Annotated in this window: 51 protein-coding genes and 1 pseudogene (1 of these 52 cut by a window edge); 50 read left to right on the top strand and 2 right to left on the bottom strand. The window is 45.3% G+C overall.

From position 1 onward, the window contains the following. The 4 genes from sdaAB to E4K68_RS11335 all read left to right on the top strand — a co-directional run. Nucleotides 1-344 carry the 3' portion of an L-serine ammonia-lyase, iron-sulfur-dependent subunit beta gene (gene sdaAB, locus E4K68_RS11320; protein ID WP_135379028.1) on the top strand. 328 nt of this gene lie to the left of the window's left edge, so only the last 344 of its 672 coding nucleotides appear in the window; its start codon lies off the left edge, out of view; the stop codon is at nucleotides 342-344. A 13-nt stretch (nucleotides 345-357) separates the two neighbouring features. Continuing rightward, nucleotides 358-1,221, top strand: coding sequence for an L-serine ammonia-lyase, iron-sulfur-dependent, subunit alpha (gene sdaAA, locus E4K68_RS11325; protein ID WP_135379029.1), 864 nt, complete (start codon nucleotides 358-360; stop codon nucleotides 1,219-1,221). Then, the gene (recG, locus tag E4K68_RS11330; protein ID WP_135379030.1) at nucleotides 1,218-3,743 is read left to right on the top strand and encodes an ATP-dependent DNA helicase RecG; all 2,526 of its coding nucleotides are present in this window, start codon (nucleotides 1,218-1,220) and stop codon (nucleotides 3,741-3,743) included. The genes sdaAA and recG overlap by 4 nt, the downstream gene beginning before the upstream one ends. A 175-nt stretch (nucleotides 3,744-3,918) precedes the next feature. Continuing rightward, nucleotides 3,919-4,047, top strand: coding sequence for a small, acid-soluble spore protein, alpha/beta type (locus tag E4K68_RS11335; protein WP_135379031.1), 129 nt, complete (start codon nucleotides 3,919-3,921; stop codon nucleotides 4,045-4,047). 257 nt (nucleotides 4,048-4,304) lie between these two features. On the opposite strand, the gene gpr is transcribed toward E4K68_RS11335, so the two are convergent. Further along, entirely contained in the window at nucleotides 4,305-5,291 is a 987-nt protein-coding gene (gpr, locus tag E4K68_RS11340; protein WP_135379032.1) for a GPR endopeptidase, read from the bottom strand. A 291-nt stretch (nucleotides 5,292-5,582) separates the two neighbouring features. On the opposite strand from gpr, the gene rsmD reads away from it, so the two are divergent. Further along, nucleotides 5,583-6,134: a 16S rRNA (guanine(966)-N(2))-methyltransferase RsmD gene (rsmD, locus tag E4K68_RS11345; RefSeq protein WP_135379033.1), complete on the top strand. Its 552-nt coding sequence runs from the start codon at nucleotides 5,583-5,585 to the stop codon at nucleotides 6,132-6,134. Between the two features lie 19 nt (nucleotides 6,135-6,153). Continuing rightward, nucleotides 6,154-6,654, top strand: coding sequence for an ATPase (locus E4K68_RS11350; RefSeq protein WP_135379034.1), 501 nt, complete (start codon nucleotides 6,154-6,156; stop codon nucleotides 6,652-6,654). A 31-nt stretch (nucleotides 6,655-6,685) separates the two neighbouring features. Here E4K68_RS11350 and ylbJ read toward each other — a convergent pair whose 3' ends face one another. Beyond that, nucleotides 6,686-7,837 carry a sporulation integral membrane protein YlbJ gene (ylbJ, locus tag E4K68_RS11355; protein ID WP_135379035.1) on the bottom strand — a complete coding sequence of 384 codons (1,152 nt, stop codon included), beginning with the start codon at nucleotides 7,835-7,837 and terminating at the stop codon, nucleotides 6,686-6,688. Between the two features lie 335 nt (nucleotides 7,838-8,172). On the opposite strand from ylbJ, the gene E4K68_RS11360 reads away from it, so the two are divergent. The 44 genes and pseudogenes from E4K68_RS11360 to E4K68_RS11575 all read left to right on the top strand — a co-directional run. Further along, nucleotides 8,173-9,366 carry an acetate kinase gene (locus E4K68_RS11360; protein ID WP_135379036.1) on the top strand — a complete coding sequence of 398 codons (1,194 nt, stop codon included), beginning with the start codon at nucleotides 8,173-8,175 and terminating at the stop codon, nucleotides 9,364-9,366. A gap of 124 nt (nucleotides 9,367-9,490) precedes the next feature. Further along, nucleotides 9,491-10,000 carry a DUF177 domain-containing protein gene (locus E4K68_RS11365; RefSeq protein ID WP_135379037.1) on the top strand — a complete coding sequence of 170 codons (510 nt, stop codon included), beginning with the start codon at nucleotides 9,491-9,493 and terminating at the stop codon, nucleotides 9,998-10,000. Nucleotides 10,001-10,031: 31 nt separating this feature from the next. Further along, nucleotides 10,032-10,211, top strand: coding sequence for a 50S ribosomal protein L32 (rpmF, locus tag E4K68_RS11370; RefSeq protein WP_135379038.1), 180 nt, complete (start codon nucleotides 10,032-10,034; stop codon nucleotides 10,209-10,211). A 247-nt stretch (nucleotides 10,212-10,458) separates the two neighbouring features. Beyond that, a complete protein-coding gene (fapR, locus tag E4K68_RS11375; protein WP_135379039.1) occupies nucleotides 10,459-11,043 on the top strand; it encodes a transcription factor FapR in 585 nt (194 codons plus the stop codon). Continuing rightward, nucleotides 11,044-12,039, top strand: a complete 996-nt coding sequence (gene plsX / locus E4K68_RS11380; protein WP_135379040.1) for a phosphate acyltransferase PlsX — start codon at nucleotides 11,044-11,046, stop codon at nucleotides 12,037-12,039. It begins immediately after the preceding gene. A 23-nt stretch (nucleotides 12,040-12,062) separates the two neighbouring features. Continuing rightward, nucleotides 12,063-13,064 carry a beta-ketoacyl-ACP synthase III gene (locus E4K68_RS11385; RefSeq protein ID WP_135379041.1) on the top strand — a complete coding sequence of 334 codons (1,002 nt, stop codon included), beginning with the start codon at nucleotides 12,063-12,065 and terminating at the stop codon, nucleotides 13,062-13,064. Continuing rightward, the gene (gene fabK / locus E4K68_RS11390) at nucleotides 13,061-14,017 is read left to right on the top strand and encodes an enoyl-[acyl-carrier-protein] reductase FabK (protein WP_135379042.1); all 957 of its coding nucleotides are present in this window, start codon (nucleotides 13,061-13,063) and stop codon (nucleotides 14,015-14,017) included. Before E4K68_RS11385 ends, fabK begins: the two co-directional genes overlap by 4 nt. A gap of 1 nt (nucleotide 14,018) precedes the next feature. After that, nucleotides 14,019-14,957, top strand: a complete 939-nt coding sequence (fabD, locus tag E4K68_RS11395; RefSeq protein ID WP_135379043.1) for an ACP S-malonyltransferase — start codon at nucleotides 14,019-14,021, stop codon at nucleotides 14,955-14,957. 1 nt (nucleotide 14,958) lies between these two features. Continuing rightward, nucleotides 14,959-15,702: a 3-oxoacyl-[acyl-carrier-protein] reductase gene (fabG, locus tag E4K68_RS11400; protein WP_135379044.1), complete on the top strand. Its 744-nt coding sequence runs from the start codon at nucleotides 14,959-14,961 to the stop codon at nucleotides 15,700-15,702. Nucleotides 15,703-15,734: 32 nt separating this feature from the next. Next, nucleotides 15,735-15,962 (top strand): acyl carrier protein, encoded by a 228-nt coding sequence (gene acpP, locus E4K68_RS11405; protein ID WP_135379045.1) that lies wholly within the window; start codon nucleotides 15,735-15,737, stop codon nucleotides 15,960-15,962. A gap of 162 nt (nucleotides 15,963-16,124) precedes the next feature. Next, on the top strand, nucleotides 16,125-17,084 hold the full coding sequence (locus E4K68_RS11410) for a nitronate monooxygenase (protein WP_135379046.1): 960 nt from the start codon (nucleotides 16,125-16,127) through the stop codon (nucleotides 17,082-17,084). Beyond that, a complete protein-coding gene (gene fabF, locus E4K68_RS11415) occupies nucleotides 17,078-18,319 on the top strand; it encodes a beta-ketoacyl-ACP synthase II (RefSeq protein ID WP_135379047.1) in 1,242 nt (413 codons plus the stop codon). The genes E4K68_RS11410 and fabF overlap by 7 nt, the downstream gene beginning before the upstream one ends. Before the next feature lie 18 nt (nucleotides 18,320-18,337). Then, nucleotides 18,338-19,120 (top strand): ribonuclease III, encoded by a 783-nt coding sequence (gene rnc / locus E4K68_RS11420; protein ID WP_135379048.1) that lies wholly within the window; start codon nucleotides 18,338-18,340, stop codon nucleotides 19,118-19,120. Further along, complete coding sequence (smc, locus tag E4K68_RS11425; RefSeq protein ID WP_135379049.1) at nucleotides 19,113-22,709, top strand: chromosome segregation protein SMC; 3,597 nt, start codon at nucleotides 19,113-19,115, stop codon at nucleotides 22,707-22,709. Before rnc ends, smc begins: the two co-directional genes overlap by 8 nt. A 100-nt stretch (nucleotides 22,710-22,809) precedes the next feature. Further along, nucleotides 22,810-23,745 carry a signal recognition particle-docking protein FtsY gene (ftsY, locus tag E4K68_RS11430; protein WP_135379050.1) on the top strand — a complete coding sequence of 312 codons (936 nt, stop codon included), beginning with the start codon at nucleotides 22,810-22,812 and terminating at the stop codon, nucleotides 23,743-23,745. A gap of 11 nt (nucleotides 23,746-23,756) precedes the next feature. Next, nucleotides 23,757-24,527, top strand: coding sequence for an S-methyl-5'-thioinosine phosphorylase (locus E4K68_RS11435; RefSeq protein WP_135379051.1), 771 nt, complete (start codon nucleotides 23,757-23,759; stop codon nucleotides 24,525-24,527). Between the two features lie 15 nt (nucleotides 24,528-24,542). Next, a complete protein-coding gene (gene mtnA, locus E4K68_RS11440; RefSeq protein WP_135379052.1) occupies nucleotides 24,543-25,580 on the top strand; it encodes an S-methyl-5-thioribose-1-phosphate isomerase in 1,038 nt (345 codons plus the stop codon). Nucleotides 25,581-25,657: 77 nt separating this feature from the next. Next, nucleotides 25,658-26,959, top strand: a complete 1,302-nt coding sequence (locus E4K68_RS11445; RefSeq protein WP_135379053.1) for an amidohydrolase — start codon at nucleotides 25,658-25,660, stop codon at nucleotides 26,957-26,959. Between the two features lie 115 nt (nucleotides 26,960-27,074). Next, a complete protein-coding gene (locus E4K68_RS11450) occupies nucleotides 27,075-27,443 on the top strand; it encodes a putative DNA-binding protein (RefSeq protein WP_135379054.1) in 369 nt (122 codons plus the stop codon). Nucleotides 27,444-27,492: 49 nt separating this feature from the next. After that, entirely contained in the window at nucleotides 27,493-28,854 is a 1,362-nt protein-coding gene (gene ffh / locus E4K68_RS11455) for a signal recognition particle protein (protein WP_135379055.1), read from the top strand. Between the two features lie 198 nt (nucleotides 28,855-29,052). Beyond that, a complete protein-coding gene (gene rpsP / locus E4K68_RS11460; protein WP_135379056.1) occupies nucleotides 29,053-29,319 on the top strand; it encodes a 30S ribosomal protein S16 in 267 nt (88 codons plus the stop codon). Between the two features lie 27 nt (nucleotides 29,320-29,346). Continuing rightward, a complete protein-coding gene (locus tag E4K68_RS11465) occupies nucleotides 29,347-29,577 on the top strand; it encodes a KH domain-containing protein (RefSeq protein WP_135379057.1) in 231 nt (76 codons plus the stop codon). 64 nt (nucleotides 29,578-29,641) lie between these two features. Next, the gene (rimM, locus tag E4K68_RS11470) at nucleotides 29,642-30,142 is read left to right on the top strand and encodes a ribosome maturation factor RimM (RefSeq protein WP_135379058.1); all 501 of its coding nucleotides are present in this window, start codon (nucleotides 29,642-29,644) and stop codon (nucleotides 30,140-30,142) included. A gap of 10 nt (nucleotides 30,143-30,152) precedes the next feature. Continuing rightward, nucleotides 30,153-30,956, top strand: coding sequence for a tRNA (guanosine(37)-N1)-methyltransferase TrmD (trmD, locus tag E4K68_RS11475; protein ID WP_135379059.1), 804 nt, complete (start codon nucleotides 30,153-30,155; stop codon nucleotides 30,954-30,956). A 72-nt stretch (nucleotides 30,957-31,028) separates the two neighbouring features. After that, a complete protein-coding gene (locus E4K68_RS11480) occupies nucleotides 31,029-31,586 on the top strand; it encodes an RNA methyltransferase (protein WP_135379060.1) in 558 nt (185 codons plus the stop codon). A 160-nt stretch (nucleotides 31,587-31,746) separates the two neighbouring features. Then, nucleotides 31,747-32,094, top strand: coding sequence for a 50S ribosomal protein L19 (gene rplS / locus E4K68_RS11485; RefSeq protein WP_135379061.1), 348 nt, complete (start codon nucleotides 31,747-31,749; stop codon nucleotides 32,092-32,094). A 181-nt stretch (nucleotides 32,095-32,275) separates the two neighbouring features. Beyond that, nucleotides 32,276-32,788 carry a signal peptidase I gene (lepB, locus tag E4K68_RS11490; RefSeq protein WP_135379062.1) on the top strand — a complete coding sequence of 171 codons (513 nt, stop codon included), beginning with the start codon at nucleotides 32,276-32,278 and terminating at the stop codon, nucleotides 32,786-32,788. Between the two features lie 60 nt (nucleotides 32,789-32,848). Next, on the top strand, nucleotides 32,849-33,676 hold the full coding sequence (gene ylqF, locus E4K68_RS11495) for a ribosome biogenesis GTPase YlqF (RefSeq protein ID WP_135379063.1): 828 nt from the start codon (nucleotides 32,849-32,851) through the stop codon (nucleotides 33,674-33,676). Between the two features lie 108 nt (nucleotides 33,677-33,784). Then, complete coding sequence (locus E4K68_RS11500; protein WP_199241748.1) at nucleotides 33,785-34,567, top strand: ribonuclease HII; 783 nt, start codon at nucleotides 33,785-33,787, stop codon at nucleotides 34,565-34,567. Nucleotides 34,568-34,688: 121 nt separating this feature from the next. Next, a complete protein-coding gene (locus E4K68_RS11505; RefSeq protein ID WP_135379064.1) occupies nucleotides 34,689-35,048 on the top strand; it encodes an NADH-quinone oxidoreductase subunit A in 360 nt (119 codons plus the stop codon). After that, nucleotides 35,039-35,560, top strand: a complete 522-nt coding sequence (locus E4K68_RS11510; RefSeq protein ID WP_135379065.1) for an NADH-quinone oxidoreductase subunit B — start codon at nucleotides 35,039-35,041, stop codon at nucleotides 35,558-35,560. Before E4K68_RS11505 ends, E4K68_RS11510 begins: the two co-directional genes overlap by 10 nt. Beyond that, nucleotides 35,550-36,038 carry an NADH-quinone oxidoreductase subunit C gene (locus tag E4K68_RS11515; RefSeq protein WP_135379066.1) on the top strand — a complete coding sequence of 163 codons (489 nt, stop codon included), beginning with the start codon at nucleotides 35,550-35,552 and terminating at the stop codon, nucleotides 36,036-36,038. Before E4K68_RS11510 ends, E4K68_RS11515 begins: the two co-directional genes overlap by 11 nt. Nucleotides 36,039-36,048: 10 nt before the next feature. Further along, nucleotides 36,049-37,152: an NADH-quinone oxidoreductase subunit D gene (locus tag E4K68_RS11520; RefSeq protein ID WP_135379067.1), complete on the top strand. Its 1,104-nt coding sequence runs from the start codon at nucleotides 36,049-36,051 to the stop codon at nucleotides 37,150-37,152. 25 nt (nucleotides 37,153-37,177) lie between these two features. Further along, nucleotides 37,178-38,224 carry an NADH-quinone oxidoreductase subunit NuoH gene (gene nuoH, locus E4K68_RS11525; protein ID WP_135379068.1) on the top strand — a complete coding sequence of 349 codons (1,047 nt, stop codon included), beginning with the start codon at nucleotides 37,178-37,180 and terminating at the stop codon, nucleotides 38,222-38,224. A 4-nt stretch (nucleotides 38,225-38,228) separates the two neighbouring features. Next, on the top strand, nucleotides 38,229-38,630 hold the full coding sequence (locus E4K68_RS11530) for an NADH-quinone oxidoreductase subunit I (RefSeq protein ID WP_135379069.1): 402 nt from the start codon (nucleotides 38,229-38,231) through the stop codon (nucleotides 38,628-38,630). Nucleotides 38,631-38,632: 2 nt separating this feature from the next. After that, nucleotides 38,633-39,136: an NADH-quinone oxidoreductase subunit J gene (locus E4K68_RS11535; RefSeq protein WP_243450343.1), complete on the top strand. Its 504-nt coding sequence runs from the start codon at nucleotides 38,633-38,635 to the stop codon at nucleotides 39,134-39,136. Further along, entirely contained in the window at nucleotides 39,133-39,477 is a 345-nt protein-coding gene (gene nuoK, locus E4K68_RS11540; RefSeq protein ID WP_135379070.1) for an NADH-quinone oxidoreductase subunit NuoK, read from the top strand. Before E4K68_RS11535 ends, nuoK begins: the two co-directional genes overlap by 4 nt. A gap of 21 nt (nucleotides 39,478-39,498) precedes the next feature. Further along, nucleotides 39,499-41,457, top strand: a complete 1,959-nt coding sequence (gene nuoL / locus E4K68_RS11545) for an NADH-quinone oxidoreductase subunit L (RefSeq protein ID WP_135379071.1) — start codon at nucleotides 39,499-39,501, stop codon at nucleotides 41,455-41,457. After that, a complete protein-coding gene (locus tag E4K68_RS11550; RefSeq protein WP_135379072.1) occupies nucleotides 41,457-43,001 on the top strand; it encodes an NADH-quinone oxidoreductase subunit M in 1,545 nt (514 codons plus the stop codon). Before nuoL ends, E4K68_RS11550 begins: the two co-directional genes overlap by 1 nt. Next, entirely contained in the window at nucleotides 43,001-44,446 is a 1,446-nt protein-coding gene (locus E4K68_RS11555; protein WP_135379073.1) for an NADH-quinone oxidoreductase subunit N, read from the top strand. The genes E4K68_RS11550 and E4K68_RS11555 overlap by 1 nt, the downstream gene beginning before the upstream one ends. 279 nt (nucleotides 44,447-44,725) lie before the next feature. Next, nucleotides 44,726-45,082, top strand: a complete 357-nt coding sequence (locus tag E4K68_RS11560) for a YraN family protein (RefSeq protein ID WP_243450344.1) — start codon at nucleotides 44,726-44,728, stop codon at nucleotides 45,080-45,082. A gap of 176 nt (nucleotides 45,083-45,258) precedes the next feature. Continuing rightward, nucleotides 45,259-45,948 (top strand): response regulator transcription factor, encoded by a 690-nt coding sequence (locus E4K68_RS11565; protein ID WP_135379075.1) that lies wholly within the window; start codon nucleotides 45,259-45,261, stop codon nucleotides 45,946-45,948. A 71-nt stretch (nucleotides 45,949-46,019) separates the two neighbouring features. Then, nucleotides 46,020-47,786, top strand: a complete 1,767-nt coding sequence (locus E4K68_RS11570) for an ATP-binding protein (RefSeq protein WP_243450345.1) — start codon at nucleotides 46,020-46,022, stop codon at nucleotides 47,784-47,786. 196 nt (nucleotides 47,787-47,982) lie between these two features. Beyond that, nucleotides 47,983-49,083 (top strand): annotated as a pseudogene (locus tag E4K68_RS11575) (YifB family Mg chelatase-like AAA ATPase); the annotation flags it as partial. Between the last annotated feature and the right edge of the window lie 69 nt (nucleotides 49,084-49,152).

A 49,152-nucleotide genomic window follows, 5' to 3' on the forward strand; every position in this document is an offset into this window, starting at 1 on the left:
ATTTATTAGGCGTGAATGGTGGCCGTGTACAGGTAGTCGGGTCGTCCATTGGGGGAGGATCCATTGTCATTCGAGAGATCAATGATTTTCAGGTGGAGATTAAAGGGGACTATCCAACATTGGTTGTTCTTCACCAGGATCTACCGGGAGTTGTCGCACAAGTAACGCTCCTTCTGTCAACTGCACAGATCAACATTGCTCGAATGTTAGTTTCTCGTGAAAAAAGAGGGGCTCAAGCTCTGATGGTATTGGAGACAGATCAAAGAATAGACAACGCCGTCCTCGGCTTAATGAGGAAACTACCAAGAATCGATCAGGCATTAGTTATTGAGTCGTTGGAATAGGAGGGATTGAAGCATGCGCGCCTACGAAGATTGGGTAATTAAAGCTGAAACAAAAGGATTGAAAATCAGTGAAGTGATACTCCAAAATCAGATGGAAGAATTAGAACAATCGGAGCAAGCGCTTTTTCAACGTATGAATAAAAATTTAAACGTGATGCGAAAATCGGTTGAAGTGGGTCTCAGTGGAGAGCGTCGTTCATTGTCTGGTCTGGTAGGGGGAGACGCAGCAAAAGTTGAGAGTCACCGAAAAAAAGGTGAAAGCCTCATTGGAGAGCAAATGAGCGGTGCGATTGCTAAGGCGCTTGCTGTGGTGGAAGTGAATGCTTGTATGGGCAAAATTGTTGCTGCACCGACCGCGGGTTCCTGCGGGGTACTTCCGGCTGTTCTTTTGACGGTTGAGGAGTCGCTTCAAGTTTCTGAGCAAGAGATTTTACTTGCCCTTTTTACGGCGGCGGGATTAGGAATGATATTTGCGGACCGCGCAAGCGTTTCTGGCGCTGAGGGCGGATGTCAGGCAGAAATAGGGTCTGCTGCCGCGATGGCGGCAGCAGCGGCAGTGGAATTAGCAGGAGGATCGCCAAGACAGACGGCGGACGCTGCAGCGATCGCTATGAAATCAATGCTTGGTTTAGTATGTGATCCGGTGGCAGGACTTGTAGAGGTTCCTTGTGTCAAGCGAAATGCAATAGGAGCGACGATTGCATTGTCGGCAGCTGAAATGGCCCTTTCGGGTGTCAAGAGCGCGATTCCGATTGATGAGGTTATCGATACTATGGCTCAGATTGGTAAACAAATGTCGTGTGCTTTAAAAGAGACAGCTCAAGGCGGCCTTGCTGTGACGCCGACAGGACGACGCATCCAGGCGGATTTTCTATGAAACTTACACAGGTGCAACTTGTCTTAAATAATTTCCAACGGGCACTCTTAGCAGAAGAAAAACAGGGTTTTATAAATACTGGGGCGTTAGGTGGTTTTAATGCTTTTCTGCGTGGAATTCTTCCACGGCTAGAGCAACTTTTCCCCCTGCATGACATGAACTTGTTGAGGGATTTGGCGAAGCAATATCCTACCTGGAGCCCACTTCGCCGTAGGGAAGCCTTCTCAGAACTTCACCGCTTTATGCAAGAAGTTATGCTGGAAGCTCAAGATATCTCACCTCAGGATGTGCCATTAAGGGAGGATTCAAAACGCCTAGAACAAGAAGCGCTTCCGAGTCAAATGGTGCCAGAAGAGCAGGAAATGCAGGGGGAACAAAGAAGATCAGTAAACAAAGTAGACGCTAAAACTATTGAAGCATACGGCGAAAACAGTGAAAACAGTGGAGCTCATGAAACCCCCAAACTACATAAGGCACGACCTACACAAGAAATAAAACAACAAAAAACGGGGTCCTTACAATATCTTAAAGGGGTTGGCCCAGAAAGAGCCAAGCAACTTGAAAAGCTAGGGATTCACAATGAGCAAGATTTATTCACCTACTTTCCGCGTCGGTACGAAGATCGCCGCCAGAGGACCATTGAAGAGTTGAAGGATGGTGAAATGGCAACGATTAGCGGAGAAGTAGTTGCAGGACATGTTACGAATGGCAAGATGAAGGTAGTCAAGTTGAGTATTGAGCAACAGGGGCGCTTGTTTCACGCAACTTGGTTTAACCAAACATTTATTCTCAAGCAATATCCCGTGGGAACGCAAGTCGTTGTGACGGGGAAAGTTCGCTGGCAACAACGGGTGCCTGAGGTTCTTGTTTCAGACATTGAAAAGGCTAGTACAAGTAGCTCGGTGAATGCTCTTAACCAGGGTTCACAAATGATTCTTCCAGTTTATTCCGAAACAGCACGTTTATCTTCGAAAGTAATACGCGGCGTAATCCAGGGTGTTCTAGGTCGGGTTGAAGAATATTTTCAAGAGATTATCCCGCAAGAAGACTTACGGGGGTGGATGGGGCGACCTCAAGCTTATCGGGAAATTCATTTTCCAAACAATTATGAGAGTTTGGAACAAGCAAGGGATCGGCTGGTGTGGGAGGAGGTTCTCTTTTTGCAATTAGCCGTCGCTGGATTACGTCAGGGAATAGTGCGGCTCGGAAGCCCTCTACTTTTAGGAGGGGAAGAACTGCTCCAAGGCTTTTATAAGGCACTGCCTTTTCAATTGACTAAAGCTCAACAACGAGTGATTCAAGAGATAGCTCACGATCTAGCTAAACCGCAGGGAATGGCTCGATTGGTCCAAGGGGATGTGGGATCCGGTAAAACGGCGGTTGCTATGGCTGCTCTGCTACGCGCGGTAGGATCAGGGTACCAAGGGGCAATGATGGCCCCTACGGAAATTTTGGCTGTACAACATTTCCAGTCGCTTGAGAAAGTGTTCACCCCCTTGGGTATAACAATTGTTTGTTTACTGGGTAGTCAGAGCAAAGGCGTTCGGGAGAGTGCATTGGCGATGATTGCGGATGGACGAGCACAAATCATCGTGGGAACCCATGCTCTTATTCAAGAATCGGTGGTTTATAAAGCGCTAGGTTTGGCTGTGACAGACGAACAACACCGTTTTGGGGTTCGGCAGCGTTCCTTGCTTCAGAGCAAAGGCGAAAGTCCTCACGTTTTGGTTCTCACCGCGACTCCGATTCCACGGACGTTAGCGCTGACGCTCTACGGTGACTTGCAGCTCTCTGTCCTTGATGAGATGCCAGTAGGGCGAAAACCGATTATTACCCGCAAATTGACGGAACGTTCCCGACCAAAGTTGGAGAAATTTATCGACGAGCAAATCAATCTTGGAATGCAAATTTACGTTGTATGCCCTTTAGTAGAAGAATCAGAAACGCTGGATCTGATTTCAGCAACGCAACGTGCTACAGATCTTCAAGTGAGGTTTCCTGAGCGTCGTGTCGCCCTCATACACGGAAGAATGAAGGGTGCGGAAAAGGAATCCATCATGACAGCGTTTCATATAGGGAAAATTGATATTTTAGTCGCCACGACTGTTGTGGAAGTTGGAGTAAATGTCCCGAAAGCCTCGGTGATGGTGATCGAATCAGCAGAACGATTTGGCCTGGCGCAATTGCATCAACTTAGAGGACGAGTTGGTCGGGGGAGTGAACAATCTTACTGTTTCTTGTTGTCTGACAAAGACAGTCGTCGTTTAGATATTCTTTGCCAAACGGAAGATGGGTTTAAAATTGCCGAGGAAGATATGCGTCTGCGTGGAACGGGAGAACTATTAGGAACCAGGCAACACGGTCTAGCAGAATTGCACCTGACGGATCTCTCCCATGATGGACAGCTTGTCGAGAAAGCGTATCAGATGGCACAGAAAGCTTTACAGAATCCAGATAGATATGCGTTGCTTTTCCAAGAGGTGCAGAGAATGTTTCCACCGGAGAAAATCGGGGTGCATTAGGGGAGGAAGTTTCTTAGTCTTTTGGCACATGAATGAAAAAGTCTTGGAATGATTTGCCGGGTATGATTATGGTCATACAATCGAATAATAAGACCATACTAAAGGGTTAAAAATATATGCAGCAGCGAAGCAGGTCTGCTGCCTTAATCAAATAGTATCTAAGGAGGTGTAAGCTTTGACTGACCCAACTAAGACTATGGTCCAACTCACACCCGAATTAGAACAATTTAAGTATGAAGTCGCTCAAGAGATTGGGATTGCTAATCGTAAACACAAACGCTTTCCCAACACGCCACAACAATAATCTATAAAGAAACAGAAATGGGTCGAGTCGGTGCTGCACCAACTTGACCCATTTCTGTTCATCACAGGGCCCCTTGCGCTCTCTTCGACGTTTCTTAGCTCGTCCTCGTAGTATCCCAGCCGATGTTCCTACCTAACCGTAACTAATTCCGTCGTAACCAAGCCACGGCGCAGCCAAACCAAAGAATAAAATGAAATTGCAAAAGGAACCGTTTAAGCCAACACTAAAAAAATGCTTCTTCATTCCGTCCCAAGCATTTACTGCAAATAACGTTCATAGTCTTCGCGATCAATTCCTGGATGTAGACTGATCGCCAGAGCACCAGCAATGATTTTAGCGGTTGTTTTAATGAGTGAATCAATTTCTTTGGGTGTAACCATTAGATTTCCTTGGAACGGGGAAAGTACATCATCAATGATTTGTGCAAATACTTCTGGTTTAATGCCCTTATAAAGTTGGTATAATTTGGGGCTAGTAACGAATTGCTCAAATACTCCTTCCACTACATCGTGGGCAATTACAGCGGCATTGACAACTGTTGGAAGACCAATGGCAATTACTTTACACCCTAACGTTTCTTCGGTAAGGCCAGCTCGTCGGTTTCCTACGCCTGAACCAGGATGAATGCCTGTATCTGCGAGTTGGATACTTGTGCCAATCCGCTCTAGGGAGCCTGCGGCAAGGGCATCAATAGCAATGATTAAATCCGGCTTGACATGTTCAGCGATACCACGAATGATTTCGGCGGTTTCGATTCCGGTTATTCCTAATACCCCAGGTGAAATGGCACTTATTTTTCGCATTTTACCTTGTAATTCATCGGGAGAAAGTTTGAAAAGATGGCGAGTAACCATTGTTTTTTCAATGACTTGAGGTCCCAATGCATCAGGTGTGGCGTTCCAGTTGCCCAGTCCGACGATCAGAATGCTAGCATCTTCTTTGAGATTCATGAGTGCAACCAATTTATCTGCTAAAATGTTGGTAATGCTTTCATGGACAAGGTAGTTATTTGTACGTATTTGAGGGGCATCAATGGTTATGTACTGTCCTTTGGGTTTACCGATAGCTTCGGCTCCTTCGTCAGTTTCCACGGTTATGATGGTTACTTTAGCATGTTCGAGTTCTTGTTCATCCATAAGGACGCCGGAAATTTCTTCCCCACTTTCCCCACGAAGGAGCTGATGTGCTTCAACGGCTAAATCAAGCTGAACATTGAGGTGTCGATAGAGGTCTTTTTTTCTCATAGTAATTTTCTCCTTTAAATACATTTAAAAAAGTCACTGGGGCTAAAAGCTCCAGTGAACAGAGAGGAAAAACGAAAGGAAGAGTTGGATGGGGGAAGGGCATTCGATACGTAAGATCATCGTTATCGTCCGCCAAATTTAGTATTAACAAAAACTAAAATGATATTCAGGGATTTTTTAGGGGAAGAATTAATTTGCTGTGGTATACTGATAGGTAAAGATGTGTTTTTTATCTAATAATTATGGCTGTAAAGCTTAATAAGCTCTGCTATAATATAATGTGGAGGGTTTATGCGGATTATTGCAGGTGAAATGCGAGGCCGTCAACTGAGGGCCGTAGAAGGAATGCAAACGCGCCCGACCTCTGATAAAGTAAAGGGTGCAATTTTTAGCGTTCTTGGGGACAAGGTCTTAGATGCACGCGTATTAGATCTTTTTGCTGGAACTGGTAACTTAGCGATTGAGGCGCTTTCTCGGGGTTCTCGCGAAGCGGTGTTGGTAGAAAAGAGTTTTAGTGCGCATCAGGTTATCCGAGAAAATCTCGAACGGGTTGGGGTTAGCCATAAGGCTAATCTTCTATTGATGGACGCTTTTAAGTATATACATAGATACCCTAACGAAGTTTTTAACCTTGTTTTTTTGGATCCCCCTTATCATAAGGAACTTGTTTCCAAGGCCATCTTGATTTTAAAGGAATCCACTTTTTTAGCACCTGGCGGTGTCATTGTCGCTGAAACCGCTAAGGATGAAGAACTAAACGATGATATCTATCCGTTTGAAATTCGGAAAACAGGGGAATATGGAGACACAATGATACGGTACTTACAGAGAATGGATATATAACGAGGGGGAGGATTATTAAGTGGAAAGCGATATCTTGAGTTTGCTCAATGAAGTAGAAGAGGTTGTCGATCACGGGCCTAAAATCCCAATGACGGGGAAGGTTTTGGTTGATGACACTGTGATCTTTGAATTACTAGATCGTGTACGTGCGGCCTTGCCTGAAGAGTTAACCAATGCTAAATGGGTTTTAAAAGAGCGACAACGAATTCTTGACGAAGCAGAAGCGGAAGCCCAGAAGCTTCTCGAACGAGGAAAGACATATGTTGAGAAGATGGCAGTGGAAAACGAAGTAGTTAAGCAAGCCCAGAGCTATGGAGAAGATATTGTTAGGCAGGCGCAAAAGTTTGCCTATGACGTAAAGTCTGGCGCTGTTCAATACGCTGATGAAATGCTCCAGCATGTCGAGAAAAGCCTATATGAGACGCTTCAATCACTTCGTAAAAATCGTGAGGAATTAAAAGGGTTAGCCAAAGAAGAACGGGATCAAACTGGTAATTCCCAAAGGGAGACGGGTGAGTAAATCTCACCCCTTTTTTGCTGTTAGTGGGGTTTCACCGTATAGGATGCCGGATCAAGGCGAGTGTGAGAAGAACGGTCATGATCCCGATAAACACGAGTGAGCTTAAGTGCCACGTATTCCACATAAGAATCGATGTGTTGGGGATTTGAATAGGGAGAGCTGTTGTGGGTACTTCGGCAATGAGGAGGAAGAGCTGACTTAGTCCTAGAGCGATTAAACCTTGAAGTGTTCGAGCGATTACGAATGGGTAGAAGCGTATATCAGTTCCACTAATAAATCCAGCGACTTGCGCGAATACAGATAGACCACTCCAGCCCATGAGTAATACTAGAAGCGCCACTTGTTGATTGAGGATGGGAAGGGCATGGATAGTACCTTGGCAGCCTAACGTCATTTCAAAAAGGCCGTTAAAAAAGGCATGCCATACGGAACTAGGAATGACCGGGATCACGCCATGAATAAGCGTAGCCAAAAATGATGTTATATGCCAGATGTTTAATAGTTGAAGGATCACTGAGAAAAAGGCCATAAAACCGGCAACCATGAGAACGGTTGTAGTGCTCCGTTGGATGGCATCGCCAAGGATTTGCCCGAAAGCTCTGTTATCTTTGCTTTGAGCGTTTTTCATTTCTTGCCAAGCTCGTTTAAAGGACGGAAATCGCGTCGGTCGTTTAGTGCCAGGTGTGCAACGATAAAATCGAAAGAGAATCCCAACAATTAAGTTGGCGACATAAACAGAACTTGCGAGTAGTATGCCTAGCGTGGGTTTTCCTAACATCCCGGAGGCGACGGCACCAAACATAAATCCTGGGCTGGGGTTATTGGTAAAAGCTAAAAGACGTTCACCTTCCTCACGGGTGATTTCTCCAGCTTGACGAAGACGAGCGGTCAGAACCGCTCCCATAGGAAAGCCGGATGTGTAGCCCATAGCCACAACAAAGGCGGCTTGACCTGGGAGGCGAAACACAGGACGCATGAATGATTCCAGTAGGACACCGAGGAAATGAACAAATCCTGTTGCCATTAGTAGTTCAGATAGAATAAAAAAGGGGAGTAAGGCGGGAAGGACGAAACGCCACCACAAGGTCAGCCCGCCGCCAGCAGAGCTGAGCACTTCTTGGGGATAAAGAAACATGCCGAAGGCCAGGAGACTTAAAGCTACGACGCGGGCAGTGGTGCGCATGAAGACTATCACCTTCCTTCGTAAATTTATATGGAAGAATGCCAAGACCTAGAAGTCTGGTTTATTAGGTAAAAAAAGGTAGGCTTCTTTGGCAGAAAGTATAGCCTTGGAGGAATCTTCTGAAATTAGGAGAATGATGTAGTAAGGGCTTGTAATAACCTAAAATTCTGTGCTACACTCACTTAGGATAAAAAAATATTGTCAGAACGATATGGCATCTGGAAAGAAGTGAAAAAATAGAGGTCATTTGGGGAAGACTATCTTTGGTTATACTTTTGTAGAAAGAAACGAAAGAATAGGGTTGAGCGGAAAAGTTACAAGGGGGATATAAAAACATGAAAATTCTTGTTATTAACTGTGGAAGTTCTTCACTGAAATATCAGTTGATCGATATGGTCACTAAGAATCCTATCGGTAAAGGCTTGGTAGAGCGCATAGGGCTTCAAGGGTCAGTGTTGACGCATCGGACGGGATCTGGAGAGAAGGTAGTTATTAAGGACGAGATTTCGAATCATACCGTGGCTATTAAGCTCGTACTGGAGGCATTGGTGTCCCCAGAGTATGGTGCTGTTCAAGATTTGAAAGAGATTTCTGCTATAGGTCACCGCGTTGTTCATGGGGGAGAGAAATTTTCAACATCCGTGATTATTGATGACGCGGTCATGGAAGCGCTTAAGGACTGTATCGAGTTGGCACCGCTTCATAACCCTCCCAATATTGCTGGGATTAAAGCATGTCAGAAAATGATGCCTGGGGTTCCTCAAGTGGCAGTTTTTGATACGGCTTTCCATCAAACAATGCAGCCCGATAGCTATATCTATGGATTACCCTATGAGTATTATGAAAAATATGGGATTCGGAAATATGGCTTTCACGGGACATCCCACAAATATGTCAGTCAACGTGCCGCAATTCTTCTGCGAAAACCACTGGAAGAACTGAAGCTAATCAGTTGCCACTTAGGTAATGGTGCTTCGATTACGGCTATCAAGGGAGGAAAATCCATTGAAACATCGATGGGATTTACCCCTTTGGATGGGTTAATGATGGGGACGAGATCGGGAACTTTAGATCCTGCGATTGTTACCTATATACAGTGTCGAGAGAACTACAATTGCGAGCAAATTAATGATTTTCTAAACAATAAATGTGGGGCTTTAGGGGTTTCGGGGGTGAGTAGTGATTTCAGAGACATTGAAGTTGCGGCAGCCCAAGGGAATTACCGCGCGAAGTTAGCGCTAGATATTTTTGAACATGATGTCAAGCTATTTGTTGGCTCCTATGCGGCTATAATGGGTGGGGTTGATGCTATCATATTTACAGCAGGGGTGGGAGAAAATGCACCAAACACGCGTGCTGGAATTTGTAGCAACATGGATTATCTGGGAATAAGTCTTGATCTTGAGAAAAATAAGGTTCGAAGCGAAGAAGTGGACGTTTCCAAAGCAGATTCTCGTTGTCGTGTTCTTGTAATTCCAACCAACGAAGAACTCATGATTGCTTTAGAAACGCTCGAATTAACTCAATAACTAAACCTTTGCAATCTTGGGTATGATAAGTGTATATAAGATTAACGGATTCGTTGTAAAGAGTTTTCCTTGACAAAGAAAAATGTGCCAACTATAATAGTGGTTGTGTATTGGGGTGGATAATATGAAAGTGAATGTAGCCCAGGTTCGTCACAATGAAGGTGAAAGTGTCCGTTATGATTTAGTGGAAGATTTTTCTCTCTTCGATTTGGGAACAGAAGCCCTCGCGTTTCAAGCACCGGTACACGTACAACTTCAAGTAAACAACACAAGTAAAGCAATGCTAGTTCACGGTAAGATTCAAACGGAACTCAATGTGACGTGTGGACGCTGTCTAGAGTCGTTTGTTTATCCATTAAGTCTCTCCTTCCAAGACGAATGGGTTTTCCGCGCTCAGGCTACAGAAGATCTTCTGGAAACTGCACTCATTTTGGACAAAGACGAGATCGAGATCAATGAACGAATCTTTGAACAAATTGTGTTAGCTTTACCGATGAAGTTTGTTTGTTCAGCAGAGTGTCAGGGGCTATGCCCGACCTGTGGTGCAAATCGAAATTTGACCCCATGTAATTGCGGCCAAGACAACATTGACCCTCGGTTAGCAGCACTGGCCAAGTGGCAATCCAATGACTAATTAATTTAGAGAACCTAAAGGGGGTGTAATTATGGGTGTTCCTCAACATCGCCAATCGAAATCTAGAGTGCGAAAACGTCGGGCTATGTGGAAACTTACTGCACCAAACCACATCGAATGCCCCCAATGCCATAAACCAAAAATGCCGCATTATATATGTCCTAGCTGTGGATATTACAATTCTAAGGTCGTTATTTCTGTTGAAGCATAAGGTTTGCGCGCGAAAACAAAGAGTCCTTCTTTTGAGGGGTTCTTTGTTTTTTTATACCCTTTATAAAGTGTGAGTTTCAGGAGACATTCAACCTTCTGTCGAACTTCCTGTAGTTTTAGATTGGGTATATTTTACATTTACGTTGTTTTCGACAGGGTTATTTCTTGAAATGTAGGGTGAGATAGTCTATAATTGTGACCAGGTCATAAATCAGGAGAAAAACGCAAGGTATAAAATGGTGATATAGATGGCTCGATATTGTAAAGTAGAGCGCCGCAAAGTATTGGGAGAGGAACTCTCCAAACATCCATTCTTTACTGATGAGGAGCTTGCGGAAAGGTTTGGGGTGAGTGTCTCAACGATACGTTTAGATCGTGGAGAACTGGGGATTCCTGAATTAAGGGAACGGACCTGGGCAGTAGCTAATGAGGCATATTCTGCGTTGAAGTCTTTAGATAATAAAGAACTGATCGGAGAATTGGTAGAACTCGTTGTTGGAGAGAGCGCTTGTTCAAAGTTGATGATTGATGAGAGTATGGTCTTGGCAAAGGCCAGAGTGGCTCGCGGGCATTATTTATTTGCTCAAGCAAATTCCCTTAGTATTGCCTTAGTAGATGCACCAATGGCTTTGACTGGGAGTGTCGAGTTAAAATTTGTAAGGCCCGTTCACTTAGGTGAGATTGTTGTGGCGCAAGGAAGTGTGCTCAAACGAAAACAAAATAAATATTGGGTCCAAGTATCCTTGAACGTTGATTCTGAGGAAGTATTTCTAGGGAATTGGATTCTATTTGCGATCGAAGATCCTTCAGCTACTGGAAACGGAGATGGATAGATGAGAATAGCAGTAGATGCGATGGGGGGCGATTATGCCCCAGAGGAGATCATTAAAGGGGCACTGATGGCTGCAGAAGCAAGTCCCGAAGTCCAAGTCATTCTCGTAGGACAAAAAGAGCGAATCCAACCCTTTTTGACAGGCACCATTCCTAAAAACCTATCGTTCTATGAAGCATCTGAGGTGATAGAAATGGACGAGCATCCAGCCAATGCTGTTCGTAAGAAAAAGGACGCTTCGATTGTAGTGGCGACGAGATTAGTAAAGCTGGGTGAAGCCGATGCCGTTGTGAGTGCGGGTAGTACTGGTGCACAAATGGCTGCCGGACTTTTGGGCCTAGGGCGTATTAAGGGGATCGAAAGACCTGCCATTGCCACCGTTTTGCCAACGTTGGAAGGCGGAAAACTTATGCTAGATGTAGGTGCTAATCTGGACGCCACACCTGGGCAACTTAACCAATATGCGCTAATGGGTAGCATCTACGCAAAGAAAATCTTGGGGTTTTCAAATCCGCGTGTTGGTCTTCTAAATATAGGGAGTGAAGAGGGAAAAGGTAACGAGCTTACCCAAAAAACCTATGCGCTACTCAAAGAAGCCCCTGTTAATTTTATCGGGAATGTTGAGGGACGGGATGTTCCCTATGGACGTGCAGATGTGATTGTCTGTGAAGGGTTTGCCGGAAATGTGCTGCTTAAAACGGCGGAAGGACTGGCCGGAGTATTATTTCAGCTGATTAAGGAGAAAATTACTTCAAATATGATCCGTAAGTTAGGCGCGCTGGCAGTGAAACCGGGTTTGAAAGAGATCGCTCAGATGATGGACTATGCTGAGTATGGTGGTGCTCCTTTGCTTGGAGTTAATGGAATTAGCATTATTTGCCACGGAAGTTCGAAGTCAAAAGCGATTCTTAATGCAATTCGGGTTGCTAAGGAATGTGTGCAATTGCATTTGATTGAACAGATTCAGGAAGATCTCCCCAAGAAGCCTGATGTATAATTGAGAAAAGAGGACACGCGATTATGTGGAGTGTAGGGATTGTAGGGACAGGGTCATATGTTCCTGAGAACATTTTAACGAATGTGGATTTAGAAAAAATTGTTGACACAAACGATGAATGGATCATAACTCGTACAGGGATCAAGGAACGTCATATAGCCCCAAAGGATATGCCTGTCTCGGAATTGTGCTACCAAGCTGGTTTGAGGGCTTTAGAGGATGCGCAGGTAGCTCCCGAAGAAATTGATCTCGTTCTTGTAGCGACGATAACACCGGATTACGCGTTTCCTGCGACTGCTTGTTTGGTTGCTGATCGCTTAGGGGCAAAAAATGCCGCTGCTTTTGATTTGGAAGCGGGATGCACTGGCTTTATTTATGGAGTGGCAACGGCCAGCCAGTTTGTGGCCACAGGAATGTATAAAAAGGTACTTGTTATTGGCGGGGAAACCTTGAGCAAAATTCTTAACTGGGAAGATCGTTCTACGTGCATTCTCTTCGGTGATGGTGCAGGAGCGGCGGTTTTACAACGAGTTGAAGAGGGATTTGGGCTTTTGAGCTTTGAATTAGGTTCAGACGGCTCAGGAGGTAAGTTGCTCAGCCAACCGGCGGGGGGTTCTAAATTGCCAGCAAGTCTAGAGACAATCGAGAAAAACTTACACACAGTTCAAATGGAGGGTAAGGAAGTCTATAAGTTCGCCGTTCGGATTATGGGTGAGGTTTCCGTGAATGTCCTCGAGAAAGCAGGTTTAACAAAGGACGATATCGATCTTTTAGTCCCACATCAGGCCAATATGCGAATTGTAGATGCTGCGGTCAAACGACTGGGAATTTCACCGGATAAAGTGGTCATTAATTTGGACAAGTATGGAAACATGTCGGCTGCGTCTATTCCAGTGGCCTTAGATGAAGCGGTTAAAGCGGGACGACTTGCCGAGGGAGATATTGTCGTTATGGTTGGATTTGGCACAGGTTTGACTTGGGGTGCTTGTGTTTTGAAATGGACGAAAGTAGGCATACAAGGATGATTAAAACAAAGATATGTGAATTAATTGGAATTGAGTATCCGATTTTTCAAGGCGGAATGGCTTGGGTTGCGACTGGAGAATTAGCTGCAGCGGTCTCGGAAAGTGGGGGCTTGGGCATTATAGGGTCGGGGCAGGCTCCCGCAGATTGGTTGCGTCAAGAAATTCGTAAAGTGAAAGCGATTACTAAAAAGCCTTACGGGGTTAATGTAATGCTAATGTCTCCGTTTGTGGATGAAGTCATGCAGGTAATTCTGGAGGAACGTGTTCCGGTGATTACAACGGGAGCAGGAAATCCCGGGAAATATGTGCCCATGCTGAAAGAAGTCGGCACGAAAATAATTCCCGTAGTGGCTTCTGTCGCATTAGCCAAACGACTGGAAAAGGCTGGGGTTGATGCCTTAATTGCAGAAGGAATGGAGTCCGGCGGACATATCGGAGAAATTGGAACCTTCCCGCTTGTTCCCCAAGTAGTCAATGCTGTTCAAATTCCGGTAATTGCTGCTGGAGGAATCCTTGATGGTCGAGGTTTGGTCGCGGCTTTAGCCCTGGGTGCCGAAGGAGTACAAATGGGGACACGCTTTATGTGCGCAGAGGAATGTACCATTTCACCGCTTGTAAAAGATAGAATTATTAAGGCTAAGGACCGTGCTACTGTGGTTACAGGACGTTCGACTGGTCATCCGGTTCGTTGTTTGGATAATCACTTTACCCGTGAAATAGATCAACATGAACGGGAAGGAATGGCACCTGAAGAGATTGAAAAACTAGGTCTCGGAAGATTACGTTTAGCTATGGTGGAAGGGGATTTAGAGAACGGCTCCATTATGGCGGGTCAAATTGCTGGAGCGGTTACCCGCCTCGAATCTTCAGCAGCAATTATTCAAGACATCATGCAATCTGCTGAACGGGAATACGAGCGTCTCTCTGCACGGTTTGGAGAGAGGAGGGGCTGAATTGGGTAAGCTAGCCTTTATATTCCCAGGGCAAGGGTCTCAGTATGTCGGAATGGGAAAAGAACTATTTCAGACTTCCAGTGGTGGGAGTGCCTGTGAGACAGCGCGAGGGATTTTAGGAAACAAGTTTATTAATTTACTGGAGGAGGGACCAGCGGAAGAACTTCAACAGACGGCCTGTACTCAACCAGCAATATTACTTGTGAGTGTGGTAGCGTGGCTACAACTACGAGAAGCGGGAATTAAACCGGATTATGTGGCGGGTCATAGTCTCGGTGAGTACTCGGCCCATGTCGCTGCTGGTAGCCTGGACTTGGCTACGGCACTGCGTGTGGTGAGAAGGCGTGGAGAGCTGATGCAAGAAGCGGTTCCAAAGGGTCTAGGGGGAATGGCCGCGATCCTGGGGCTCTCTGGAGATCAAGTGGAAGAGGCATGCCGCCTTGCGGCAGTGCGCGGCGTTGTTGCACCGGCGAATTACAATTGCCCGGGACAAGTGGTTATTTCTGGGGAAATAAACGCATTAGACTATGCCATCGAAATCGCCAAGGAATTGGGGGCCAAACGCGCTATACCGCTTGTAGTAAGTGGCCCGTTTCACTCCAGTCTAATGGAGAAGGTAGGGGAAGAACTACAATCGGTTTTAGAGGGCGTATCTTGGCAAAATCCACGTTGCCCTATCATTTCGAATATTGACGCCACCGAGGTCACCTCTCCGTTTCGTACGGTAAGTACGTTGGTTAGGCAAGTCAGTGGTGCAGTTCGTTGGGAACAATCCATTCGTTACCTTCTAGACTTAGGGGTTGATACCTTTATTGAGTGTGGTCCGGGTAAAGTTTTGACAGGTTTAGTGAAAAAAATTGCCCCTGATGTCAATCTCTTGCGGGTAGAAGACAGGGCGTCCTTGGAAAAGTCACTTGCATATTTGAAGGAGAGTCGTTAAAATGATGCTGAATGATAGCGTGGCTGTTGTTACTGGGAGCGGTCGAGGGATTGGGCGCGCCATAGCTTTGGAATTAGCAGCGGCGGGGGCGAAGGTTGTTATTAATTATGCAGGTCGTTCCGATAAGGCAGAGGAAACAGTCGAGTTGATTCGTAATGCTGGGGGAGAAAGTCTGGCTGTACAGGCGGATGTAAGCCAAGCGGACGATGTTAATCGATTGATACAGACTGCTTTGGATCACTTCGGTAAGATCAACATTCTCGTCAACAATGCCGGAATCACACGAGATTCACTGTTGCTTCGTATGAAGGAAGCGGATTGGGATGCAGTCTTGGACACTAATCTTAAGGGAGTGTACCTTTGCACCAAAGCAGTGAGCAAAGCAATGCTTAAACAGCGCTCAGGGGTTATTGTTAATATTTCCTCGGTAGTGGGTCTCTCCGGGAATGCGGGACAAGCCAACTATGCAGCGGCCAAAGCAGGGGTTATAGGATTTTCGAAATCTATTGCCAAGGAGTTTGCGCCACGCGGGATTCGTGTCAATGTTGTAGCCCCAGGGTATATTTCCACAGAGATGACGGAAACCTTATCAGAAGGGGTCCAAAGTGAAATTATGCGTGCAATACCGCTCGGTCGCATAGGAAAGGCCGAAGATGTTGCCAAAGTAGTTAGGTTCCTTGTGTCCCCGGAGGCATCTTACATTACAGGGCAGACCTTGTGCGTTGATGGGGGTATGGAAATATAATTTTGATCTGCGAGAGGAGGTGAAGAAGCAGAATGGAAGTTTTCGAAAAAGTTAAAGCCATCGTCGTCGAACAACTTGGGGTTGATGAAGCCAATGTTACTCAGGAGACCTCCTTTGAAGAGCTGAATGCGGATTCTTTGGATATCGTAGAATTGATTATGGCTCTTGAGGAAGCGTTCGACTTGGATATTCCTGATGAGGAAGCCGAAAAGATCCGAACAGTTGGAGATGCAGTAAGCTACATCAAGGATAACAAATAATTAAGAAAAGGTCCCGTATTAAGATGCGGGGCTTTCTTTTAGGAGGTTTTCTTTCTCCTTTGCGACTAAATGTTATAGGAGAGAGTTTATATAGACGTAATGAAAATTTTGCTACTCTTGTTGATAGGACAATGAGTAGAACTCTCATGGGGAGGAAAGATTGTGAAAATACCCGAACTTCGTATTGGTAATTTAGTGGCTAAAATTCCTGTTATACAAGGAGGAATGGCCGTAAGGATATCCATGGCCCCTCTTGCGGCAGCTGTTGCTGAAGAGGGTGGGATCGGAATCATTGCAGGAAGTGGGTTGTCTGTCGAGGAACTCAAAGCAGAAATCCGTGAAGCACGTCGGCGTACCAAAGGAATCATCGGGGTGAACATCATGTTTGCGGTTCGTGAATTCGCTCAGCTGGTACATGCTGCGTTCGATGAAAAGATTGATCTCCTGGTTTCTGGGGCAGGCTTTTCAAGGGACATGTTCACTTGGGGTAAGGAAAAGGGTATTCCAGTGGTGCCGATTGTTTCATCAGATAAGCTAGCAAAATTATCCGAAAAGCTAGGGGCGGCGGCTGTGATTGTGGAGGGAATAGAGGCTGGCGGCCATTTAGGGACAGACCGTTCCATACATGATATCCTACCAGAGGTAATTGCGGCCGTGAACATTCCAGTTATAGGTGCAGGAGGCTTTACAAACGGGCAGGACGTTGCGAAAGCACTGAAGCTCGGGGCAGATGGGGTGCAAATGGGAACTCGATTTGCACTTAGCGAAGAGAGCGGTGCCGCTCTCGAATGGAAAACGGCGATGTTAAAGGCACGAGAAGAGGACATTGTATTTGTCCATAGTCCAGTTGGATTACCCGGGCGGGGAATCAGGAATCCCTTTACTCAGGCACTCGAGGAAAATGTGGATGTTAAGCCGAAGGAATGCAATCGCTGTCTCAAACGTTGTGAGGGGAACTTTTGTATCATGAGTCGATTAGTTAAGGCACAACAGGGCAATGTTCAGGAGGGGCTTATATTTTCGGGAGCTAAAGTCTATAAAATTAAAGAAGTTTTGTCCGTGCATGAGATTCTAGAGGATATAAAAAAAGGCATACTCAGCTTTAAGGAGGAAGAGTGTTGAAACACCGTGCAGTTATTACGGGAATGGGTGTTGTCACTCCCGTAGGGAATCAAATAGATGAATTTTGGGATAATTTGATGGCAGGTAAATCCGGGATTGGATTATTGACGCGTTTTGATACTACAGATTTATCGACTAAGGTTGCGGCTGAGGTCAAAGACTTCGAACCAACGGATTGGATCGAAAAAAAAGAAAGCAGACATATGGACCGCTTTGCTCAGTTTGCTATTGCAGCCGCGAAAATGGCGCTGAAGGACTCCGGCCTAGATTTGGATAAATTGAACAAAGAACGGGCAGGCGCCGTCATGGGATGCGGAATTGGCGGAGTCACAACGTTCGAGGAACAAAAAGAGGTGCTCATGAAGAAGGGGAGCAGCAGGATCAGCCCGTTTTTTGTTCCAATGTTGATAAGCAACATGGCAGCCGGACATTTATCCATCGCGTTCGGATTGCAAGGATCTAGTATGACGATTGTTACAGCTTGTGCTTCGGCTACGAATGCGATTGGGGAAGCGCTACGGATTATTCAACATGGGGAAGCTGATGTTGTGTTTTGTGGTGGAACCGAGGCCCCGATTACAAACTTGGCTTTTGCTGGTTTTTGCTCCATGAAGGCAATGTCTACTGAAAAAGAAAATCCTGATCAAGCTTGCCGACCGTTTGATAAGCGTCGTAGTGGTTTTGTAATGGGTGAAGGTGCAGGGGTTTTGGTCGTAGAATCTCTAGAACATGCTAAGGCCCGAGGTGCACGTATTTATGCCGAACTAGCAGGCTATGGTAGCTCATCTGATGCGTATCATATAACGACACCAGTCCCTGGAGGGGCTGGTGCAGTTCGAGCAATGCGACTTGCCTTAAATGATGCGGGAGTAAGCCCTGAAGAGGTTGACTATATTAATGCACATGGCACTGGCACAGGGCCCAATGATGCGACTGAAACTGCCGCTATCAAAACTTTGTTTGGTAGCCATGCATCTAAGTTGGCGATTAGTTCGACTAAATCAATGACAGGTCATTTGATGGGGGCAGCTGGAGCTATCGAGGCCGTAATTTGTGCCCTTGCCATCGACAGAGGGGCCATACCGCCCACGACCAACTATGGGCAACCAGACCCAGAATGTGATCTGGACTATGTTCCTAATAGTGCACGAAAACAAGAAGTAACAATGTCAATGTCTAATTCCTTAGGTTTTGGTGGGCATAATGCTACTATTGTATTGAAGAAATTTGTCTAAAGATAAGGAGACTCATGAATGGTCGAAAAGAGACGAAATGAGACTGGAAAATTGAAAAAAACAGAAGGAAGGCCGGGGCGAAAGAAATACGCCCCGACTTCCCTCGTCCGTGAACCAGGCCTCAAGTTAGCAAAACGCTTGGGCCTTGAAACTCCTAATCGCCTGTTTGTCACGGCTTTGACTCATCCTTCATACGTGTTTGAAAATCCACAGTTCTGTCGAGAAAATAACCAACGGCTTGAATTTCTAGGCGATGCGATTTTGGACTTTGTGATTGCTGAGTACCTGTATTTGAGTTATCCAGATCGACCAGAAGGGGAACTCACGAAGATGCGGGCCGCAGTCGTTAATGAGACGACGTTAGCTCTTAAGGCGCACGAAATTGAGTTAGGACAAGAACTTTTGTTAGGCAAGGGCGAGCAGGTATCGGGGGGGCGGGAAAGACCCTCTATTTTGGCAGATGCCTGGGAAGCAGTGGTTGGAGCGATATACTTGCAATACGGACTTCAAGAAGCTCGAAGAATTATTTTGGAGTTATTAAAGCCGTCTATAGAAGAAGTTGCTGCAGGAAATTATGGAGATTACAAAACTGTGTTACAAGAAAAGGCACAACGAGAAGAGAAAGAGGTAAACTATCAAATCCTGGTAGAGGAAGGGCCAGATCATAATAAATGCTTTACTGCTGGCGTCTTTCTTCAAGGGGATTTAATGGGGAAAGGTATGGGCCGCACCAAAAAGGAAGCAGAGCAACATGCAGCGAGGCAGGTGCTGGAACACTGGGGGAGGGAGAGCGATGGCTAAACCTGAGGATTTCCCAGTTTTTTTAAAGGGAATTCATATTCAGGGATTTAAGTCGTTCGCTGATCGTGTAAAGTTAGATTTAGGCCAGGGTTTAAGCGTCATTGTGGGTCCGAATGGGAGCGGAAAAAGCAATGTAGCGGATGCAGTTCGCTGGGTTCTGGGAGAACAAAGCGCTAAGAGCCTCCGAGGGGCAAAAATGGAAGATGTGATTTTTGCTGGAAGTACACAGCGTCGCCCTGTCGGCATGGCAGAAGTTTCCCTTGTCTTTGATAATGCAACGGGAATTTTTCCATTGGACTTTCGAGAAGTCACGATTACACGGCGCGTCTACCGTGATGGTGACGGGCAATATCTAATCAATAAAGCGCCCTGCCGGCTCAAAGATATTCAGGAACTATTCATGGATACGGGAGCTGGTAAAGAAGGGTTTTCGATCATTGGGCAGGGGCGGGTTGAGGAAATTTTAACTCTGAAATCGGAAGAACGCCGATCGCTCATCGAAGAGGCTGCTGGCATTATTAAGTACCGTTTTAGAAAGCGAGAAGCTTTGAAGCGTCTTGATGACACGGTATCAAACCTCCAACGTCTTGAAGATATATTGCAAGAAATCGAGAGACAATTGACTCCTCTGGCTGCCCAAGCCCAAGTGGCCGAACAAAGCCTCGCACTCTCGGCTGAGCACAAACGACTAGAAATTCAATGGGTTGTACAAGACATTTCCGAAATAATGAATAAGCTGTCAACAGCTACGAACGATTCGGAAACTTTACAATCCAGCTTAGTAGAGGCACAAGCTACATTGGGGCTTAAAGAAAGCCAAGCAATGGAAGATAAGATTGGACTCAAAAAATCAGAGGATGATATACAGCGTAAGCAAGGGGAAGCTTTCCAGGCAGAGCAGGCACTCAATGCTTTAAAACATGACCGAAGCCTTCGTATTGAGCGCTTCGGATATTTTGATGAGCAAATCACGAGGTTGTCCCAAGAGATCCTAGAGGATGAGGGCAAACTAAAACGTTTGCTGGAACGAATCAAAACCCTTGAAGCAAAGCAAGCAGTTTTAAAGCACACTGTAGTAGAATCACAAAATAGAGTCAAGGAGCAAGAACAAAAGCTTAGTATAGTTCGTGAAAATAACCGAATTGAGGATATCGAACGACTTAAGACCGACTTATTTCAAGCCCTTTCAGAGCAGGCCGATTGTTCCAATAAATTGACTGGGATGCGCCACACGATAGCTTCGCTTGAACAACAATTACTTCAAATAGAGCAAGAGCAAGACTTAAAAGAAAAAGAGCGCCGATCTTTGGGTGAGATTAGTGAAGCCCAAGAAAAAGAATGGGTTCAGAGAGAAGAGCTGGCCCGAGTCGCAGAAGAAGAGAGATCAAGGTTAAAAGAACAGTGGAATAAACTTACAGAACTTCTCCAAATAAAGAAACTAGAACTACAGAAACATAAAAATCTTACTGATCAATCCAGAGCAAGGCTGCATGCTTTACAGTCCTTGGAAGATTCCTTGGAAGGATATCAACGCGGGGTACGCGAGGTGATGCTCGCGAAGAAGAAAGGAACGCGTGATTGTCTGCGCCTTTGTGGGACGGTTGCTGATCTGATTTCTGTCAGTGAAAACTATGAACTAGCCATTGAAACAGCACTGGGAGCTGGGATGCAAAATGTTATTGCAGAGAATGAGCAGGCGGCCAAAAATGCAATTGCTTACTTAAAATCTCATCAATGTGGACGGGTAACCTTTCTTCCCCTCGATGTAATTCAAGGGAGCCGTATGTCAGTGAGCCATGCTGTGGAAAAGGATGCTGGCTACATCGGGATCGCAGTCGACCTAGTGACACATGATGAACGATATCGCCCGGCAATGGAGTTCCTGCTTGGGCGAATTGTGGTCGTTTCGGATATGGAAGCTGCGACTAGAATTGCTAAGGTAGCTGGGTATAGACTGCGCATTGTAACCCTTGAAGGGGATCAAGTTCATCCCGGAGGATCGCTGAGCGGTGGGAGTGTTCAACGCAAGGGAGGAAATTTGCTGGCCCGTTCCCGTGATATTGATACCCTTCGTGTCGCATTGGTCAACTTAGAAAAGGACTTAACGGAAAAAGAACAGGAATCCCTGGAGTTTGATACACGCCAACGAAAGATTCAAGAAAGCATTGAGCACTTAGGCTTAAAGCAACGGGAAGCCAAAGAGCATCAAGTGATGCTTAGAGCCACTCACGAGAATGTTTTAAATCAAATTAGACGACTAGAGAACGATTTGCTGGGGTTAGGTCTTCGACACCAAGAAACTGTGGCGAAAAGGAACGAACAATCTCTTCACTTAAACGGCTTTATTGAACGTATGGAAATCGCAGAAAAAACGTCGGTTGATTTAAGAGCGGAGTTCAATCAGCGGGAGCAAGAAGCCAAAATTGCTGCTGGAGAGATTGAATCGAAGAGAGAACGACTGACCCAAGAAAAAGTGAGCTTTGCTAAATGGGAGCAAGAATTAACTCAATGCACGGAGCAACTGGAAATAGAACGTGCGGTGATTTTAGAGAACGAGTCCAATCTTAAACAAAAGAAACTGGAACGGGACAGTGTTCAACGTGCCCGTCAGACAGTCGAAGAGGAACAAGGAGCCTTGAGCTTGCAGTTAGAGCAGCAATCCCTTGTTCAAGAAGCACAACAATATGTCCTGATGCAACTTAGACAAGACCGAGAGGGTTTATCTAAGCGCGTCCTTGAACTGGAGCAGGAGATATCTTCTATGCGCCAAGGAGCGTATGCGCTCGAGCAACGTCTTCATGCCAATGATGTTCGTGTTGTCCGTTGGGAAACCGAGCGAGAAAATTGTATAACTCGTTTAGCTGAGGAATTTTTTCTATCATGGGAAGAGGCTATGTTATATCAAGGTGAGGAAGAAAAATCTGTCTTGTTACGAAGGCTTCAAGACCTTAAACAGCAAATCGAACAATTAGGTCCAATCAACCAAGCGGCTATCGAAGCATATCCCATAATGCTCAAACGGCAGGAATTCATGTTGACACAGAAGAAGGATTTGGTAGAAGCCAATCAGACTTTGCGCCAATTGATTTCCGAACTTAACAAGACCATGAGTGAACGATTTTTAGAGAGTTTCAATGCAGTAAATGCAGCTTTTCAAGAGGTGTTTAAGGAACTCTTTCATGGTGGAAGTGCAGAGCTTCGCATGGTAGATCCAGAACATTTGTTGGAAACTGGCGTCGAGATTATTGCTCAGCCACCGGGCAAAAGGCCTCAACTTCTTTCCCTGCTGTCTGGAGGAGAACGAGCCTTAACGGCTATTGCCCTCTTGTTTGCCCTCCTGCGGGTCAAACCGAGCCCGTTTTGTATCCTAGATGAGATTGAAGCATCCCTAGATGATGCTAATGTTCAGCGATTTGCACAATATATTCATCGTTTATCTCATTCAACTCAGTTCGTGGTGATTTCTCATCGTAAAGGTACTATGGAGTCAGCCAATGTATTATACGGAATTACTATGGAGGAATCTGGAGTTTCTAAATTACTTTCCGTTCAGCTGGAGGAACGTAGAGATACGCCCCATACGGCTTAATGTGCTCCCTTTGAAGAGTTCATGTCGTCAAAGAATTTGAGAGCACCCATGAATTATGTTAAAATAACGACAATAGTCTACCTGAGAGGAAGGAATAATTTTGGCAGGATTTTTTGCGCAGCTTAAAGCGGGGCTAACGAAAACACGACAGAACTTTGTGGAAAAGATTGAACAGGTTTTCACTGGCCGCAAAAAGATTGACGAAGAGTTATATGAAGAATTAGAAGAGGTCTTGATTCGTTCAGATGTTGGTGTCAATACATCCTTCGAACTAGTTGAACGTTTACGTAAAGAAGTTAAACAACGCAAACTTTCGGATCCTAGTGAGCTTACTCAGGTATTACAAGAATTGATTGCGGAATTATTGGGAGAGGAAGAACCGCTTAACTTTGCAAAGCAAGGCCCAAGCATTATTCTGGTAGTTGGAGTTAACGGGGTTGGTAAGACAACGACGATCGGTAAGCTAGCTAACCGTTTAAAAAAAGATGGAAAACGAGTTATGATGGCAGCCGGAGATACATTTCGGGCTGCGGCTATTGATCAACTGGAGGTTTGGGGAGAACGATGTGGGGTCGAGGTGATTAAACAGCGGGAAGGGGCAGACCCTGCAGCGGTTGCATATGATGCAGTACAAGCGGCAAAGTCTCGTAATATAGACGTTGTTCTTGTGGACACCGCTGGTCGCCTTCATAATAAAGTAAACTTAATGGAAGAATTGCGTAAGGTTAAGCGGGTAATTGAACGTGAAATTCCAGGGGCTCCTCAAGAGGTGTTACTCGTACTTGATGCTACAACGGGTCAGAATGCACTACAACAAGCGAAGCTTTTTCAGGAAGTGGCCGGAGTCACTGGAATTGCCCTAACGAAGCTTGATGGGACTGCCAAAGGGGGGGTTGTGCTGGGAATTCAAGGAGAAACTCGGATCCCTGTGAAATGGATAGGAATTGGAGAAGGTATGGAAGATTTACGACCTTTTGTTCCCAAGGATTTCGCAGAAGCACTTTTTGGCCGACCTGATGAGGAGGGAGAATTCTGATACCCTATGCATTGATTGGGGGCACCGGGGTTGAGCACTCTGCGTTGATTGAACAGCGTGTTATTACGGTGGAAACTCCTTATGGAACGGTAAAACCTGTGATTGGTAAACTTGCGAATCGTGAATTGATTTTCATGAGCCGACATGGACACAACCATGCTACTCCACCCCACCTCGTGAATTACAGGGCCAATATTTGGGCATTACGTGAACTCGGAGTGCGTAAGGTCCTTGCTACAGCGGCTGTAGGTTCCTTGTCCCCAAATTTCCACTTAGGTGGGTTGGTCCTGCCTGATCAATTCCTAGATTTTACCAAAAGTCGCCCGCAGACGTTTTACGAGGGAGGGCAACAGGGTGTACTTCATGTAGATATGTCAGAGCCTTATTGTTTTGCAATGAGGCAGGCAATCCAGGAAGCATCAGAGAATCTTGGATTTCAGGTTAAGAATGGGGCGTGTTATGTTTGTACAGAAGGCCCACGTTTTGAAACTCCTGCGGAAATTCGGATGTTCCAACGTCTTGGGGGTGAACTTGTCGGAATGACGAGTGTTCCAGAAGTAGTCTTGGCTCGGGAACTCGGAATGTGTTATGCCACGATAGGGATGGTTACAAATGAAGCAGCTGGAATTGCAGGTCATCCGTTAAGTCATAGCGAAGTAATACAAAGCATGAAGGAACTGGGGCTGAATGTCGCGCAGCTTATTCATGCAACATTTGAGTTATTGACCCCTGATCAGGATTGCCTATGTGCTTCGGCTAATTTAGAAGTTGGTAAGTTTTAGAAAGGTGGTGGGACGTTGAAAGCGATCGAATGGCTAGGAAAGGTCTTGCGCATATTAGATCAAAGCAAGCTTCCAACAGAAATCGTATATCGGGATGCTTTGTCCTATGAGAGTGTGGCGGAGGCTATTGAAAACATGGAAGTACGCGGCGCGCCTGCCATTGGGGCAGCAGTCGCCTATGGATTCGTGTTAGGAGCGCTAGAATATCAAGGGGACAGAGAAGGTTTAACTAGTCACATGGAAGCGGTACAGGCTAGATTGGCGGAGACTCGGCCCACTGCTGTCAACTTGTTTTGGGCATTGCGTCGCATGGAAGATCGATTGCGTGAATGCTGGGATATCGAGGATTTGGATGATGTACGGCAAGTTTTAATTGAAGAAGCGGGTCGTATAGCTGAAGATGATCGTCGGATGAATCGTCTAATTGGGGAACATGGGAATGATATTGTTCCAGAGAAAGCTAATGTCTTAACTCATTGTAATGCAGGAGCTTTAGCCACCGTCGAGTACGGAACCGCACTAGGAGTTATTCGAACGGCTCACGAGGCGGGAAAGAATATTCACGTTTATGCGGATGAAACACGGCCATTATTACAGGGGGCACGTCTAACAACGTTAGAACTCCTGCGGGACAAGATCCCAGTTACGCTGATTGCCGATAATATGGCTGGATACTTGATGCAGCAAGGCAAGGTTGACCTCGTGATTGTGGGAGCTGACCGAATCGCTGCAAACGGGGATACTGCGAACAAAATCGGAACCTACTCTTTAGCGGTTCTAGCTCAAGCGCATGGCGTTCCTTTTTATGTAGCGGCTCCGACCTCTACCATTGATTTGAAAGTCGCTGGTGGCCAAGAAATACCCATTGAGGAACGGCCAGCTAAGGAAATTCGAGAGTGTTTTGGGGTATCCGTTGCACCCGAGGAGGTCAATGTCTATAATCCGGCGTTCGATGTCACTCCTGCAAAATATATTACTGGGATCATCACTGAAAAAGGAATTGTGGCTGCACCCTATTCAGTCAACCTTCTCAAATTAATGGTGCGCGCATAAATCAAACAGGCTAATCGATAGATCATGCATACAGTTTAATCCCTAAAACATGAGGTGGGGCTGTAAGGAGCGAGAGTATGTCCAAACTTTTAATTAGGGCCATGGTTTTGCCCATGACCGGCCCGAATGTGTTTTATCCCCAGGGGGAAATTACCATCGAGAATGATCGGATTGTTTCGGTAGGGGAACTGGGCTCTGCACCTCAAGGATTTGAGCCAGACCGAATATTGAATTTGCCAAATGATGTGGTTATGCCTGGCTTGATTAATACGCATACCCATGCAGCTATGACGTTACTCAGGAGTTATGCGGATGATCTGCCACTGATGCCTTGGCTCAAAGAGAAAGTATGGCCTTTCGAAGATAAGTTGACAGACGAAGATATTTATTGGGGGACGGCCTTAGCGCTTTGCGAGATGATTCGCTCTGGAACGACGACGATGCTCGATATGTATGCTTCAATGGATCAAGTCGCAGAAGCGGTACTTAAGGCTGGAACTCGTGCTGTCCTTTCCCGAGGAATGATTGGGAATGGACCAAACGGCAAACTGGCTTTACAAGAGAGCATCGATTTGGTTAAGCGTTATCATAGGGCGGGTGGTGGGAGGGTGAGTATCATGTTTGGCCCTCACGCACCTTACACATGCTCGGCGGAATATCTCCAGCAAGTGAAAGCTGAGGCAGACAGACTAGGTGTTGGGGTTCATATCCACGTAGCTGAGACTCAAGACGAGATAACTATGATTCGAGAACAGTATGGTAAGACTCCTGTGCAGTGGCTGGATGAGCTCGGTCTCTTTGGAGGGCATGTGGTGGCAGCACACTGTGTACACCTAACACCAGAAGATATGGAAATTATAGCTCGTAAGCACGTCTGTGTCGCCCACAATGCGGAAAGTAACATGAAGCTGAACAGTGGAACCGCCCCTATTACCGAACTACGCGCGAGAGGGGTTGTTGTTGGTCTTGGGACGGATGGCGCATCAAGCAATAACAATCTCGATCTCTTTGGGGAGATGCGTTCAGCTGCTTTTCAGCAAAAGCTACGAGTAGACTCGACGGTGCTCCCCGCGTATGATGTTTTGGAAATGGCGACGGTCGGTGGAGCTCAAACTCTTGGGCTGGAAGATGTCGGAATGATTGCCCCGGGTTTTAAAGCCGATCTCATCACGATCGACATGGATCAACCTCATTTCTATCCTCGGTTCTCAATTCCGGCGCACTTGGTCTATGTTGCCCATGCTGGAGATGTACGCACAGTCATGGTGGATGGAAAACTTCTCATGGAAGAACGAAAATTCTTGACCATGGATGTGAGGAGAGTTTGCCAAGAAGCGGAAAACCGCGCGAAGCGGATTTCCGCGGAGTTGCATGGATAAGCACGGCGAACTCATGAATACGTAGGGGTAATTTATGAATTACCTTGACTTGACAAATCGGCAGATTTAGTCTAAAATTCGGTTGTAAAGTAAAAATACTTTACAGGGGGTTTTTATGGAGAAACTCACCAAAATGGCTCTCTTAGTGGATTTTTATGGTCCGCTTCTTACGGATAAGCAACGAAATGTTTGGGATCTTCATTATCAACAGGATCTATCCTTAGCAGAAATCGCCGAGGTGGAACATATCAGCCGTCAGGCTATTCACGATTTGCTCAAACGCACAGAACGGATCTTGGCAGAATACGAGGATAAATTGGGGCTTGTTCAGAGGTTCTGGACGGAACGCGAGAAACTGCTGAAGGTAACAACCTTGTTAGAGAGGTTGGACGAGCAGGATTTTGCGAATCGAACAGCATGGGAAAGGCATATGCAAATACGTGCCATGATCGATGAAGTGTATATTAATATTTTGGCTGTTTAAAAGATAAGCTAAAGCTTGAGTTAAAATCAAAGCGAAAGCGGGGACAGGCATGTTCCAAGGATTAAGCGACAAACTTCAAGAAACATTTAAACGGCTCAAAGGAAAAGGCAAACTAAAGGAAGCGGATGTCAACGAAGCGATGCGCGAGGTGCGTGTGGCGTTATTGGAGGCAGATGTTAACTTCAAAGTGGTCAAAGACTTTGTGGCCAAGGTTAAGGAACGTTCGATCGGACAAGAAGTCTTAGAATCTCTTTCTCCTGCACAACACGTCATTAAGATTGTGCACGAAGAAATGATTGACCTTATGGGCGCAGTTTCAGGCAAAATTCTCATTGCTCCAAAACCGCCAACTGTGATCTTGCTATTAGGTCTTCAAGGAGCAGGAAAAACTACTCATGCAGCGAAATTGGCAAATATGCTCAAAAAGCAGGGTAAACATCCCCTTTTAGTAGCGTGTGATATATATCGTCCTGCTGCAATTAAACAATTGCAGGTTTTAGGGGAACAGTTGAAAGTGCCAGTTTTTTCTATGGGGCAAGATTCTCCGGTCAAGATTGCCGAGGAAAGCATTAAACATGCCAATTCGAATGGCCAAGATGTGGTCATTATTGATACAGCTGGACGCTTGCATATTAACGAAGAACTGATGGGCGAGCTTCGAAATATTAAGGCTGCCGTCAAACCCCACGAGATTTTGTTAGTCGTTGACGCAATGACGGGTCAGGATGCTGTCAATGTTGCGGAATCTTTCCACAAAGAATTAGGTCTTGATGGCGTCATCCTTACCAAGCTGGATGGTGATACTCGTGGTGGGGCTGCACTTTCTATTAAAGCTGTGACAGGCTGTACTATTAAATTTGCCGGGACAGGCGAAAAAATGGATGCGTTAGAACCTTTTCATCCAGATAGAATGGCCTCTCGAATTTTAGGTATGGGCGATGTTCTGACCTTAATTGAGAGAGCGCAGGAGTCATTTGATGAGAAAACAGCGAAAGAAATGGAACAGAAGTTGCGTAAACAGGAATTCACGCTCGATGATTTCCTGGATCAAATGCAACAGATGAAAAAGATGGGTCCTCTTTCTTCGATTCTTGAAATGATTCCCGGCGTAGGTAAACAATTAAAAGATGTAGAAATTGATGAAAAAGACACGGCGCATGTTGAAGCCATTATACGGTCGATGACGACAGAAGAACGTCGGAAACCGACGGTTATCAAAGACTCTCGTAAAAAACGGATTGCTAAAGGCAGTGGCACATCGGTTCAAGAAGTCGGACGACTTTTGAAGCAGTTTGAGCAAATGCAGAAGATGATGAAGCAATTTGCCAATCCAGGCGGTATGGGGATGTTCGGGGGCGGCAAAAAAGGGAAAAAGGGAAAAAAACCTGGATTTCGTTTTCCGTCGCTTTAGAGGGACTAGCGTGACATAACGCTCGGTGCTTACAACGCAGAGCAAACTAACCGTTTAAGCTTCCGGCTTTGGGGAGCGGGGTGTTGGTCGCTTGAACGGAGCCTGCTTATTTTGATGGACACGCTTTTATTTATATGGCGTTGTTTATAGATGGTTAAGAATGATATTCTACGAGTATCCTTATGAGGAGGTGAAAACATGTCTACTAAAATTAGAATGTGTCGCATGGGAGCGAAAAAGAATCCTTTTTACCGTATGGTTATTGCGGATGCTAAGGCTCCTCGTGATGGACGTTTTATTGAGCAAATCGGATATTATGATCCGACGAAAAGCCCTGAGGTTTTGAAGGTTGACGAGGAAAAGGCTTTAAAATGGCTCTCAACGGGAGCGCAGCCTTCAGATACTGCTAAGTCTCTGTTGCGTCAAGCTGGTGTCTTAACCAAATTCCACGAGTCCAAGAACTAAGTGTAGTGTGTGGGGGGTGTGGTTCCTGTGAAGGAGCTTGTAGAAATCCTCGCGAAAGCGTTGGTGGATCATTCAGACCAAGTTATCGTTGCCCAGTCTGAGACAGATAGAAGTGTTCATCTGCAATTGACTGTTGCACCTGAAGACATGGGGAAAGTTATTGGGAAACAAGGGAAGATCGCGAACGCTATTCGTACGCTGGTTAAAGCGGCTGCCGTCAAAGATGGACGCCGAGTTCATATGGACATTGATCAATGACGTTGAGAAGGGCTTAAAGCCCTTCTCAACGTTTTCAACTATCTGCTTGAAAGGGGCAAAGAGTATGGATGAAGTGTTGATTGGAGAAGTGTTGCGTCCGCATGGGTATGAAGGGGAGCTGAAGATTTATCCCTTAACAACAGACCCTGAGCGGTTTCTGAAACTTCAGGAAGTCTTCTTGCGGCGTGGGAAAATTGATCAACACTTCAAGATTATTTCGGCTCGCGTGCAAATGGATTTAGTTCTCCTGAGGGTTGAAGGAATAGATACCATAGATCAGGCAGAAAAGTACCGAGGGTGGGAAGTCCGCATTGACCGCTCAGAAGTTCCTCCTCTTAAAGAGGGGTGGTATTATTTCGAACTCGAAGGAATGCAGGTTTATGAGGGGGATGTCTTATTAGGCACATTGTCTCAAGTCTTAGAAACTGGAGCGAATGATGTCTATTTAGTCAAGGGGCCTAAAGGTGAACTATGCGTCCCAGCTCTCAAAAGTGTTGTCCAGCATGTCGATGTCCAAGGGCGACGTATGGATGTCATACTTCCCCCAGGGTTGTTGGAAGGGTGAACTAGAGGAGATGCAAATTACTGTTTTAACGTTATTTCCAGAAATGTTTGCGCCTCTTCAAGAAAGCATTCTGAAACGCGCACAAGAAGTTGGATTGCTCCAGATTCGCCTTGTGAATTTTCGAGACTATGCGACGAGCAAGCATAAAAACGTGGACGACGTTCCCTATGGAGGGGGTGCTGGCATGCTATTAAAGCCCGAGCCGATCTTTGCCGCGTTAAGGGATTTGCCCCAGCCGTGTGCTGGACGGAAGGTTATTCTCATGTCGCCACAGGGCCAAGTTTTTCGTCAAGAGAAGGCCCAACAATGGTCGGCTCAAAGTGAATTGGTTTTTATATGTGGGCATTATGAGGGGTTTGACGAGCGGATTCGAGAGCTAGCCGATGAAGAAGCCTCTCTTGGGGATTATGTATTAACAGGCGGAGAACTAGCCGCTATGGTCATGATTGATGCCGTAGCAAGGCTTATTCCTGGTGTCCTTGGAGAGGGCTCTTCTGCGGAGGAAGATTCGCATAGTATAGGGCTCTTAGAATATCCACAGTATACACGTCCCGCTAATTTTGAGGAAAAACAGGTTCCTGAGGTTTTGTTGTCTGGGCATCACGCTATGATCAAGCGTTGGCGGAGAAAGGAATCTCTAAGGCGCACCTTTTTACGTCGCCCAGATATGATTGAAAAGGTCACTTTTGAAGCCGCTGATTATCCCCTTTTAGAAGAACTCTGCCTCGAACATTGTGAGATTGCACAGTGGCGAGCTAAGTGGGAACATCTCTTTCCGCAGCCTAAACGACGTCGTCGGACTTCAACAAGATAAATTCAAATTGATTAATTTGAAACTAACCTCAGAGGGGATCTGAGGTTAGGAAGTGAGTTAGGAGGAATCTCCATGGCAGACATCTACCTGGCATTAATTCATGCCCCTGTGTACAATAAGAACATGGAGACGGTCGCAACTTCGATCACAAACCTAGATCTTCATGATATTGCGCGCTGCTCAACAACTTATGGTATAAAACGCTATTATGTGGTACATCCCGCTGAAGCCCAGCGCCAATTGGCTAAACGTATTATGGGTTTTTGGCAAGAGGGTTATGGGGCGGAGTATAATCCTGATCGTCAAGAAGCGTTTTCGAGGGTAAGGATCGCAGAGAATTTAGACGAAGTTTATGCAGAAATCGAAGCTGAGCACGGGATAGCCCCTATTAAAGTGGCGACTGATGCTCGAAAATATACTAATACAGTCACCTATACCCAGCTACGCCAGGACATAGAAACCACGGATATTCCAATCCTGCTTTTATTTGGGACAGGCTGGGGATTACTCAAAGAAGATGTTGAAACTATGGATCGAATCCTCGAGCCCATTTATGGACCCACAGATTATAATCATTTATCGGTGCGTTCCGCGGTTTCAATTATTTTAGATCGCCTGCGGGGACATTAAGTGAAAAATTGTATTGCTATTAACAATTTGAGCGTGGTTTGATCGAAGTTTGTTGCATAACCAAAAGGGTTGTGATAATATAAATAGGTCTGATAAGGGATGGTCCGCTCGCTGTAAATCAGTGTATGAACATTCTCGACAAGGAAGGGGGGATTTTATAATGGATTATATTCGCATGATTGAAGAAGAACAAATGAAAAAGGATCTTCCTCACTTCCGTCCAGGTGATACAGTACGTGTACATGTGCGCATTGTTGAGGGAACCCGTGAACGTATTCAGGTTTTTGAAGGGCTAGTCATCGCAATGAAAGGTGGCGGCATCAGAGAGACTTTTACGGTTCGTCGTGTCTTCGCTGGCGTCGGGGTAGAACGAACTTTCCCTTTGCACTCTCCTCGCTTGGAAAAGATCGAGGTGGCTCGCAGAGGTGTGGTTCGCCGGGCTAAGCTTTACTATTTGCGTTCGCTTTCTGGTAAGGCGGCGCGGATTCGCGATCGTCGCACTGTCTAAGGTGAAAAAGGGGCTAGAGCAATCTGGCTCTTTTTTTTTTCTAAAGCCTACGCTTCAGAAAGGCTATCTGACATTTCACATATGTTTTTAGATGAAGTTCTGTATATCTTGTTCTTGAGTGTATGCTCCAGCGATTCTTGCTCATACTAGAAAGAAGTGCAAGAGGAGGGCGTACGTGACAATGGAACATCAGAGATCAAAAACAACATGGATTTTGGGTATTGTCGGCGCGGTTTTGATAATCGGTGGAATTTTACGTTGGGGAGTATTGCAACCATATCTGATTCCATCCCCTTCCATGGAACCCGGTATGGCGCCAGGGGATCGTATTCTAGTCAATCGCCTTGCCTATCGCTTGTGGGCTCCTACTCGAGGGGATGTCGTGGTGTTTGCTTTTCCGAAGGATACAAAGCGAACCTTCGTTAAACGGGTTATTGCTGCGGAAAACGAAACAGTGGAGCTTCGGGACAATCAAGTCTTTGTAAATGGAAATGTTATTAAGGAACCCTACGTTAAACAGGGGGATTACCCTCCATATGGTCCAGAACTTGTTCCAGTCGGAAAGGTGTTCGTCTTAGGTGATAACCGTCGCGAGAGCGAAGATTCGCGAGAATGGGGACTTCTACCTAAAACCTACCTATTGGGGAAAGCTTGGATGGTATACTATCCTTTTCGGCGTTTTAGGATCTTTTAACAAGCTGTGTGTAAATCTTAGAGATTTGGATTCTTTTTATAAGAATGAAGAGGGATATTCATGAGTATTCAATGGTTTCCGGGGCATATGGCTAAAGCGAGACGTCTATTAACCGAACAAATTGAATGGGTTGATGTTGTCATGGAACTTGCCGATGCCCGAATCCCAGTCAGTAGTCGTAATCCAATGCTCGATAAACTGCTTGGAAAAAAACCGAGATTGTTACTTCTAAATAAAGCGGATTTGGCGGATCCTTCTTGGACGGCCAAATGGCTTGCTCATTTAAGAGTATCTGGTCTTGTTTATGCAGTTAGTGCGACAACAGGGCTTGGGGTCAAACAAATAGTGCCCGAATTAGAACGAATGGTTTTTGCCAAACAAGCAAGGCAAGCGGAAAAAGGTATTCGCCAACAGATGATCAAAGTCATGATTGTGGGAATTCCTAATATTGGTAAATCATCTTTAATTAATCAGTTGACAGGCGGAGCTCAGGCGAAAGTCGGGAATAAACCAGGAGTTACCCGTGGAAATCAGTGGGTACGAATACATGAACGGGTCGAACTGCTAGACACCCCGGGAATGTTGTGGCCCAAATTTGAAGAACTTGATGTCGGGCGAAAGCTGGCTGCACTCGGAGCTGTAAAAGATGAGGTTTTTGATATTGAGGAATTATCGACCTGGATCATTGATTGGTTAAAGCAGTATTCGCCGAATGCCTTAGTCCGCTATCAGACGTCAGACTTGGAGGTCACTTTGGAAAGTTTGGGACGAAAACGGGGATGCCTGATTCATGGCGGGCGTGTAGATACGCAAAAAGCTGCTCAGGTTTTCCTGAGAGAACTTCGTATGGGACAACTTGGTCCAATAACCATGGATCATGTAATTTGATGGTTTTACTAGTCAATTAAATCTTTGTATGATTGAATATTATAGGCGGTATGAAGGAAATCTACGTTATATGTCGAAGTGAGAATATGGGAGAGAAGAGGAGAAAGTGTGGAACCGTTATCCCACATGAATGTTCGGGAAGTTGAAGAAGCACTATATAAAGATCCTTCCCCTCGAATGCTTAGCGCATGTCAGAACGACCCGCGTCAAGGAGTTCGGCGTCTAGCCGTGCGTCTTGTTAAGTATCAGCAAGCACAAGCTGTAGAACAAGCCCGTATTCAGCAACTGCTTGTGGAAGAAAAAAAATTATGGGAACAAGGATTCCTGTTGTTGGCGGGAATTGATGAAGCGGGGCGAGGGCCGCTGGCTGGGCCAGTTGTGGCTGCGGCATGTATTCTGCCAGCAAAGTTTGATTTAGCTGGTCTAAATGATTCGAAAATGCTGACAGAGAGTAAGCGGGAAAAACTTTACACTCAAATACAAGCACAGGCTATCGATTATGCTATTGGGAGCGCTGAACCCGCTGAGATTGACGCCCTGAATATTTTAGAGGCTACTAAATTAGCCATGAAGCGTGCAATCGAAGGGTTGAAAGTTCGTCCCCATTACTTATTGATTGATGCACTAAAACTCCCAGATGTTCATCTCCCGCAGCTTGCGCTGATAGGAGGAGACCATTTAAGTGCCACAATCGCAGCAGCCTCGATCTTGGCAAAAGTGACACGTGACCGCTTAATGGTTGAACTCCATACACTTTATCCAGAATATACCTTTTCTAAAAACAAAGGGTATGGCACAAGCGAACACATGCAAGTTTTGAGGCGTTTAGGACCATGTCCTCTTCATCGAAAAAGTTTTGCTCCAGTGAAACAACAGGCGTCTGCTAGTTAAAAAGAAGGGCAGGTGGTGTTATTTGGAAGCTAAATTTATTGACCATACGCAATGAGTGTGGGACAATAAGCTTGGCATGGAATGTGGTATCAAAACTTTTTTATGAAGGGAGGTTAAGAGGATGTCTGACAATAATTTTGCTGCTGTAGGTATTTTTCTTGTAGGTGCAATAGCGGTATCGATCATTATGATGATAGTGCCAAAGTTGTTAGCACCTAACAAACCACACAAAGAGAAACTGACAACTTATGAGTGTGGTAATGAGACAATTGGACGAACGTGGCTCGGTTTTAAGAGCAATTATTTTATGTACGCCTTAGTATTTACTGCTTTTGATGTTGAAACAGTTTTCTTGTACCCATGGGCTTTAACATTCCAAAAGCTGGGAACATTTGCTTTCTTGGAAATGTTCATTTTTATTGTCATTCTCTTGGTCGGTTTCTGGTATGCTTGGAAAGAAGGTGCTTTAGAGTGGATGTAACCCTAGAAAAGCAGCTTCGCGAAGACGAGGCGTTAATGCAAAAAAATGTTCTGGTGACCAATATCGATAAACTTCTCAACTGGGCTCGCGGGCATTCCTTCTGGCCAGTTACGTTTGGCCTAGCTTGTTGCGCCATTGAAATGATGGCTACGGGTGGACCTCGTTATGACATTTCCCGATTTGGCTGGGAGGTTTTTCGTGCTTCACCTCGCCAAGCGGATGTAATGATTGTGGCAGGAACCTGTACTCGTAAGATGGCACCTCTGCTACGTCGTATATATGACCAAATGCCTGAACCAAAATGGGTTATCGCTATGGGTAGTTGTGCAAACGCAGGGGGGCCCTTTGTAGATTCCTATGCTATGATGGCTGGAGTAGATAAGATTGTTCCAGTGGATGTTTATATCCCTGGCTGTCCTCCAAGACCGGAATCATTGCTATATGGGCTCTTACAACTTCAATATAAGGTTTCCAATCCTGCTAAGGTGAGGTTAATGAAACATGGAAAATAAACAATTAAGACAACATGTGGAGGAACTTGCATCCCGGGTTAATGGAGAGGTAGAAGAGAGTTTAGGGGCTCTTATTTTGAAAGTTAAAGCTCCTTATATAGTCGAAACTCTAACAGGGGCTAAAAGCTTCCCAGATGCCCCATGTGACTTTTTGCACGATCTGTGTGGATTAGACCTCGTCGATCATCTAGAAGTGGTCTATCAATTGTCAAGTCTCCGTGGACCACAGTGTCTACGCGTAAAGGCAATAGTAGAACGGGAAAACCCAGTGATCGATTCCGTGACCCGGATTTGGCAAGGCGCTAATTTTCTGGAACGCGAGGCCTACGATATGTTCGGAATAAAATTCAAAGGACATCCTAATCTCAAACGGATTTATATGTGGGATGATTTTGAAGGATATCCGTTGCGCAAGGACTATGTGACTGAGCCCATCGAGGAACGTAATATCATGCGGCAGCGCATAGACGGGGAATAGGGGGAGAAACATGACTATTGAAAAAACACAAGAACTCGTTTTGAACATGGGCCCCCAACACCCGAGTATGCACGGCGTGTTTCGCATGGTGGTCCATCTGGAGGGTGAAACAGTTACAAAGATCGAACCCAAATTAGGATATCTCCATCGAGGGATGGAAAAGCTTGCGGAAAGCCGAACCTATTCACAGTTTATTCCGTATACAGATCGTTTGGATTACCTAGCTTCTCCACATAACAACTGGGCTTATGTCCAAACTGTTGAGAAACTTATGGGAGTAGAAATTCCCGAACGGGCGGAATATCTTCGAGTGATTTTCGGAGAACTTGCTCGAATTGCCAGCCACCAGGTTATGATTGCAAGTACAGCACTCGATATGGCGGGGTGGTCGGCATGGTCATATGCTTTCCGCGACCGTGAGCGCATCTTAGATATGTATGAAATGACCGCAGGAAGCCGATTGACAGTTAATATCATGCGCATAGGGGGATTAAGCGCAGAGCCACCTGCAGAATTTTGGCCTGCCCTAAAATCGTTCCTCGATGATACACCTGAGATGCTCGAAGAATACTATGGTATCTTTTTAGGGAACGAAATAGCACAAGGCCGATTGAAGAATATCGGTATCCTATCAAAGGAACTCGCGGAGAATCTCTCTATTACCGGTCCGGTTTTACGGGCGTCCGGCGTGAATTTTGACGTGCGTAAAGCAGAACCCTACAGCATTTACGACCGATTTGACTTTAACGTACCGGTTCGCACGGGGTGTGACAGCTTTGACCGTACGATGATACGAATGGACGAGATTGTGGAAAGTATTAAGATCATTAAGCAAGCTATACGTGATATTCCTGAAGGACCAATTATGGCCAAGGTGCCTAAGGTTATCAAACCTCCGGTTGGAGAGGTATATCATCGCGTAGAAAACCCTAAAGGGGAACTGGGATTCTATATCGTCAGTGATGGAACGACTAAACCGTCCCGGGTCCGTATACGGCCGGGCACATTCATTAATATACAGATGCTCCCAATTGTGGCCTTGGGATGGAAAATCCAAGACGTTGTTGCGATTTTTGCAACTTTGGACGCTGTATTGGGTGAAGTCGATAAGTAGTAAATTGCAATGAGGGGAGAATAAGATGGAGACATTAAATAATCTGTTTTTGATTATTGCGCATGCCATCCGTAGTCTTTTTGCGGATCCCCACTCAGTTTGGGCTAATTTAACCATGGATGTCATTAACTTTATCATCGTGGTTGTCATTGTTGTCTTGGCTGCATTAATTTTAATTTTACTTGAACGTAAAATAGCAGGTTGGACATCACAAAGGACAGGGCCCAATCGTCTCGGTCCGCGCGGATGGTTCCAGACTATAGCAGATGCATTAAAACTCATGGGGAAAGAGGATATTACTCCAGAAGGCGCTGATAGGTTTATCTTTAAAGTTGCGCCAATGATTATTTTCGTTCTCCCGATGATGACTTTAGCAGTCATTCCTTATGGAAAAGGCATGGCACCCATTGATCTCGATTTAGGTATTTTCTACTTTTTGGCTATCTCCGCTATTTCAACTTTGGCTTTCCTAATGGCTGGATGGGGATCCAATAATAAATACTCTTTATTGGGTGGTATGCGGGCAGTTGCCCAAATGATCAGTTACGAAATCCCTTTGCTCTTCTCTTTACTTGGGGTTGTCATGATCACTCAATCGTTTAATTTAGGAGTCATTGTTGAAGCACAAAGTACTATTCCTTTTATTATTCTTCAACCTATTGCATTTGTGATTTACATTATTGCGGCTATGGCAGAAGTCAACCGTGCACCGTTTGACCTGGTTGAAGCAGATCAGGAAGTCGTTGCCGGACCGTTTACAGAGTACACTGGGCTCCGCTGGGGATTGTTTTTCCTAGGAGAATACGGAAATATGACAGCTGTATCTGCACTCGCCGCAACCGTGTTTTTGGGTGGCTGGCAGGGGCCGGGCTTTTTCCCAGGCTGGGTATGGTTTTGGATGAAAGTCGGTATAGTCATTTTCTTTATGATGTGGGCTCGCTGGACTTTCCCTAGAATTCGTATTGATCATTTAATGCATTTAGCGTGGAAGGTATTGTTACCGCTTTCGCTTTTAAACATTTTGTTAACGGGTCTGGGTATCTATATTTACCGATTCGTGATGGGGGGGTGACACAGTGTTTGGTAAAGGTTTGTTACAAGGTCTTGGTATTACATTCAAACGCATGGTTGGTCCCAATATCACGGAGTTTTACCCCGAGGTGAAACCCAATCTTCCGACCAGAGTGCGCAGTTCCATGGGTCTTGATAAGAGTAAGTGCATCTCTTGCAATATGTGTGCGATGGCTTGTCCTAACTCGGTTATTAAATTGAGCAGCGAAAAAGATGAAAATAACAAAAAAGTTCTTAAGACTTATCACATGGACGTTGGTCGTTGCCTCTTCTGCGGCATGTGCACTGAGGTTTGTCCGACCAAGGCTTTGACAGTGACACAGGAATACGAAAATGCTGTATATGAACCAGGAGATATGAAATGGGACATGATAAAGCGGGCTGAGCGGAAAGGGAAGGAGGGGTGAGCGTGAGCACTATAGTTTTCTTTATCTTTTCTATCATGGCCATTGCAGCTGCGTGGGGTGTCGTCACTTCGAAAAACATTGTGCATAGTGCGCTTTATCTGGCACTTTCCTTTTCAGGTGTAGCAGTGCTTTATGTCTTGATGAATGCAGACTTTTTGGCGGCAGTTCAGTTGCTGATCTACACGGGAGCCGTATCAATTATGGTAGTTTTTGCGGTGATGTTGACGTTACGTGGTGAAATCTGTGACAGCAATCTTGAGAATCGTAAGTGGGGTTGGGGTGCACTTGTTTCTGGACTTGTGTTTATCATGATAGCGCTCGTCATTCTCACAAATTCAGATTGGCGCATTTTACCAACAGCGTGGACTAGCGGTGGCTCGGCTGCAGATATGTCGCTACTTTTATTGACTCAATTTATGATACCCTTTGAAGTAGCAGCTGTTTTACTTACCGTTGCCTTAGCCGGAGCTGTGATCTTGGCGAAGGGAGTGAAAGAGAGCAAATGAATTTAAGTAATTTAAGTGTGGGGCTTTCTACGTATCTTTTAGTGGGTGCAATGCTCTTTAGTCTGGGGCTTTATGGTGTATTTTCAAAACGAAATATTATTGCTGTACTCATGTCCATTGAGCTTATGCTTAATGCCGTTAATATTAATTTTGTTGCTTTCAATCGCTTTATTTGGAACCAAAAGATTGACATCCACTATGTTCTGACTGGGCATGTGGCTGCACTTTTCGTCATTGTTGTTGCGGCAGCTGAAGTGGCCGTTGGACTTGCTTTGGTTATTACGATTTATCGTAACCGTCAGTCCACCAACGTGGACGAATTTAATTGGTTGAAGTGGTAAGAGAGACTATGGAGAAGGTAGGTGTTCAAGGAAATGCATGATCTCTTTCGATGGGCATGGTTAATTCCTGCTTTGCCCTTCCTGTCGTTTCTACTCATCGCCTTTGTCACGAAACGATCCAAAGGGCTGTCTTCTACAGTATCGATCCTGGCGATTCTCACCGCGTTGGGCTTAGCTGTTGCTATTGCTTCAGGACTTATTCAGTCGGGTGCAGAACTTGTGGAACATCCTGCAATCGTAAACGTGAATTGGCTTAATATTGGGGGCTTAAAGATCGATTTTGGAACGATCGTCGATCCCCTGAGTACTATGATGTTGTTTGTAGTTACCTTGGTAGCATCGATGGTACAGATCTATTCTTTAGGATATATGCACGGGGACGAGGGTTTTTCGCGTTACTATGCGTACCAGTCTCTGTTTGCAGCATCCATGTTGGGCATGGTGCTCGCCACCAATTTGTTGCAACTCTTTATCTTCTGGGAATTAGTTGGACTATGCTCTTACTTGCTGATTGGTTTTTGGTACTTTAAAGTATCTGCGCGTGAAGCAGCTAAAAAGGCTTTTATGACGACACGTGTCGGAGACTTTGGCTTACTTCTAGGGATACTTTTCCTCTATACCAAATTCGGAACGCTTGATTTCGCTGCACTCTCCGTAGCACTTAACACGAATTTCCAAGATGTGGCACTTATCGGGACTGCATCGTATGTGACAGTCATGGCGTTCCTCATCTTTATGGGACCCGTGGGCAAGTCAGGACAGTTTCCCCTTCACGTTTGGTTACCAGACGCAATGGAGGGCCCGACGCCAGTTAGTGCTCTGATTCACGCAGCAACCATGGTTGTTGCCGGGGTTTACCTAGTAGCACGGATGTATTTTCTTTTTGATCATGCCGATCCGTCAGCCTTACAGTTTATTGCCAACATAGGCGCTTTCACAGCTATCTTTGCGGCGTCCATTGCGATCGCGCAAGATGACATTAAACGCATTTTGGCGTATTCCACCTTAAGCCAACTTGGCTATATGATGTTTGCGCTTGGTGTGGGTTCGTACTCGGGAGCCATGTTTCACTTAATGACCCATGCGTTCTTTAAAGCCTTAATGTTCTTAGGCGCTGGTTCTGTGATTTTAGCTATGCATCATAAACAAGATATTTGGGAAATGGGTGGACTTTGGAAAAAGATGCCAATAACAGGTACGACATTTTTTATCGGAATTCTGGCTATCTCCGGAGTCCCACCGTTTGCAGGGTTCTTCTCGAAAGACGAGATTTTAGCTAATGCCCTGCACAACGGACATCCAGTGATTTATGGAGTGGGTCTGTTTACGGCTTTCTTAACAGCATTCTACATGAGCCGTTTGTTCTTTGTAACGTTTTGTGGACCTGAAAAGCCAGAAAACCATACTCATGAATCGCCTTGGAGTATGACAATTCCGCTCATGATTCTCGCCTTCTTCAGTCTTATTGGTGGATGGGTTGCTTTACCGGAACATAACTTCGCTTTCTTTGTCCATTATCTTCCGAGTGGACATGAGTTCGAAAGAGAAGCTATTGACTGGGGCTTAGCTGCAATTTCCGTCACTGCGGGACTTCTCGGTATTGGGCTCGCTTATATCATCTATATTAAGAAGTCCATTGCTGCAGAGAATATTGTGGCCCGCTTCCCAGTGGTTTACAAAGTACTCCAAAACAAATACTACGTCGACGAGTTATATTTGTGGATTATTCATTACGTTATGGGCGGTCTAGCAAAAGTCCTATACTGGTTTGACATTTATATCATAGACGGGATCATCAATGGAATCGCTTTAATCACGCGCGGTAGTGCTAAAACACTTCGCCGAACTAGTACAGGACAACTACAAACGTACGCAATGGTGTTCTTTTTCGCAGTTGTCGTCATATTCATGGTCTTTGCATTTGGGGAAGGTCAATTGACAGCTCTTAACCCCTTAGCAACGCTAGGAGGTGTGAAATAATGTCTGCACTGCCAACAGTGAGCTCATCACTCCTTCTACCCGGCATTCTGCTAGCACCAGTATTGGCTATGTTAATGATTGTATTCTTGCCTAAAGAAGAAAGTAAGACGATCAAAATCATTGCAGCCATAGGTACTTTTGCCTCTATGGCCCTCTCACTTTATGCTTTCTTTGCCTATGACCGTGCGTTGGGTGGAATGCAGTTTACCTTAACGATTCCCTGGATACCTGATCTCGGTGTTAGTATGGCCTTCGGTGTTGACGGAATCAGTTTACCCATGCTTCTACTGACGAATATAATTGGTTTCTCTTCCATCTATGCATCTTGGAATATGGATAAGCGTGTCAAAGAATTCTTTGTTTTACTGCTTATTCTAATCACTGGGGTCATGGGAACGTTTATCGCACGTGATCTGTTCATCTTCTTCCTCTTCTATGAGATTGTGGTTATTCCAATCTACATCATGGTCATCATCTGGGGAAGTTCGAAACGAGTCACCAAGGAATACGCCGGTATGAAATTGACCATTTACTTGCTTATAGGATCCGCCTTCCTGCTCGTCGGCCTGATCGCCTTATACTTGGCCGCAGGCAAAAATGGCAATCCGACCTTCATGTTTGATCAATTAGCTGCTAGGCAAGACCTCTACAGTCCTGCTTTCCAAAAAGTCGCCTTTGGCTTAATGCTCTTTGGTTTTGGTTCTCTCATATCCATGTTTCCCTTTCACTCCTGGTCTCCTGATGGTTATGCTGGAGCTCCGACGGCCGTTAGTATGATTCATGCCGGAGTTTTAAAGAAAATTGGGGGCTATGGATTAATCCGCTTGGGAGTTATGGTTCTTCCGCTCGGAGCAAAGTTCTGGGCTCCGCTCATCGCAGTCTTGGCAATTTGCAACGTACTTTATGCAGCCTTTATCGCCTTGGCTCAAAAGGATCTCAAATACGTTATCGGTTATTCATCAGTTAGCCACATGGGGTATGTACTGATTGCCCTGGCGGCCCTGAACCCAACCGCTATGACAGGTGCTATCGCTATGATGTTTGCACACGGAGTCATGTCCGCTCTCATCTTCTCGATGATCGGATTTATCTACGAGAAAACTCATACGCGTAATATCGCCGATTTGGGAGGACTAGCCCATCAAGTGCCACGCTTAGCCATTGGCCTTTTGATTGCGGGTATGGCTTCTCTGGGCTTGCCAAGTACAGTCAATTTTATTTCCGAGTTCACTATCTTTATGGGTACAATCCATGTTTTCCCTGTACTCGCTATGCTAGGAATTTTCGGGATTATCTTTACAGCAGTTTACATCTTACGGATGATTGCTAACGTTCTGTTCGGACCACGTCGTCCTGAATGGGACCATCTAAAAGACATTCGTGGGGCAGAATTAGTTCCTTTGGTCGTATGTGTGTTCGTGATCTTTCTTTTAGGGGTATTCCCTAACATTTTATTTGGCTTGATTGATAGTGGGGTTACCTCATCGGGTCTTGCCAAGGTACTTGAGACTGTGAGTCAGGCGAAGATTGGAGGGTTGTTCTAATGGTAGATTTCAATATTGCGACAGTGCTTACGCCTGAAATTGCCTTGGCCGCACTGGCATTGATTCTGTTGGCCATTGGACTTCTGATTCCACCTAGCGCGCGAAAAGGCATGATGCCGCTCACTGTTTTCTCGCTATTAGGTGTTCTCAGTTATACGCTCTTTGATTTCTTTAAGGGTCCTAAGGCATCATTCCTTAATGGAATGTACATGCACGATCAATTCGCAGTCTATTTCAAAATACTATTCCTGGCGGCTGCGCTTCTGGTTGTACTCTCTTCGGGTGGGTATATTCAAAAGTTACCTAATCATCGTGGTGAGTTCTATTCTTTAATTTTGGCGGCGACTTTGGGAATGATGGTCATGGCAGGGGCTGGCGAACTTATTACGATGTACGTTGGTCTCGAATTGATGACGATTTCCTTCTATGTCCTTGTTGCTTATTTGGCGGATGATGCACGTTCCTCAGAAGCCGGGATTAAGTACCTTGTTCTTGGTGCCACTTCATCAGCCATTTTGCTCTACGGGATCAGCCTTATCTATGGACTCACTGGCTCTACTCAGCTCACAGAAATTGCAAGTGGGTTAGGGGCCAACCTATCTCCTGCATCCTTCTTGGCGACAGTTTTTCTTCTTGCAGGGTTAGGATTCAAAATCTCCCTTGTTCCGTTTCATCTTTGGGCACCGGATATTTATGAAGGCGCGCCTACGCCTGTTACGGCGTTCTTGGCCATTGCCTCAAAAGCGGCTGCCTTTGCTGTTTTGATCAGAGTCTATCTGTTAACTATGAACAGCCAGGCCTTTTCAGGCACTGGACTAACGTTGTTAGTTGTTCTGGCATCTCTGACCATGATATTGGGTAATTTAATTGCGATACCTCAAACGAACATTAAACGGTTATTAGCGTATTCAAGCATTGCGCAAGCAGGCTACCTAATGGTGGGTATTATTGCTGAATCAGTGGCAGGGGTCAAAGGGGTCGTATTCTATGCCATGATTTATGTTTTCGCTAATATGGGTGCGTTTGCGGTTGCAACTCACGTATCTGAGAAGCAAGGCAGTGACAAGATTGCTGATTTTGCGGGTTTAGCTCGCCGCTCTCCTTTGGCAGCGGTTGTTATGACGGCATCCTTACTATCTCTAGCGGGGATTCCCCCAATGGCTGGGTTCGTAGGGAAGTTCTATCTCTTCTCTGCAGTCATGGACCAAGGATACACAGCCATTGCCTATATTGGGTTTGTGATGAGTATGGTGTCCGTGTACTATTATCTCTCGGTCGTTAAGGTGATGTACCTCGGAGATGGCGAAAAATTGCCAGACGTTCCGGTTCATGGAGCGATGAAGTTTACGCTGGTCTTCTCGATGTTAATTACGCTAGCAATCGGGATTTATCCCTCTCCTCTAGCTCAAATGGCAATCGCTGCAGCGCAGAGTTTAATCAGATAACCTTCATCAGGTTGTCTATGGGATATTGAATAGAACAAATGTCGATATACTAAAAGAGGTTCTCAGTTTTACTGAGAACCTTTTTTGTAATATTATATATTAAACGAGCATACTTGAGGCTTGAAAGTGGTCTATCATATGGTATTAGGGTAGTGTAATTAGGAGACGAGATATAAGCTGTCTAATGTTTTTAACTATATGAACTAGGATATCTCAAACCTTTAAATGTCTATAAAGTCTGAAAAGGGATATCGTTTTAAGAAAGAGGGGGTTAACATTTTGAAGAATAAACAGTCCCTCGGAAAATCCGGAGAGCAATTTGCAGCTCGCTTGATCATAAATTCCGGCTTGAGCACCGTTAATCTTAATTATCGATGTCCAAAAGGGGAGATGGATATTATTGCCCGTGATGGAGAAACACTAGTTTTCATTGAGGTACGCACACGAAGATCTTCGTTTAGAGGCTGGGGCGAGGAAAGTATCACACAACAAAAGGCGAAACGCTTACGAGACATCGCGTCCTATTACGTGTTGCAACAGGGGTATACGAACTGGCCTAGCTTGAGATTTGATGTTATTGCTATACGTTGGATTAGTGATAACCCCGATTCTGTATGGATTCAAGCGGCTATATGAATTAACATTACAATATAAGTTTGATCACACAATTTTCACGTTTGGATGGTAAACTATAGTTATAGTTATAGTTATAGTTATAGGTTATAAGTTATAAGTTATAGGTTATAGTTAAGGGCTTCAAGTTACTGTTAAAGTCGTCGGGGCGATGCTTATCCCAAAGGAGTGTATGCTAATTGAATACAATTTTAGTGGTTGATGATGAAGAAAAAATAAGAAGTTTGGTAAGGTTATACTTAGAGCGAGAAGGGTTCGATGTTGAGGAGGCAGAAGATGGTCGTGTGGCTCTGGAAAAATTCCGCACAGGTCAGTTTTCCCTCTTAATAGTCGATCTTATGATGCCGGATGTCGATGGTTGGCGCGTTTGCCGTGAGATCCGTGCAAGTTCTGGGATTCCCATTATCATGTTAACTGCGAGGGGAGAGGAATTTGACCGTGTACTAGGTCTTGAACTGGGTGCTGACGATTATCTGGTGAAGCCATTTAGTACCAAGGAATTAGTAGCACGTGTAAAAGCACTCTTACGTCGATCAACCGGTCAACTTCAGCAAGTTTCCTCTGAGATAACGGCTGGGTTGCTATGTATCGATAAAGAAAGACATCGTGTAAGTATTGGGAATCAGGTTATTAGCTTAACCCCTTTGGAGTTTGATTTGCTTTATTTTTTGGCAAGGAATCGAGGTAGGGTTTTCTCACGCGAACAGCTGATGGAAACAGTTTGGGGTTATGACTTTTATGGGGATGCTAGAACGGTCGACACCCATGTCAAAAAGTTGCGAGAGAAATTAGCCGACCCGGATATTAAGGGAATGTTGGTCACTGTATGGGGTGTAGGCTATAAATTTGATCCTGACCATGTTCATTGACGAGATGAAGAATCTTAAATAGTAAAGATGGTGTTAGTTCAGTGAAAATGCGTCATGCATGGACAATCTCTATGAAACTATGGATTGCCTTGACCCTCCTTATTCTTGTCGTACTTGGGGGGTTAGGGCTTACGATCACCTGGCTTTTCGGGGATTTTTATCTTCAACAAAAGTTGGATTCACTTCGGAAAGAGGCGACTGAAATATCAGAGCAATTGGCAACAGTCTATAGTTGGAGTGAACGGTTAAATCTGCTAGAAACGTTGAAGCTAACCTCGGGCACGCAATTAGTTTTACTTGATCCAAAAGGGAATATATTAGTAATTTCGGGAACAACTTCAATATCATCACAGGGCTTAGGAGTCGGGGTAGGCGGGCATTTAGGCGTACTGGGAGGATGGTCACGAAATCTACGGCCCTCGGACTTCTTTACCGATGAGTACTTGGAAACGGTCCTTTCTGGTAAAACTATTTCGATTAAAGCTTTACCCGTTAATGGTGGCGGGCAGGCGATGCTTATTGCTGCTACGCCAGTCGGAATTAAACCCGTTCAGGGTGTTGTGCTTCTAGGGAGCTCTCCGGTTCCTATTCAAGAAAGTATCGCAACGTTTCGTCGACTTATTCTCTATGCCTCCTTGATTGCGGTTTTCTTGGCCACAGTGGTTAGCCTTATTTTTGCTCGACAAGTAACGAGGCCACTTGCCTTGATGCAACGAGGAGCAACTAGAATGGCTAAAGGCGACTTTTTGCCCATTCAAGGTATAACAAGCAAAGATGAAATCGGAGAGTTGGCCGAGGTTTTAAATTCGATGGGAGAAAGCCTGAAAAACCACATGGAATGGCTTTCTCAAGAAAAGAACTTGCTTCAAGGTATCGTTGAAAGTATCAGTGATGCGGTGGTTATGCTGAGTTTTGAAGGCCTGATTCTCTATGCCAATGATTCTGCGAAGGCGTTGTGGCAAGAAGGTGAGATTGAACTTTCGGAACGAAGAACCCAAATTGTCGAATTTCTCCATTCGATGAGCCAAAACATTTCTCAAGGCGAAAACTTTGCAACAGTAACCCTTGGAATACAGGTGTTGCAAGTTGTAATGGCACCGATGGCCGAGACGGAGGGAATCCGTGGGAATGTTGCAGTTCTTAGAGACGTAACGGCCTCTTTGCGGGCGGAAAAGGCCCGCCGTGAGTTTTTAGCCAGTGTTACGCACGAACTTAGAACTCCTCTACATCTTATTCAAGGGTATTTGGAGGCAATCCAAGATGGTGTGATACCGGAACATCAGCAGGATGAGCATATTGACCTGGTCTTGGATGAAGCCAAACGTTTGGCGCGTTTAGTTCAGGATTTACAAGACATAAATTGGCTTGAACGAGGACAAATTATGCAACGTGTTACTCTTGACCTGAAGAGTTTTCTGAGTGATCTAGAGCAACGTTTTCAGGGTCGAGCGCAGGAGCTAGGTTTGATTCTAGAAGTTTCTGAAGGTCGAGGGGAATTATCTGCAGATCCAGATCGGCTTTTGCAAGTCTTTATTAATCTTTTAGACAATGCAATGGGGCACACACCTTGTGGAAAGATTGTTAGGGTATTTATGGAGGAAGATCAGAATCAGGTGCGATTCGCAGTCCAAGATGAAGGAGAAGGAATTCCCAAAGAAGCATTACCCTATATCTTTGATCGATTTTTTAGAGCGAATAAAGCACGATCGCGAAAGGATGGGGGAATGGGCTTAGGGCTTGCCATTGTACGACAAATTGTGGAAGCCCATGGAGGGCGTGTGAAAGTTGAAAGTGATATGGGAAGAGGGACGACTTTTTGGATTACTCTTCCACGTTAGGCACCTTTGAAGGTGTTACTGTTCCGATTATTCCACTCACTGTACGCCTACACAATGGCACAGGTTAAGGAAGATTTAAACCAATCATATAGAGAAATCAGATCGTGTTTTTGCAACCTCAGGAACCATATTTTGATTAATATGGAAGGATTGTAGAGAATTAACGCGAACATTCTATTTAAAGGGAGGAGATTGAATGTTCGCAGCCGTTTATGGCATGACCGTACTTGGGTTACAAGCTCACTTAATTCGTGTGGAAGTCGACGTGGCGAATGGTCTGCCGAGTTTTGATATTGTTGGATTGCCAACTACAGCTGTGAGAGAGGCCCGTGATCGCGTGCGTTCAGCGATACGAAACTCTGGCTACCAGTTCCCCCTTCAGCGAGTCACTGTGAACTTAGCTCCTGCGGACTTGCGCAAAGAAGGTTCAGGCCTCGATCTGCCGATTGCGATAGGGATACTCGCAGCTACTGGGCAATGCATCTCACCATCACTTGCTCATTATGTGTTTTCCGGCGAACTTTCTTTGGAGGGGACCCTTCGTCCAGTTCCTGGGGTACTTACCATGGCCATTACTCTGAATAAAGAAAACTTAACAACAGGGATGGAAGGCGGGCTCGCTACAGAAACATTTAGTTTGATCGTTCCCCCAGATAATTTAGCTGAAGCTCGTCTTGTGACTGAGTTAGAAACGCATAGTACACTAACTCTCGGTCTAATAGTGAAAGGGATCGAAAATAAGATTGGTTTCGAAGATGATGTTTTGCCACGGACTCCTCAAAAGAGCTTATTTAACGGAATCAAGGTGGACTGGGCCGATGTCCATGGGCAAAATCACGCTAAAAGGGCTTTAGAGATTGCTGCAACTGGGGGGCATAATGTCATTTTGGTAGGGCCCCCAGGATCGGGTAAGACGCTCCTAGCAAAGGCATATTCAGGAATACTTCCTCTCTTAAGCGATCAGGAAAGCATAGAGGTTACCCAGCTTTACAGTGTTTGTGGGTTGCTGAATAGCAATGGATTATTGGTTCAACATCGTCCTTTTCGAAACCCTCATCATACCATAACTAATGCTGGTATGATCGGCGGGGGACGGGAGCTACGTCCAGGTGAACTAAGCTTCGCTAATCACGGAGTTCTGTTCTTGGACGAGCTTCCTGAGTTTACTCGTGAGGTTTTAGAATGTTTGCGGCAACCACTGGAAGACCGCGAATTGACAATTACTAGGCAATCAGGGAGTATCACTTATCCAGCCCATGTAAGCGTCATCGCCAGCATGAATCCCTGCCCGTGTGGTTTATAACTTGGGAGAAGGTATACTCAATTGAAACAGTTGCGGATGCGGATAGGCTTGTCCTGCCATGAT

The sequence above is a fragment of the Desulfosporosinus sp. Sb-LF genome, from assembly GCF_004766055.1.
Lineage (GTDB): Bacteria > Bacillota > Desulfitobacteriia > Desulfitobacteriales > Desulfitobacteriaceae > Desulfosporosinus.

Bases quoted from the DNA above. Each gene is read 5' to 3' on its own strand.
- smc (WP_135379049.1), top strand. From the start codon at position 19,113: ATGGCTAAACCTGAGGATTTCCCAGTTTTTTTAAAGGGAATTCATATT.
- recG (WP_135379030.1), top strand. From the start codon at position 1,218: ATGAAACTTACACAGGTGCAACTTGTCTTAAATAATTTCCAACGGGCA.
- E4K68_RS11360 (WP_135379036.1), top strand. From the start codon at position 8,173: ATGAAAATTCTTGTTATTAACTGTGGAAGTTCTTCACTGAAATATCAG.
- E4K68_RS11550 (WP_135379072.1), top strand. From the start codon at position 41,457: ATGTCTGCACTGCCAACAGTGAGCTCATCACTCCTTCTACCCGGCATT.
- E4K68_RS11520 (WP_135379067.1), top strand. From the start codon at position 36,049: ATGACTATTGAAAAAACACAAGAACTCGTTTTGAACATGGGCCCCCAA.
- sdaAA (WP_135379029.1), top strand. From the start codon at position 358: ATGCGCGCCTACGAAGATTGGGTAATTAAAGCTGAAACAAAAGGATTG.
- E4K68_RS11445 (WP_135379053.1), top strand. From the start codon at position 25,658: ATGTCCAAACTTTTAATTAGGGCCATGGTTTTGCCCATGACCGGCCCG.
- ylbJ (WP_135379035.1), bottom strand. From the start codon at position 7,837: ATGCGCACCACTGCCCGCGTCGTAGCTTTAAGTCTCCTGGCCTTCGGC.
- E4K68_RS11450 (WP_135379054.1), top strand. From the start codon at position 27,075: ATGGAGAAACTCACCAAAATGGCTCTCTTAGTGGATTTTTATGGTCCG.
- ylqF (WP_135379063.1), top strand. From the start codon at position 32,849: ATGAGTATTCAATGGTTTCCGGGGCATATGGCTAAAGCGAGACGTCTA.
- rpmF (WP_135379038.1), top strand. From the start codon at position 10,032: ATGGGTGTTCCTCAACATCGCCAATCGAAATCTAGAGTGCGAAAACGT.
- fabK (WP_135379042.1), top strand. From the start codon at position 13,061: ATGATTAAAACAAAGATATGTGAATTAATTGGAATTGAGTATCCGATT.
- rimM (WP_135379058.1), top strand. From the start codon at position 29,642: ATGGATGAAGTGTTGATTGGAGAAGTGTTGCGTCCGCATGGGTATGAA.
- lepB (WP_135379062.1), top strand. From the start codon at position 32,276: ATGGAACATCAGAGATCAAAAACAACATGGATTTTGGGTATTGTCGGC.
- E4K68_RS11515 (WP_135379066.1), top strand. From the start codon at position 35,550: ATGGAAAATAAACAATTAAGACAACATGTGGAGGAACTTGCATCCCGG.
- acpP (WP_135379045.1), top strand. From the start codon at position 15,735: ATGGAAGTTTTCGAAAAAGTTAAAGCCATCGTCGTCGAACAACTTGGG.
- rplS (WP_135379061.1), top strand. From the start codon at position 31,747: ATGGATTATATTCGCATGATTGAAGAAGAACAAATGAAAAAGGATCTT.
- E4K68_RS11480 (WP_135379060.1), top strand. From the start codon at position 31,029: ATGGCAGACATCTACCTGGCATTAATTCATGCCCCTGTGTACAATAAG.
- nuoH (WP_135379068.1), top strand. From the start codon at position 37,178: ATGGAGACATTAAATAATCTGTTTTTGATTATTGCGCATGCCATCCGT.
- fabG (WP_135379044.1), top strand. From the start codon at position 14,959: ATGATGCTGAATGATAGCGTGGCTGTTGTTACTGGGAGCGGTCGAGGG.
- gpr (WP_135379032.1), bottom strand. From the start codon at position 5,291: ATGAGAAAAAAAGACCTCTATCGACACCTCAATGTTCAGCTTGATTTA.
- nuoK (WP_135379070.1), top strand. From the start codon at position 39,133: ATGAATTTAAGTAATTTAAGTGTGGGGCTTTCTACGTATCTTTTAGTG.
- rnc (WP_135379048.1), top strand. From the start codon at position 18,338: ATGGTCGAAAAGAGACGAAATGAGACTGGAAAATTGAAAAAAACAGAA.
- E4K68_RS11365 (WP_135379037.1), top strand. From the start codon at position 9,491: ATGAAAGTGAATGTAGCCCAGGTTCGTCACAATGAAGGTGAAAGTGTC.
- plsX (WP_135379040.1), top strand. From the start codon at position 11,044: ATGAGAATAGCAGTAGATGCGATGGGGGGCGATTATGCCCCAGAGGAG.
- E4K68_RS11505 (WP_135379064.1), top strand. From the start codon at position 34,689: ATGTCTGACAATAATTTTGCTGCTGTAGGTATTTTTCTTGTAGGTGCA.
- E4K68_RS11570 (WP_243450345.1), top strand. From the start codon at position 46,020: ATGAAACTATGGATTGCCTTGACCCTCCTTATTCTTGTCGTACTTGGG.
- rpsP (WP_135379056.1), top strand. From the start codon at position 29,053: ATGTCTACTAAAATTAGAATGTGTCGCATGGGAGCGAAAAAGAATCCT.
- trmD (WP_135379059.1), top strand. From the start codon at position 30,153: ATGCAAATTACTGTTTTAACGTTATTTCCAGAAATGTTTGCGCCTCTT.
- ffh (WP_135379055.1), top strand. From the start codon at position 27,493: ATGTTCCAAGGATTAAGCGACAAACTTCAAGAAACATTTAAACGGCTC.
- E4K68_RS11555 (WP_135379073.1), top strand. From the start codon at position 43,001: ATGGTAGATTTCAATATTGCGACAGTGCTTACGCCTGAAATTGCCTTG.
- fapR (WP_135379039.1), top strand. From the start codon at position 10,459: ATGGCTCGATATTGTAAAGTAGAGCGCCGCAAAGTATTGGGAGAGGAA.
- rsmD (WP_135379033.1), top strand. From the start codon at position 5,583: ATGCGGATTATTGCAGGTGAAATGCGAGGCCGTCAACTGAGGGCCGTA.
- E4K68_RS11385 (WP_135379041.1), top strand. From the start codon at position 12,063: ATGTGGAGTGTAGGGATTGTAGGGACAGGGTCATATGTTCCTGAGAAC.